The 57,671-nt window shown below is 64.7% G+C and carries 50 protein-coding genes; 4 read left to right on the forward strand and 46 right to left on the reverse strand.

Annotated features, from left to right (window positions below; translation table 11 throughout):
- The 19 genes from AC3FNH_RS22865 to flgB form a co-directional block, all read right to left on the reverse strand.
- On the reverse strand, positions 1 to 1,443 hold a 1,443-nt coding region (locus tag AC3FNH_RS22865; RefSeq protein WP_488721666.1), incomplete at its 3' end, for a cadherin-like domain-containing protein.
- A gap of 84 nt (positions 1,444 to 1,527) precedes the next feature.
- Complete coding sequence (locus AC3FNH_RS22870) at positions 1,528 to 2,916, reverse strand: HlyD family type I secretion periplasmic adaptor subunit (protein WP_488721667.1); 1,389 nt, start codon at positions 2,914 to 2,916, stop codon at positions 1,528 to 1,530.
- The gene (locus AC3FNH_RS22875) at positions 2,900 to 5,095 is read right to left on the reverse strand and encodes a type I secretion system permease/ATPase (RefSeq protein ID WP_488721668.1); all 2,196 of its coding nucleotides are present in this window, start codon (positions 5,093 to 5,095) and stop codon (positions 2,900 to 2,902) included. The genes AC3FNH_RS22870 and AC3FNH_RS22875 overlap by 17 nt, the downstream gene beginning before the upstream one ends.
- A 1,212-nt stretch (positions 5,096 to 6,307) precedes the next feature.
- Positions 6,308 to 7,000 carry a hypothetical protein gene (locus AC3FNH_RS22880; RefSeq protein WP_488721669.1) on the reverse strand — a complete coding sequence of 231 codons (693 nt, stop codon included), beginning with the start codon at positions 6,998 to 7,000 and terminating at the stop codon, positions 6,308 to 6,310.
- Positions 6,997 to 9,177: a zinc finger domain-containing protein gene (locus AC3FNH_RS22885; RefSeq protein ID WP_488721670.1), complete on the reverse strand. Its 2,181-nt coding sequence runs from the start codon at positions 9,175 to 9,177 to the stop codon at positions 6,997 to 6,999. The genes AC3FNH_RS22880 and AC3FNH_RS22885 overlap by 4 nt, the downstream gene beginning before the upstream one ends.
- 26 nt (positions 9,178 to 9,203) lie before the next feature.
- Positions 9,204 to 9,890 carry a hypothetical protein gene (locus AC3FNH_RS22890; protein ID WP_488721671.1) on the reverse strand — a complete coding sequence of 229 codons (687 nt, stop codon included), beginning with the start codon at positions 9,888 to 9,890 and terminating at the stop codon, positions 9,204 to 9,206.
- A gap of 12 nt (positions 9,891 to 9,902) precedes the next feature.
- Positions 9,903 to 10,964 carry an SPFH domain-containing protein gene (locus tag AC3FNH_RS22895; RefSeq protein ID WP_488721672.1) on the reverse strand — a complete coding sequence of 354 codons (1,062 nt, stop codon included), beginning with the start codon at positions 10,962 to 10,964 and terminating at the stop codon, positions 9,903 to 9,905.
- A gap of 889 nt (positions 10,965 to 11,853) precedes the next feature.
- A complete protein-coding gene (locus AC3FNH_RS22900; RefSeq protein ID WP_488721673.1) occupies positions 11,854 to 12,207 on the reverse strand; it encodes a tyrosine-type recombinase/integrase in 354 nt (117 codons plus the stop codon).
- Positions 12,208 to 12,773: 566 nt separating this feature from the next.
- Positions 12,774 to 14,006 carry a flagellar hook-associated protein FlgL gene (flgL, locus tag AC3FNH_RS22905; protein WP_488721674.1) on the reverse strand — a complete coding sequence of 411 codons (1,233 nt, stop codon included), beginning with the start codon at positions 14,004 to 14,006 and terminating at the stop codon, positions 12,774 to 12,776.
- Positions 14,007 to 14,041: 35 nt separating this feature from the next.
- Entirely contained in the window at positions 14,042 to 15,934 is a 1,893-nt protein-coding gene (gene flgK / locus AC3FNH_RS22910) for a flagellar hook-associated protein FlgK (protein WP_488721675.1), read from the reverse strand.
- Positions 15,935 to 16,082: 148 nt separating this feature from the next.
- Positions 16,083 to 17,126, reverse strand: a complete 1,044-nt coding sequence (flgJ, locus tag AC3FNH_RS22915) for a flagellar assembly peptidoglycan hydrolase FlgJ (protein ID WP_488721676.1) — start codon at positions 17,124 to 17,126, stop codon at positions 16,083 to 16,085.
- Positions 17,126 to 18,295 (reverse strand): flagellar basal body P-ring protein FlgI, encoded by a 1,170-nt coding sequence (locus AC3FNH_RS22920; RefSeq protein ID WP_276102854.1) that lies wholly within the window; start codon positions 18,293 to 18,295, stop codon positions 17,126 to 17,128. The genes flgJ and AC3FNH_RS22920 overlap by 1 nt, the downstream gene beginning before the upstream one ends.
- Positions 18,279 to 18,977: a flagellar basal body L-ring protein FlgH gene (flgH, locus tag AC3FNH_RS22925; protein WP_276102853.1), complete on the reverse strand. Its 699-nt coding sequence runs from the start codon at positions 18,975 to 18,977 to the stop codon at positions 18,279 to 18,281. Before flgH ends, AC3FNH_RS22920 begins: the two co-directional genes overlap by 17 nt.
- A gap of 10 nt (positions 18,978 to 18,987) precedes the next feature.
- The gene (flgG, locus tag AC3FNH_RS22930; protein ID WP_276102852.1) at positions 18,988 to 19,773 is read right to left on the reverse strand and encodes a flagellar basal-body rod protein FlgG; all 786 of its coding nucleotides are present in this window, start codon (positions 19,771 to 19,773) and stop codon (positions 18,988 to 18,990) included.
- Positions 19,774 to 19,848: 75 nt separating this feature from the next.
- Entirely contained in the window at positions 19,849 to 20,592 is a 744-nt protein-coding gene (gene flgF, locus AC3FNH_RS22935; protein ID WP_276102851.1) for a flagellar basal-body rod protein FlgF, read from the reverse strand.
- A gap of 28 nt (positions 20,593 to 20,620) precedes the next feature.
- Entirely contained in the window at positions 20,621 to 21,916 is a 1,296-nt protein-coding gene (gene flgE, locus AC3FNH_RS22940; RefSeq protein WP_276102850.1) for a flagellar hook protein FlgE, read from the reverse strand.
- Between the two features lie 63 nt (positions 21,917 to 21,979).
- Positions 21,980 to 22,651, reverse strand: a complete 672-nt coding sequence (locus AC3FNH_RS22945; RefSeq protein WP_488721677.1) for a flagellar hook assembly protein FlgD — start codon at positions 22,649 to 22,651, stop codon at positions 21,980 to 21,982.
- A gap of 25 nt (positions 22,652 to 22,676) precedes the next feature.
- Positions 22,677 to 23,084, reverse strand: coding sequence for a flagellar basal body rod protein FlgC (gene flgC / locus AC3FNH_RS22950; protein WP_276102848.1), 408 nt, complete (start codon positions 23,082 to 23,084; stop codon positions 22,677 to 22,679).
- A gap of 15 nt (positions 23,085 to 23,099) precedes the next feature.
- A complete protein-coding gene (gene flgB, locus AC3FNH_RS22955) occupies positions 23,100 to 23,507 on the reverse strand; it encodes a flagellar basal body rod protein FlgB (RefSeq protein ID WP_276102847.1) in 408 nt (135 codons plus the stop codon).
- Between the two features lie 241 nt (positions 23,508 to 23,748).
- On the opposite strand from flgB, the gene flgA reads away from it, so the two are divergent.
- The 3 genes from flgA to AC3FNH_RS22970 all read left to right on the forward strand — a co-directional run bounded on the left by flgA (position 23,749) and on the right by AC3FNH_RS22970 (position 25,426).
- On the forward strand, positions 23,749 to 24,498 hold the full coding sequence (flgA, locus tag AC3FNH_RS22960) for a flagellar basal body P-ring formation chaperone FlgA (protein ID WP_488721678.1): 750 nt from the start codon (positions 23,749 to 23,751) through the stop codon (positions 24,496 to 24,498).
- Positions 24,499 to 24,643: 145 nt separating this feature from the next.
- A complete protein-coding gene (gene flgM, locus AC3FNH_RS22965) occupies positions 24,644 to 24,952 on the forward strand; it encodes a flagellar biosynthesis anti-sigma factor FlgM (protein WP_276102845.1) in 309 nt (102 codons plus the stop codon).
- Positions 24,953 to 24,964: 12 nt separating this feature from the next.
- Entirely contained in the window at positions 24,965 to 25,426 is a 462-nt protein-coding gene (locus AC3FNH_RS22970; RefSeq protein ID WP_488721679.1) for a flagella synthesis protein FlgN, read from the forward strand.
- A 12-nt stretch (positions 25,427 to 25,438) separates the two neighbouring features.
- Here AC3FNH_RS22970 and AC3FNH_RS22975 read toward each other — a convergent pair whose 3' ends face one another.
- The 25 genes from AC3FNH_RS22975 to AC3FNH_RS23095 all read right to left on the reverse strand — a co-directional run bounded on the left by AC3FNH_RS22975 (position 25,439) and on the right by AC3FNH_RS23095 (position 54,387).
- Complete coding sequence (locus tag AC3FNH_RS22975) at positions 25,439 to 26,668, reverse strand: NAD(P)/FAD-dependent oxidoreductase (protein ID WP_488721680.1); 1,230 nt, start codon at positions 26,666 to 26,668, stop codon at positions 25,439 to 25,441.
- A gap of 325 nt (positions 26,669 to 26,993) precedes the next feature.
- Positions 26,994 to 27,443 carry a flagellar protein FlhE gene (locus AC3FNH_RS22980; RefSeq protein WP_488721681.1) on the reverse strand — a complete coding sequence of 150 codons (450 nt, stop codon included), beginning with the start codon at positions 27,441 to 27,443 and terminating at the stop codon, positions 26,994 to 26,996.
- Complete coding sequence (locus AC3FNH_RS22985; protein ID WP_488721682.1) at positions 27,443 to 28,159, reverse strand: RNA polymerase sigma factor FliA; 717 nt, start codon at positions 28,157 to 28,159, stop codon at positions 27,443 to 27,445. The genes AC3FNH_RS22980 and AC3FNH_RS22985 overlap by 1 nt, the downstream gene beginning before the upstream one ends.
- Positions 28,160 to 28,250: 91 nt before the next feature.
- Complete coding sequence (locus AC3FNH_RS22990) at positions 28,251 to 29,045, reverse strand: MinD/ParA family ATP-binding protein (RefSeq protein ID WP_488721721.1); 795 nt, start codon at positions 29,043 to 29,045, stop codon at positions 28,251 to 28,253.
- Between the two features lie 11 nt (positions 29,046 to 29,056).
- Entirely contained in the window at positions 29,057 to 31,492 is a 2,436-nt protein-coding gene (gene flhF / locus AC3FNH_RS22995) for a flagellar biosynthesis GTPase FlhF (RefSeq protein ID WP_488721683.1), read from the reverse strand.
- 10 nt (positions 31,493 to 31,502) lie between these two features.
- Complete coding sequence (gene flhA / locus AC3FNH_RS23000) at positions 31,503 to 33,584, reverse strand: flagellar biosynthesis protein FlhA (protein WP_276102840.1); 2,082 nt, start codon at positions 33,582 to 33,584, stop codon at positions 31,503 to 31,505.
- Positions 33,581 to 34,723 carry a flagellar biosynthesis protein FlhB gene (gene flhB / locus AC3FNH_RS23005; RefSeq protein ID WP_488721684.1) on the reverse strand — a complete coding sequence of 381 codons (1,143 nt, stop codon included), beginning with the start codon at positions 34,721 to 34,723 and terminating at the stop codon, positions 33,581 to 33,583. The genes flhA and flhB overlap by 4 nt, the downstream gene beginning before the upstream one ends.
- Positions 34,724 to 35,020: 297 nt before the next feature.
- Positions 35,021 to 35,653: a protein phosphatase CheZ gene (gene cheZ, locus AC3FNH_RS23010; protein WP_276102838.1), complete on the reverse strand. Its 633-nt coding sequence runs from the start codon at positions 35,651 to 35,653 to the stop codon at positions 35,021 to 35,023.
- 16 nt (positions 35,654 to 35,669) lie between these two features.
- Positions 35,670 to 36,056 (reverse strand): chemotaxis response regulator CheY, encoded by a 387-nt coding sequence (gene cheY / locus AC3FNH_RS23015; protein WP_488721685.1) that lies wholly within the window; start codon positions 36,054 to 36,056, stop codon positions 35,670 to 35,672.
- A 69-nt stretch (positions 36,057 to 36,125) separates the two neighbouring features.
- Positions 36,126 to 37,199 carry a protein-glutamate methylesterase/protein-glutamine glutaminase gene (locus AC3FNH_RS23020; protein WP_488721686.1) on the reverse strand — a complete coding sequence of 358 codons (1,074 nt, stop codon included), beginning with the start codon at positions 37,197 to 37,199 and terminating at the stop codon, positions 36,126 to 36,128.
- 22 nt (positions 37,200 to 37,221) lie between these two features.
- Positions 37,222 to 37,875 (reverse strand): chemoreceptor glutamine deamidase CheD, encoded by a 654-nt coding sequence (gene cheD, locus AC3FNH_RS23025; RefSeq protein ID WP_488721687.1) that lies wholly within the window; start codon positions 37,873 to 37,875, stop codon positions 37,222 to 37,224.
- Positions 37,875 to 38,786 carry a CheR family methyltransferase gene (locus AC3FNH_RS23030; protein ID WP_488721688.1) on the reverse strand — a complete coding sequence of 304 codons (912 nt, stop codon included), beginning with the start codon at positions 38,784 to 38,786 and terminating at the stop codon, positions 37,875 to 37,877. The genes cheD and AC3FNH_RS23030 overlap by 1 nt, the downstream gene beginning before the upstream one ends.
- 62 nt (positions 38,787 to 38,848) lie before the next feature.
- Positions 38,849 to 39,343 carry a chemotaxis protein CheW gene (locus AC3FNH_RS23035; RefSeq protein ID WP_211950538.1) on the reverse strand — a complete coding sequence of 165 codons (495 nt, stop codon included), beginning with the start codon at positions 39,341 to 39,343 and terminating at the stop codon, positions 38,849 to 38,851.
- Positions 39,344 to 39,371: 28 nt separating this feature from the next.
- Positions 39,372 to 41,390, reverse strand: a complete 2,019-nt coding sequence (gene cheA / locus AC3FNH_RS23040) for a chemotaxis protein CheA (protein WP_488721689.1) — start codon at positions 41,388 to 41,390, stop codon at positions 39,372 to 39,374.
- 61 nt (positions 41,391 to 41,451) lie between these two features.
- Complete coding sequence (motB, locus tag AC3FNH_RS23045; RefSeq protein ID WP_488721690.1) at positions 41,452 to 42,411, reverse strand: flagellar motor protein MotB; 960 nt, start codon at positions 42,409 to 42,411, stop codon at positions 41,452 to 41,454.
- 18 nt (positions 42,412 to 42,429) lie between these two features.
- Entirely contained in the window at positions 42,430 to 43,293 is an 864-nt protein-coding gene (gene motA, locus AC3FNH_RS23050; protein ID WP_276102831.1) for a flagellar motor stator protein MotA, read from the reverse strand.
- 119 nt (positions 43,294 to 43,412) lie between these two features.
- Positions 43,413 to 44,018 carry a flagellar transcriptional regulator FlhC gene (flhC, locus tag AC3FNH_RS23055; protein ID WP_488721691.1) on the reverse strand — a complete coding sequence of 202 codons (606 nt, stop codon included), beginning with the start codon at positions 44,016 to 44,018 and terminating at the stop codon, positions 43,413 to 43,415.
- Positions 44,015 to 44,332 (reverse strand): flagellar transcriptional regulator FlhD, encoded by a 318-nt coding sequence (gene flhD / locus AC3FNH_RS23060; protein WP_211950543.1) that lies wholly within the window; start codon positions 44,330 to 44,332, stop codon positions 44,015 to 44,017. The genes flhC and flhD overlap by 4 nt, the downstream gene beginning before the upstream one ends.
- A 369-nt stretch (positions 44,333 to 44,701) precedes the next feature.
- Positions 44,702 to 45,469 carry a DUF4088 family protein gene (locus AC3FNH_RS23065; protein ID WP_276102829.1) on the reverse strand — a complete coding sequence of 256 codons (768 nt, stop codon included), beginning with the start codon at positions 45,467 to 45,469 and terminating at the stop codon, positions 44,702 to 44,704.
- Between the two features lie 58 nt (positions 45,470 to 45,527).
- Positions 45,528 to 47,345 (reverse strand): methyl-accepting chemotaxis protein, encoded by a 1,818-nt coding sequence (locus AC3FNH_RS23070; RefSeq protein ID WP_488721692.1) that lies wholly within the window; start codon positions 47,343 to 47,345, stop codon positions 45,528 to 45,530.
- An 82-nt stretch (positions 47,346 to 47,427) separates the two neighbouring features.
- Positions 47,428 to 49,074 carry a methyl-accepting chemotaxis protein gene (locus tag AC3FNH_RS23075; protein WP_488721693.1) on the reverse strand — a complete coding sequence of 549 codons (1,647 nt, stop codon included), beginning with the start codon at positions 49,072 to 49,074 and terminating at the stop codon, positions 47,428 to 47,430.
- A gap of 157 nt (positions 49,075 to 49,231) precedes the next feature.
- The gene (locus tag AC3FNH_RS23080) at positions 49,232 to 49,708 is read right to left on the reverse strand and encodes a chemotaxis protein CheW (protein ID WP_276102826.1); all 477 of its coding nucleotides are present in this window, start codon (positions 49,706 to 49,708) and stop codon (positions 49,232 to 49,234) included.
- A 168-nt stretch (positions 49,709 to 49,876) separates the two neighbouring features.
- A complete protein-coding gene (locus tag AC3FNH_RS23085) occupies positions 49,877 to 50,254 on the reverse strand; it encodes a response regulator (protein ID WP_488721694.1) in 378 nt (125 codons plus the stop codon).
- Between the two features lie 339 nt (positions 50,255 to 50,593).
- Positions 50,594 to 52,576, reverse strand: coding sequence for a putative bifunctional diguanylate cyclase/phosphodiesterase (locus AC3FNH_RS23090; protein ID WP_276102824.1), 1,983 nt, complete (start codon positions 52,574 to 52,576; stop codon positions 50,594 to 50,596).
- A gap of 110 nt (positions 52,577 to 52,686) precedes the next feature.
- Entirely contained in the window at positions 52,687 to 54,387 is a 1,701-nt protein-coding gene (locus tag AC3FNH_RS23095; protein WP_488721695.1) for a methyl-accepting chemotaxis protein, read from the reverse strand.
- A 522-nt stretch (positions 54,388 to 54,909) separates the two neighbouring features.
- On the opposite strand from AC3FNH_RS23095, the gene AC3FNH_RS23100 reads away from it, so the two are divergent.
- A complete protein-coding gene (locus AC3FNH_RS23100) occupies positions 54,910 to 55,218 on the forward strand; it encodes an H-NS histone family protein (protein ID WP_276102822.1) in 309 nt (102 codons plus the stop codon).
- A gap of 111 nt (positions 55,219 to 55,329) precedes the next feature.
- On the opposite strand, the gene galE is transcribed toward AC3FNH_RS23100, so the two are convergent.
- Positions 55,330 to 56,349 (reverse strand): UDP-glucose 4-epimerase GalE, encoded by a 1,020-nt coding sequence (galE, locus tag AC3FNH_RS23105; protein ID WP_488721696.1) that lies wholly within the window; start codon positions 56,347 to 56,349, stop codon positions 55,330 to 55,332.
- Positions 56,350 to 56,497: 148 nt separating this feature from the next.
- Positions 56,498 to 57,523: a tyrosine-type recombinase/integrase gene (locus AC3FNH_RS23110; RefSeq protein ID WP_488721697.1), complete on the reverse strand. Its 1,026-nt coding sequence runs from the start codon at positions 57,521 to 57,523 to the stop codon at positions 56,498 to 56,500.
- Positions 57,524 to 57,671: the final 148 nt, after the last annotated feature.

Raw genomic sequence — 57,671 nt, forward strand, 5'->3', positions numbered from 1 at the left:
GGCCTTGCCGTTGTCGAGCGTGTAGCTCCAGGCGCCGGTGCCGCTGTCGAACGTGAAGGTGCCATAGGTGCCCGCGAGGCTCTCCGGCGCCACCGCGGCAAAGTGCGCCTGGCCAGCGTCCACGTCGTGCACGGTCAGCGTGCCGCTGGCCAATGCAACATTTTCCAGCGCATTACCCGGACTGGCAGCTTCCGATACTGCCGTATGTTCATTCGCCGAGGCGGTGATCGTCGCCCCGTCATTGGCACCCGTGATCCGGATGCTCAAGGTCGAAGCCATATTGGCCTGGCCGTCTGTTGCGCCGTAGCTGAACACATCCTGGACATGTTCGCCGTCACAAAGAGCCTGCACCTCACTGCTGCCATTATTCAGCGTATAGGAATAGGTGCCATCGGCACTCAGGGTCAGCGTACCGTACTGCCCCGTGTAGATGCCGGGATTGACCACTGCCAGGACATTGCCGTCCACGTCGCTGTCATTCGACAGGACGTTGCCGCTGATGGGGTTCGGCGAATTGTCCTCGCGGATGCCATTGGCGTCCTCGGCGGCAACGGGGGCGTGGTTATCGTAGCCGGCAAAGTCGGACTTGGTCAGCTCATGTGTGCCATTGAGCCGGATCACCATTTCCGCCGTGGCGGGATTGCCGTCGACATCCACATAGACGTAAGTATTGCCTCCGGATTGCTGGAACCAGGCACCATGAGCCGTGGGTGTACGCCCGCCCCAAGCGAAGCCGGCATCGCCCAGGACCGGACGCAGATCGATGTGGTCGGAGCCGCGGACAAAGTCGGTGATGACGTCCATGCTGGCAGCGGTGGAATCCGACACCGAGGCATAGACGAACACGTCGTTGCCACGGCCGCCGCTCAGCGTGTCGGCGCCTGCACCGCCCTGGACGGTGTCGTTGCCGCCCTCGCCGTAAATGGTGTCATTGCCGTTGCCGCCGAACAGGAAATCGTTGCCCCCAATCTCCGCGTTGTTGCCATTGTCGCCGTAGATCAGGTCGTCGCCATTGCCACCGTAGATGCGGTCATTGCCGGGCTGGGGCGACTCATGGCCGCGGCCCGCCAGATAGTCGGCATAGGTGTCGAAGCCGTCGCCGTACAGCGTATCGCCGCCGTTGTCGCTTCCGTTCGCGCCGGGAACGCTGTCGACGCTGCCGATCACATCGTCGCCGCTGCCGCCATAGACTGCATCGACACCATTGCCGCCTGCCAGGCTGTCGTTGCCGAGGCCGCCGAACACCCGGTCCTTGCCATTGCCGCCCAGTAGGGTGTCATTGCCACTACCGCCTTCAATGATGTCGTCGCCGTTGCCGCCATCGACATAATCATTGCCATCGCCAGCCGAGACGTAGTCATTGCCGTTGCCACTGAGAATGATGTCGTTCGTGGCGGTTCCGATGATGTTGTCGTTCCCGTTCGTACCGCTCAGTGTGGCCATGATTTCCCTCCGTCATGAATGGCAGCCCGTTTGTCCGGCCATGCCTGTCATCGTGATGCGCGGAACGGCTGCCCGCGTTTTCGTTCAGCGTTCCCGAAACGCCGTTTCCTTGGTCTTGACAATCGGCTTAAGCAGGTAGTGCAGGATGGTCTTCTGACCGGTCAGCACGTCCACCGTGGCTACCATGCCAGGCAGGATTACGACTTGTTCAGTGCTGCCGGTCGGACGGTTGCCCCGGGTGCGCACCCTCACCAGGTAGTAGCTCTCGGGGCGTTCACCAGGACGATCAGGCGTCAGCGTATCGGCGCTGATATGTTCCACCGTGCCCGGGAAGCCGCCGTAAATCGAAAAATCGTAGGCTGACAGCTTGACCATGGCCGGCTGCCCCGGGCGCAGGAAGGCAATGTCGGCCGGCCGCACCCGCGCCTCCACCAGCAGCGTGTCTTCCAGCGGCACGATTTCCACCAGATCCATGCCGGGCTGAATCACGCCGCCGACGGTATTGATCTTGACCTGCTTGACGATGCCGGCCAGCGGGGCGCGCACCAGGGTGCGGTCAACACGGTCCTGCAGCGCGGTATTGGTTGCACTCTGCGCCTGCTGTTCGGCCTTGGCCTGGTTGAGATCCTGCATGGCCTCGGCGCGGAAATGCGTGGTGATTTCCTCGATTTTCTTCTGGATCTCGCGGTAGGCCGCATCTAGGCGCGGCATGGCCAGTCGTGTGGCATCGAGCTCGCCCTGCAGGTCGTTGGCCTGGCGCTCCAGCCGCAGCAGGTCCACCTCCGAAACTACGCCCTGCGCCACCATGGGGCGCATCATGGCCAGCTCCCGCGACACCAGCCCGTGGCTCTGCCGCAACTGCTGCTCGCGCGAGCGCTTCTCCGACAGCTCCTGGCGACGCTGCTCCCCCTGCTGGCGCAGCACCGCAAGATTGGCTTCCAGGGCGCGCTTGCGTGATTCATACAAGGAACGTTCCTCAGTCACGAACCCCCGGTTTCCGGTTTCCGCGTCCGTAGCGGCGCCAAACGGCTGGCCACCGGCCTCGGCGCTCAACCGGGCGATCCGGGCCACCAGGGCATCGTCCTTCGTCCGCCCCTCGTTGTAGGAGGCAGTGAAGCGGGTGTCGTCGATGCGCATGAGGGGCTGGTCCTTGCTCACCACCTGCCCTGGCCGCACCATGATTTCCGCGACGATCCCGCCTTCGAGGTTCTGCACCACCTGGACTTGGCTGGAGGGAATCACCTTGCCCTCGCCCACCGTGACCTCGTCCACCCGCGCCAGCGCGGCCCAGGCGAGGCCGACCAGCACAAACGCCAGCGTGGCCCAAAGTATCCAGTGCGCAAAGCGGCGCGGCGCGGCGAACGCTGCGGCATTGCGCTCGCTCATAAAGGCGCTGTCATCGTCCGGCGCCCGCAGGGCCGACAGGATGCGCCGCGCCAGCGGGGCGCGGCCCGGCTCAGGCCGCGGCGACATGAAGCTTCCTCCCCGCGAGGGCGCTCAGCACCTCGGCCTTGGGCCCGTCGGCAACGATGCGTCCCTGGTCCATCACGATAAGCCGGTCCACGAGGCTGAGCAGCGAACCACGATGCGTCACCAGGATCAGAGTCCGGCCACCCAATGCGTCAGCCAGGCGCGCCTTGAACAGTTCTTCGGTACGGTTGTCCATCGCGCTGCTGGGTTCGTCCAGCAGCAGCAGCGGTGGCTGCAACAATTCGGCACGGGCGATGGCAATGGCCTGGCGCTGACCGCCCGACAGGCCCTCTCCCCGCTCGCCCAGGCGCAGATCGAAGCCGTCCAGAAGGCGGTCGACGAAATCGCTGACGCCGCCAAGCCGCGCCGCGCGCAGGACCGCCTCGTCGCCGGCATGGGGCGCCCCCATGACGATGTTGTCGCGCACGGTGCCACTGAACAGCACGACGTCCTGCGGCACATAGCCGATATCGCGCCGCAGCGCCGTCGGATCGAGCTGGCGCACTTCGGTGCCGTCTACCAGCACGGTGCCGGCGTCCGGGGCATAGAGGCCCAGGATGAGCTTCTCGATCGTGGTCTTGCCCGAACCGATGCGCCCGATTAGCCCAACCCGCTCGCCGCTGGCGATGCGGAACGAAACCTCGTCCAGTGCGGCGCTGGCACGCCCCGGGTAGCGGAAGCTGACCTGGCGAAACTCGATCTCGCCGCGCAGCGGCGGGCGATGGACAAAGCGCTTTTCTGGCGGCCTCTCGACCGGCAACGCCATCATGCGGTCCAGCCCGGCCAGCGCCGTGCGGGCCTGGTGATAGCGCGTGGCCAGCGCCGCCATCTGCGACAGCGGGGCCAGTGCCCTGCCGGCGAGGATGGTGCAGGCAATCAGCCCGCCCGTGGTGAGGCGGTCTTCGGCAATCAGATACACGCCCAGCACCACCACCGCCAGCGCTGCGGCCTGCTGGGCGAATAGCGAGAAGTTGATCACGCAGGCGGACAGCAGGCGCGACTTCAGCCCAAGCCTGGCCATCTGCCCCACCACCTGCTCCCAGTTGCGTTGGGCGCTGCCTTCCGAGCCAGTGGTCTTGATGGTTTCCAGTCCGACCAGTGTTTCGACCAGCGCGGCCTGGCGCTGGGCGGCACAGGCGCTGGTGGCGCGAACCGCCCGCGACAGCGGGCCCTGCAGTGCCACGCTCACGCCGATGACCAGCGGCACCGTCAGCAGCGGCACCGATGCCAGCGGCCCGCCCACCCAGAACATTGCCGCGATGAAGACCATAGCGAATGGCAGGTCGATCAGCGTGGTAATGGTTGCCGAGGTGAGAAACTCACGTACCGACTCGAACTCCTGCAACTGGCTGCTCAGGCTGCCTACCGAGGCCGGCCGGGCCTTCATCTGGATGCCCAGCACGCGCTCGAACACGCAGGCGGAGACCGTGACATCGATGCGCCTGCCGGCCACATCGACGAAGTAGCCGCGCAAGGTACGCATCAGCAGGTCGAAGCCAATGACCAGGCCGACGCCGATCGCCAGTGCCCACAATGTTTCCATCGCATGGTTAGGCACCACGCGGTCATACACATTCATGGTGAACAGCGGCATGGCCAGCGCGAACAGGCTGAGCAGCAGCGAGGCCACCAGCACTTCGCCATAGAGCGGCCATGACTGGCGCATCGCGCCCCAGAACCACTGGCGCGGCCGCGCCGCATCCGCTTCAGCCGCGGCTTCGAAGCGGTGCGCGGGGCGCGCAAAGATGGCATGTCCGGCGTAGCGGGCTTCCAGTTCCTCGCGCGTGAGCGCCTGCTCGCCATCGCCTGCTTCCGGCATCGCGACCAGGAAGCGGCCGTCGTCCTGACGACGCACCAGCAAGCAGGCCTGCCTCGACCTGAGCAGCAGGACCGCCGGCAGCACCAGGTCAGGGATGTCGTCGAGGCTGCGCCGGACCAGCCTGGCTGATATGCCGGCTCGCGCCGCCGCGCGCGGGAACAAGTCTGGGCTCAGGCGGTTGGCTTCGAGCGGCAAGCCTGCCAGCAAGGCTTCGGCCGATACCGGCCGATGGAAGGCGCGCGTCAGCCAGAGCAAGCATCCCAACAGCGGATCGTCGGCATCCGCTCGCGGCTGCGCGGCGGACGGCAGTTCCCAGTCGGCGTCTGCCGCCTGCGGAACGGGCGCTGCGGTAGCGGCATCCATGGCGACCCGCTACGCGTTCGCAAAGTTCAACATCGGGACACGGCACCGGCGCGTCGTTCCAGCCAGCTCCGCTGCCGCCGCTGCCTTTTCAGTCAGCTCGGACACGCCGTGCCCTGCGGAGAGCCGGCGTCCGCTTTCCAAGCATCCATCCATGGCTTCCCCCAGATACCATTGGTGTGATGTCAGCACCAGCATAATGAAAGTCCCTGTGCCAGGGCATCGTCCAAATGGCCTGCTGCGCCACGTAGGCACCTGGGTGCAGGGTCATCCATTTGGAGTAGTCACAGTGCGAAGTCAAGAATGGCGCAAGGCCTTGCTGCAGGCGACTCGCGCGGCGATCACTGCCATTCTTCGCAGCGTCAGGCCATAGTCGGCTATCTGCGCCTGGATCCAGCGGCTCGCCGCCCTTGGCGAACCGGGCTGCCGGCATGGTTGGCGCCTCTGCGTTTCCTGCCACAGTCGCGCTGCGCTCTTGGACAGGTCGGTCGAAACGGTCGCGGCATGGCTGATCACGTTTCCCAGAGTGCTGTCCCAGCCAGCATTGAGAAGCGGAAGCAGGCGGATAAGCCAGGAGATACAACCATGCTCGCGCAGCAGGGCGGTGGCCGTGGCCAGTGCAACGCGAGCACATCAACCGGTTCGGTGATTAGCTGCTCGACCTCCAGCGGTGCCGCCACTCGATCCGTCGTTAGTAAGCCACCCCTCGGTGTGGATTACTAATGTGGGCGCGTGACAAACAATAGACCGGACACTGATTAGCCACCAGGGCGGACCCGGGATCAAGGGTCAATTTCGATGGCGGGTGGCTGCAATCAAAGTGTCCCGTTCTACCAACTGGCGATTGTCCGCTTTTGCAAAGGCTGGGAGGTGGCATCTAGATACTTGGCCCCATGCAGCACCATCGCAAAGGCGCCTTTGTTCTTTGTCTCGACCATGGTCGGCCTCTTTTCCTCGTCATAACTCGGCCTCAGTGGAATTGGCGAGAAGAGGACGAAGGAGGCTTCAGGGAATAGGTCGGGCTGCGGGTATTATCGTTGCCAAATGCAAAGGCATGACCGGGGTACACGGTCTACGTCGGGCGCATACCTGGTTTGAGGCCACGCGCAGAAGTCGTCATAGTAAAACTTCCGCGCGAACATATCCGGCCCGAGCATCTCGCCGGTCTAACGCCGGCGAGATGTATCGCCACTGATAGCTGAGGAGCAGCTTGGCTTACCCTACCGTTGCCGAGCGGGGGGCATCGGCAAACTGTTGCTGGTTCTGCGGCTGGACTCGTAGGAACGGGACATCGCCAGGCTTGCTCGCCACCACCCGTACGTCGGGAGCCGGCTGTCCGGCCTTCCCGGCTTGGGCCATACCGTTATTCAACCAACCCACGACTGCAGACTTATCGTTCGGTGGGACTGAAACGAGAACTTGGCATGGCTCCGACCGTGAAGCTGCAAGCTTACCGGTGAGCTCCACGCTCTTCTGAAGGTCGGGGCTGCGCTTGGCCAGCATGGTTGGAGGCAAGCCGACAGTAGTTCCTTTCCATGCATCGACATTGACATTCTTGCCTGCATCATCCTTCTGAACCACCGTCGCCATGTCGGTCTTGACCGGCATATTCTGAGCCTTTAGTGAAGCCTCGAGAGCCCTAGCTTCGGACAGGTCCTTTTCCTTACCATTTCGCCAACCGAGGAAGCCCCCTGCAGCGCCTGCCAGGAGAGCTGCATTCCTGCAGGCCACATTGGAGCCGCCAACGGCCTTGCACAGCGCGAAACCCGCGACGGCTCCCAATCCTGCACCGACGGCTGCTTGGTCGCCCGCATTGGAACCGCTAACGGTTCCGTTCGTGGCGCAACCGGACAGAAGAAGACAGGCGGAGGTGATAGTGCAAATTGCGAAGTTAGCACTTGTTTTCATCGTTGCGAGTTCAGTTCTTTGAGTTGGCGTTCAAGCTGCTGATTCATCTGCTTCACATATGCATCTTCGGCCTGTGCTCGCGCGCGAGCTTCCGAGGGCTTAGCTCCTGCACCCCGCTCTTGGTCAGATACAAGTCTTGGGGTCGGTGCCGGCTGTCCCTGTGCCACCAGCGTAGGAACGGTGTCCGCCCCTTGGTAGACCGCGTTGCTCACTTCCCGAACAGCACTCGAACGCCCGGCCGTGCTCTGCTGACGCAAGAACTCAATCGTTCGCTCGCGCTGACCCGAGAAGTGCAGCCCCGCCATTAGGGCAAATTTGGCTTGTTCAGTCTGTCCCAGTTCTGCGAGGCTGGTCGAGAGATTCGCCCACGCCGCCGTCCTACGTGGCGCGCGATGCAGAACTTCCCCGAGCACCGTCAATGCATCCGCGTGCTGACCGCCTTCGCTCAGCGCATACCCGAGGTTGTTGAGCAGCTCAATGTCTACCGGGTCAGCCTCAACGCCGCGCTTGAAAGAGAGAATTGCCTGGCTATAGTCAGCTCGTTGGAGGGCTGCCTTTCCTTCAACGTTCGCACTTCGAGCCGTAGCACGGTCGCGGCTTCCCGCCGACGGCGCCGCCTGCCGCTGAATACGCTCGGTAAGCGCATCGACGTTAACCCAGTCGGCCGCGGCGACATATTGCAATACACCGCCAATATCCTGCGGCAAGGTCGCGGCATTCGCGGGCGCTGACGGTTGAGGTGGCGGCGAAGGCGGGGCTGGCTGTGCCTGAGGTGCTACCTCGGGCGCCGGCTGCGCCGCCGGAGCAGGCTGTTGCACCTCGGTTACGCTCGGGGTCTCCTGCACTGGAGTCGCGCGTGGTGCCTCGTAAGTTGCAATGTTTCGCGATGCGATGACTTCCGACTCACCTGCCCTTGTTCTCACCCCCTTCGACAGAGGCGGCACCAACACTGCAGCCAGTGCCACGAGCGAAGCCAATGGCAGAACAAGCTTGTCTCGTGCAGTAGTAGATAGCGCCGGACGATTCGGGCGCTGGCAAGCGTCCATCAGCTTCTTGCGTTGCTCGTCGTCGAGCTCGGAGGTATTGGTGGCGGCGAGCTTCTTCTGCGCAAGTAGTGACTGACGCAGGCGCTGTGAGTAAGAGAGGATCGAGTGGCGTCGAACAGCGCCATAGAGCACTGCCGCACCAACAGCACCTAGCATCAGTCCTGGGCTGTCGATGTGCCCAACTGCATTGCCACCAAAGAAGGTAATACCCCCTGCTGAAACGGCGGCGACCGCGGCGGGGATGAACCCCATCCGCACCGATTTCTTTCTGCTGTGGTCTTCTGGCGAGGCGTCAGCCACGAGATTCGCCGTGCTCGTGCCGTCCGTCCAAACCTCATACGAGTTTCCCTCGTATTCGTAGACGACACGACAGACAGGCAATATCAGCGTAGAGCACTGCTTTGAGGTAGACGCAGTCCAATGCCAGTCTTTCTGGTGGTCACCCTGGGCGTGTTGTTTGACGCTATCGTCGATGACAGCATTGACGAGCGTTTCACCTCTGCCTTGATACGCGTCCGACTGAGTAACGGAGAACGCTTCGATCTCCACGCCACTCGTGTACGACACGTCGTAGTCGGTGGCGTCAGCACGCCCCTGGCAAAGTTCAATGAGATTTGAGGTAAGCGGAAGCGCGCTCTGCTGCAGACGACTGCCGGCGTATGTCAGCACAGCGAACCTTCCGGAGTCGGTACCGTTTACCGGGCGCCAGTCGGTGACGGTCTTAGTTTTCGTCACCGGCCGCGAGTTCCCCTGGGCGTCGCGCTCGAACACGGTATAGTGCTCGGTCCGGTCATAACCAAAACTGGCGGTCCACTCGGCTTCAAAACGCCCGGAGAAAACATAGGCCGGTGCATAGAACTGCTCGACCTTGGTAAAGGTGGCATGTTCTAGCAGGTTGTCTGGTGTGTACTTACCGGAGGCCAGGTGCTGATAGACGGCGTCTTCCAGCTGCGCCCTAGTAACAGCCATTGGCACAACGAGGGTCGGTGCATCCGCCAGTGCTTCCTCTTCTGCCGCAGGAATCTCCGTGACGGCCGAGCAATATACGCATTTTAGGGCGCGCGCTCCGGCCGAGTACTCCAGACTCGCTCCGCAGCCCTTGCAGATGAGCTTGTGCTCACTATTTTCCAAACCACTTCTCCCCGTTTAATCAGTCGTTATGCATGTGAGCGAGCGGCAATCATGGCTTGCCAGTGCTGCGTGAGCAGGCGTTCAAGCTTGCTCAAGGTCAGATTTGCCTTATCCATATCCGCGCTGGTGGCGGCTGCGTGCAGCACGCTTATTTCGGCGGCTATTGCTTCAGCTTCCGGCACGGCAACGCCAATAACGGGGGAAGGGGCGTATCGCATGTCTTCCGCCAGCTTTGCGCAACGGTCTGCAATAGTTTTGTCGCCGAAGCTGCCGGCAAGCGCCTGCAGCTGATGCCTCCACTCGTGCTGATATCGAGGGGCTGAGGCCTGAACTGCCTTGTCCACAATCGTGGCTGCGGAGCTAGCCAGAACACTTCCCACGACAAAGCTTCCGATGGAGAGAATCAGAAGTGTCCAGGCGAACGCATCACGGGAGAACAGCGCAACGAGAAGGGCAGCACAAGCAAGGAGGAAGGCGACGGCGATGGTCAGCCCCATCGGACCCAGCAGTGCGAGCCTTCCGGCGTTAGTCTTCGCCGACGGTGCAAGCGGGCTGGGGAGGTAAATCAGTGTGCCCGCCAGTAGAGCCACGGCAATCGCAGAGCAGGTGACCGTAAGACTCCAGGCACCTGTCGGCAGCAAGGCATAGAGTGCCAAAAGAAGTGTGAGCGCCACCAGCGCGCCGGCGATGGCGAGCTTTCCTTTGATATTCATTGTTTACCTTCGTTAGCTCGCCAGAATCTTCTGCTTCTCGGCTTCAAACTCGGCATCTGTAAGAACCCCAGATCCCCGGAGTTCGGCCAGTTCCTTGAGTAGTTGAATTCTTTCCGCAGGGCTAATTCGACCTTGTCCACTGCTTGGAGCGGCAGAAGGCTGTTGTGGCGATGGGGGGGTGGGTATCGGTGCCTGAGGCTGAATTTGCGTGGCGAGCTGGGAATAGCCTTGCCCTAGGGCCGGACCCATGCCTACACCCATGCCTAAACCGAGGCCAGCTCCAAGAACTGTGCCGGCGGCACCTTCGTTGCCGGCAGCCGTTTCCATGACGTCAAAACTTCTTTCTTGCTGATAAGTGAAGCCGATAATTCCCATCTCCGCGCGTTTCGCCAGCGCGCTCTTTAGGCTCTTGACGGCGGGGTCTTCCTCGGGAACGTTGATGGAATGGATGTTGAACTGGGCGAGTCCCACTCCGTATTCCGCCATTTCAGCGGACAGCGAAATTTTTAGTGCGTCAGATAGGGATTCGAGTTGCGTACTGATTTCGAGGACGGAAAGTCCGGCACGCGTGATGGCGTTCGCGATCTCTGTTTTGATGCGGGTAATAAACACGCCTCGAAAATACTCTGCCAGAGTATCGCTGTCGAAGCCGGACAATGTTCCAACGAGCTTCAGAAGGAATTTCTTCGGTTCGGTGATGCGAATACCGTACTGTCCGAAGGCGCGGACAGGAACCATGATTCCATACTTGGGATCTTGAAGCTGAATTGCATCCGGTGTGCCCCACCGAACGTCGAGATTCGTGACTCGATTGACGTACCAAACTTCCGCTGTGAACGGGGATTTACCCCCAAACGGAACGCCGATAAGCGTACGGAGAATCGGCAGGTTTTCAGTGCTTAGGGTGTGACGACCTGCGCCAAACGGGCCTTCGTACGTTCCCCCGCGTACAACATACGCTTCCTGGGATTCGTTGACGATGAGTTGTGTCCAAGTGGACAGCTCTTCAGAAGGGAATTTCCAAGCCAGCAGGTTGGGACTGCCGTTCCACTTCACCAAATCAATGACTGCCATATCCTTTACCCACCCGCAAGAAGAAATGTCGCCGCTTTATTCTTATAAGCTACCGCTTAATTGTGCGGCTTCGTTTATACAGCCAGCATTGCGAACTGTGTTCCCCTCGAAGGGAGGGGGGCGCCCCTATAAACAAGCATTCCAATACGACAGAACGATTGACGGTCAAAAATCTGAAATCTTTAATTTTCCTTTTGAAGATTGCAGTTCAAGAAGGACAAGTTGCGGGGCCGTTGAGGAGCCATACCCCGGCAGGAGTCGGAGGCACGTTTCCTCTACAGGAGTAGCTGGACTTACCACGCAGGTTAAGAACGTTCTCATATAAGTTTCAGCAGAGTGCGCCTTTTCGCCGCTGAGTCAATGTGAGGAACTACTTATCTCTATGTCGTCTCGCCACTGTCTCCGACGTAGCTGCGATCACGCTGCTCAGCGGTGAGGGGCGTGGTCGTTTGTCTGGTTGAGAGGCAGCACATAGCAGGCCAAGACTGCTCGGACATCGCCAGCACGACCATGATTCAGCGCGCTGACATCCCCAAGCATTGCCGGCAATCGCACGTGCACATCGAAAAGTTAGTGCCCACGGACGAGTCAGCCCATTAAGGCGGGGCGGTCGCACCGGCAAGGCCTTCCTCTTGTAGCCAATACTTGACATCGGCTTGTCGCCAACGTATTGGGAAGCCTGGGCCCAAATTGGCAGGCGGTGGCAGGGTCCACGGGCAAGTTCTCATGCGGCGGCGGATAGTCGCCGGCGTAACGGCGAGCAGCGTCGCCAAGTCGTGGATATCAAGGCAGGTAAGAATTGGTTGCATACGGAGCTTAGTCACCCGTTTTATTCCAAGGCGCCCGTCTCCCTTGCTCTTCTGAATCGTCCCAGGCTACCGTCTGCCATTCAACCTTCCTTCCACATTTGCCGCATGGCCTGCAGCCGACGCGCATCCTCCGTATGAACGTAGCGTGAGGTGGTGTCGAGCGACGCGTGGCCAACGTTCTGCTGCACGACCTGGACCGGGACGCCGGCATCCAGCGCATGCGTGACATGGGTGTGGCGCAGCCAGTGTGAACTCGCTTGCCGCAGACGTCCTGCCGCCATGGGGTCGCTGTCCGCCAGCTTGGCCGCACACCGGACGAAGAATGCCTTGACCTGGCGGTGGAAACTGCTGCCCGTGATGCCTGACGCGGCGTCCGGGCCTACTGCGCTCCCCTGTGCTGCAGTCGTGCCCGAGTCGGTCACGGCACCGAGCAAGGCGACACTGCCCGCGCGCCGCGGATCCGGCGGCAGGCCCCGCGCGGTCAGATAGCCGGCAAGCCGCGCGACGACGCTCCGGCGACACGGGCACCCGGCGCACCTTGGCACCCTTGCCGGTCACCGTGAGCCACCAGCCCTCGACCGGAGCGCCTGCCGGCTGGGTCAGGCTTTCCCACGTCAGGTCGTCGGTAGTCGCCGTTCTGACTCTGGGTGGCAACGGTGAGGCGCTGCGATGACGCGTTATTGGAGTGTGGAGGGCCTAGTGGGAGATACAAGCTAAGCGAGTAGGTAGTGTTGGGGCGTCACGCCTCGCATGAGAAGTTACGCTTTCAGCTACCCCAAGATCCATGTGAAAAGAGGTAGCGAGGTCTACCCTGAACCCCTCCCCTTGAGCTTCCGGTGCAGGTGCACAATGAAGTAAGGAGAACGGGATTAGATAACTCCGAGCCTTACCAGGCAAGGCATAGCGGATGATTTGACGCCAGAAAGGAGTTTTCTATTCCCGTCGTTCGGAGCTATCTTTTCCTATCAAACAGCATCAGATTCCCCGCCCCGCTCCCGACTTACAGATACTTGAACAAATTCATCCCCTGAATCTGCATGAACGACTGCTGCGCACCCTGCAGCGCAGTCTGGCGCTGGTAGTACTCAGTGATCGCTGCAGCATAGTCCAGGTCTTGAACGCTTGACAGGGTCGCGGAATACGACAGGTCCCGGTTGGTGCCAATCGTGTCCAGCGCATCCAGCTCCTGCATGCGCGAGCCAACCGACGCACGCACGGTCAGCACATTGTCCAGCGAATTGGAGAACTGGCGGATGCCGGTGGCAATGGTATTCGACAGGTTGGCAGAATCGGCCGCGGCGGGCGTCGGCTTGCTCAGGGCGTCGATCACCGACTTCAGGTTGGCGAACATGTCGGTGCCAGCCTGGCTCGCCGGCTGCATGGAGATGGTATCGCCGCTCTGCGGCGTCCCCTTGACCGTGAACGTGATGCCGGCAACGGCAATCTGTGCGGGCTCGCTATAGTTCAGCGGCGTACCGCCCACCGCGGTCCCGGAGGCGTCCTTGATGGTGTACTGCATCGTGCCGCTGCTATCGTCGAACGACAGCGTGAGCGCGGTACCGTAAAGCGGATTGGTCGGGTCGGTCGTGGATACCTGGCCGTAGGTGGCGTTGCCGGTATTGGCAGTGCCGGTATTCGTATTGCCGCTGCCCTTGAGCACATAACCGGCCGAGCCCTGCACGCTCTGGAACACTGCACGACCGTTGCTGCCGGCCGGCATCTGGCGAGCCACGTCTACCTGGAACTGCTGCTGCTCGGTATTGCCGACATACTGGACGCCGCCGCCACCCTGAACGAACGGCGGCGAGCCCGACATGGTGCCGCCAAACAGGTACTGGCCATTGCCGTCATCGGCATTGGCCAGGCCCAGCAGCTGGTCATACTGGCCCTGCAGTGCCGTGGCCAGAGAGGCGCGATCCACGTCGCTGAGCGTACCGTCGCCCGCCTGCACCAGCAGCGTCTGGATGTTCTGCGTCACCGTGGTCACGGTGGAAAGCGTGTTTTCCCCCATGCCCAGCGCAGTATTGGCCTGCTTGCGCGAGGTGGCGTACTGGCCGTTGACCGCACTGGCTTGCGAAGTGGTCAGCGCGCGCGTAGCGGCAACCGGATCGTCGGAGGGGTTAAGTACCTTGCGGCCAGTGCCGAGCTGTTGCTGGATGTGAAGCAGCGACGACTGCTGCATGTTCATCGAGGCCAGGCCTTGCTGGTAGAGCGTGGAGCTTGCGACGCGCATTGTCTGTTCCTTCTCGAATTCTTGATCTGGTCCGCTTACCGGCCAATGCCGATGATGGTGTCGAACAGCGTGCTGGCCGTCTGGATCACCCGGGCGTTGGCCTGGTAGAGCTGCTGGAACTTGAGCATGGAAACCGTTTCTTCATCCATGTTCACCCCCGACACCGATTGCTGCGCCGTGCGAATCTGCGATGTGATGCTGTCCTGCGAGGTGGAGGCGATCTGCACGGACTTGGCGCGCGTGCCGACGTCATTGACCAGCTGGGCGTAGGCATCGTTGAAGCTCGACACGCCGCCGCCGATGGTCTTGGCGTTCTGCAGCTTGGCCAGCGCCAGCGCGTTGCCGTTGTTGGACGCTGCGCCAGTGTTCGCCGACAGCGTGAACTTGTCGTTGGCATTTGGCGTGCCGCCGAAGCTGAAGTTCAGGCCATTGATCGTGTACTCAGTGTTCGAGCCATTGACGACCGTGCTGCTCGGCGTGACCGGACCAGAGGCGTCACTGAACGTATAGCCGGGACCGACGTAGGTAGCAGTAATCGGGCTGGCCGGCAGACTGAAAGGCGATGAGACCTTGCTCAGCGACGCCTTGCCGGTACCAATGTTCGTGCTGGCGGCGTCGGCACGTGCGGGCGATGCCGCCGCGATCTTGGCGGGGTCGGTGATCGCCATGTCGAATCCGGCTGCCGCATTGCGGGTCGGCTGGATCACGAACGAATCGTTCGGGTTCATGGTACCGGTCAGCTGCACGGTAAAACCATCCACCGTGACCGGCATGGTCGCCGACGTCGTGACCTGCTTGTCCGACAGGCGCGTGATGGTGTAGTTGGTGCCGTCGAACTTCAGCGTGTAGTCGCTGGTGGTCAGCTGCGAGGTGTCGAGAATGCTGGCCTGCGCCTGCGCGCTGCCGGTGTTGTTGGCATTGGGCAGCGTGGTTGCCGAGCCCAGCTTGAACATGTCCGTGCCGATGTCGCCGTTCAGGTCCATGCCCAGCTTGTGCTGGTCATTGAAGGACTGGCCGATCGCCAGCGACAGACGTCCGATAGCATTCTGTGCCGAGTCCAGCGTTTCGGTCCGGAACTGCAGCAGCCCGCCCAGTGAACCACCGGTGATGGTGCCGGCCTCGCTTTCATACACCGCGCCGTTGGGGAGGGTATAGCCAACCACCGTACGGTTCGGATCGGCCGCCGAGGCAATCGCCTTCAGGCCGTAGGAATCCGTGCCCATCACCAGCGGCTGGCCGTTGCCGACGAATACGTTGTAGGTACCGCCGTCCTGCACCACCACCTTGGCGCCGACCAGCTTGGTCAGCTCGGCCACGGCCTGGTCGCGCTGATCCAGCAGGTCGTTGGGCGGCTGGCCGCCGGATGCTGCCTTGAGCTTGGTGATTTCCCCGTTGACGTTGGCGATCTGCCTGGTATAGGCATTGATCTGATCGACAGCGGAGCCGACCTGCGTGTTTACGCCCGATTGCAGCTGATCGAAGTAATTGCTGGCCGCGCGCATCTGGCCCACCAGTGCCTGGCCGGCTGACAGCATGCCCTGGCGTGCCGCCGGATCCGCGGGGGTGTCGGCCACGGCCTGCACCGCGGCGAAATACTTCTGCATCAGCGGCGCGAGGCCGCCCTTCTGGTCTGCCAGCAGGTTGTCGATCTGGCTGATCTGGTCGGAATAGGTCGACAGCGACGAACTGGCCGACTGCGCGCCGCGCAGCTGGCCGGTCAGGAACTCGTCATAGACGCGCATCACCGTGGTGGTATTCGACCCCATGCCAAAAAAGCCCTGGCTGGTGTACTGGCCGCCCGACGATGCCACGATGGTGTTCTGCCGCGTGTAACCTTCAGTGGCCGAGTTGGCAAAGTTGTGGCTGGTCGTCGTCAGCGCGTTCTGCGCCGTGTTCAGGCCGGAAAGACCAATGCTGAAGAGAGACATGTTGCTCTGACCCCGGATGCTGTTGGATGCCTCCGGCACATCGGCACGGCGGCAGGGAATGTGCTAGTTATCGGCAATCCGGGCGGGAGACTTTAGGACCATCCGGACGCCAGGCGGATAGCGGCCTGATGGCGTCCCCGCGACGGACTTATGCCGACACCTTCTTCATGATCTGCACGAGCTTTTGCCCGTAAGCCGGATCGGTGGCGTAGCCCGCACGCTGCAGGCCATGGGCCGCTTCATCGGCCGAGCCTGCCGACACCACCGCCGAGTAACGCGGATTGTTGGTCAGCAAGCGCGCGTAGTCGGCGCAGGCTTCTTCGTACGAGCCATAGGCGCGGAAGCGCGCACGCACCTTCTGCGGCTGGCCGTCGACATACTCGGTGGTCGTGACTTCGGCCACGCGGCCCTTCCAGTTCGCCCCGGCCTTGATGCCAAAGACGTTGAACGTCGTGCTGCCGTCCGGGTGCGCGATCTCGCGCCGGCCCCAGCCGGATTCCAGTGCAGCCTGGCCTACGATCAGCCGCGCCGGCACGCCACTGGCGCGCGATGCCGCTTCGGCGGGGCCCGACATGCGCGCGACGAAGGCGGTGACGTGGGCCGGCGCATCGTCAGGCAAGGGCCCGATGCCGCTTTCGCCCTGCCCCTGGCCCTGTCCGTCATCACCTTGCGAGCGGTACTGACGCAGGCCGGCCATGGGATTCCAGCTCGTGCCCGGCACCACGGTGCCAATCGCGGGCACACCGCCATCCGCTGCGGCGGCGCCTGCGCCGCGGCTGTCCAGCAGTTGCGCCATCTCGGCGTCGGCCGCGGCAGTGCCCGTTGCACCCGGTGCCGCGTTGGCACCGATCATGCCCTGCGGAACCTGCGCGCCGGTGGCTCGCGCCAGTTGCCGGACCATCACCTCAGCCAGCCCAATGCCGCGCGAGGACATTTGTTGCGCCAGCTGCTGGTCCAGCATCGACATGTAGAGCTTGCCCTGTTCGCTGTCGAACACGCCGTCCTGCGGCGTGGCGTCGCGCATGCTCTTGAGCACCATCTGCGTGAACACCGCTTCGAACTGCTTGGCTGCCGCGCGCAGCGTAGTCGTGTCGGAGCCATTGCGCGCGCTCTGCTTGAGCGCCTCGAAACCCTGCGTGTCGAGCGCGAAGCGCTGCGAAAGGTCCGCCTGCGCGGAGATGCCGCTGTCCATCAGATGATCTCCAGCTCGGCGCGCAGCGCTCCGGCGGCGCGCATCGCCTCCAGGATGGTCTGCAGATCCGCGGGCGTCGCGCCCAGCGCGTTCAGGCCCTTGACCACGGCCGCCAGCGAAGCACCGGCCTTCACGATCTGCAGCGATCCTCCCTGCTGTTTCATGTCGATCTGCGACACCGGTGCCACCACGGTCTGGCCGTTACTGAACGGCGCGGGCTGGCTGATGACCGGCTGGGTGTTGATCACCACCGAGAGATTGCCATGGGCCACGGCGCAGTCTTCCACGGTCACGGCCTGGTTCATCACGATGGAACCGGTGCGGGCGTTCAGGATGACCTTGGCCGCGGCCTTGGCCGGGGTGACGTCGATGCTCTCGATGCGGGCCAGGAAGCCCACGCGCGCCGCGGGCGACGCCGGTGCGCGCACCTGCACCACTCGCCCGTCCAGCGCGGCGGCGACGCCGCCGCCCATGGAGCGGTTGATGGCCTCCACCACGCGCTCGGCCGTGCCGAAATCCGTGTCCTTGAGTTCGAGGTTGATGATGCCGCCGTCTGGCTGGAATGCCGCGACAGCACGCTCGACAATCGCGCCATTGGCGATGCGGCCGACCGCCAGCTGGTTGACCTGCACCTTGCTGCCGTTGGCCGACGCACCGGCGCCACCGACCAGCATATTGCCCTGCGCAATGGCATAGACCTGCCCGTCCGCGCCCTTGAGCGGCGTCATCAGCAACGTACCGCCGCGCAGGCTCTTGGCATTGCCCATTGACGACACCACGATGTCGAGCTGGCTGCCCGGCTGGGCAAAGGCCGGCAGCGTGGCCGTCACCATGACCGCCGCCACGTTCTTGAGCTGCATGTTCTTGCCGGCCGGCAGCGTGATGCCGAGCTGCGAGAGCATGTTGGTCAGGCTCTGCGTGGTGAACGGCGTCTGCATGGTCTGGTCGCCGGTATTGTCCAGGCCGACCACCAGGCCGTAGCCCACCAGCGGGTTGTCGCGCACGCCCTGGAACGTCGCCAGGTTCTTCAGGCGTTCCGCACGGGCAAAGTTGGCGGCAAAGCCGAACGCCACCACCACGGCCAGCGCAGTGACGCTGGCCTTGAGCAGGCTCGACAGGAAACGGGCAAGCATCGGAGCGGACATGGACGGATCAGAACGGAGAGACATTGAGGAAGAAGCGCTGCAGCCAGCCCATGTTCTGTGCTTCGTCGATGTAGCCCTTGGCGGTGTACTCGATGCGGGCATCGGCCACCTGGGTAGACAGCACACCGTTGTCGCCGGTGATGGTGCGTGGGTTGACCACGCCCGAGAAGCGAATGAATTCCGCGCCCTGGTTGATGGCGAGCTGCTTTTCGCCGGACACCACCAGATTGCCGTTGGGCAGCACCTCCAGCACGGTCACGGTGATGGTGCCGTTAAAGGTGTTGGCCGCGCTGGCGCCGCCGCTGGCCTTCAGCGCGTTCGCGCCATTGATGCTCGCATTCGAGCTGCTGCTGAACAAGCCGGCCAGTGCCTTGGGCACGGCGTCGAATGCCAGCGAGGTACTGCCGGTGCGGCTCGCATTGCTGCCCGAATTCTTGGTGGCGTTGACGTTCTCGGTGATGACGATCGTCAGGATATCGCCCACATTGCGCGGCCTGCGGTCCTCGAACAGCGGGTTGCCGGCATAAGAGGACGCGAAGATCGATCCGGTTGCTGGACCCATCGGGCGCGGTTCGGCGCGCGCGGTGGTCGGCAACTGCACGAGCGGCTCGCGCGGCATCAGCGCGCAGCCGCCGCTGGCCAGCAATGCCAGGCCGGCCAGGCAATACAGAACGCGCGCGCCCAGGCGGGAAAGCATGTTGGCCATGGTACCTCCGTCAGCCCATCTGCGTCAGGCGCTGCAGCATCTGGTCGGATGTCTGCACGGCCTTGCTGTTGATCTCGTAGGCGCGCTGGGTCTGGATCATGCTGACCAGCTCTTCCACGACATTGACGTTGGAAGCTTCCACGTAGTTCTGCTGCAGCGTGCCCGAGCCATTCAGGCCTGGCACGGTGGTGTTCGGCGCACCGGAGGCATCGGTCTGCACATACAGGTTCTCGCCCATGCTTTCCAGACCGGCGGGGTTCATGAAGGTCGCGAGCTGGAGCTGGCCAACCTGTACGTTGTTGCTCGAGCCCGGCTGGGTCACGGACACTGTACCGTCGCGGCCAATGGTCATTGACGTGGCATTGGCCGGAATCGTGATGGCCGGCTGGATCACGAAGCCGCTGGCTGTCACCATCTGGCCGTTCTGGTCCACCTGGAACGAGCCGTCGCGGGTGTAGGCCGTGGTGCCGTCAGGCATCGCCACCTGGAAGAAGCCCTGGCCGATGATGGCCACGTCCTTCGCATTGCCGGTTTGCTGCGGATTGCCCTGGGTGTGGATGCGTTCCGTCGCGACCGGGCGCACGCCCGTGCCCAGCTGCAGGCCAGAAGGCAGCGTGGTCTGATCCGATGAAAGGGCGCCGGGCTGGCGGATGTTCTGGTACATCAGGTCCTCGAACACCGCGCGCCCGCGCTTGAAGCCGGTGGTGGAGACGTTGGCGAGGTTGTTCGAGATCACGTCCATCTGCGTCTGCTGCGCATCGAGGCCGGTCTTGGCAATCCAGAGAGAGCGGATCATGTTGTTCCTTGGTGTCCTGCGTGGCGCCGCGGGCAACGGCGCGTCATATGTTCACGGGTGGGCGGCGCGGCCGCTTCAGTTGGTCGAGAGCAACTGGTTGGCGCGCTGGTCGTTGGTGTCGGCGCCGGTGATCATCTTCATCTGCATCTCGAAGCGACGGGCATTGGCGATCATGTCGACCATGGCTTCGGTCGGATTGACGTTGCTGCCTTCCAGCGCGCCCGATACCACGCGCACGGTCGGATCGGCCTCCAGCGGCTGCGCGCCCGGCCGCAGGCGGAACAAGCCGTCATCGCCGCGCGCGATCGAGTCCGCCGGCGGATTCACCACACGCAGCTTGCCGACTTGCGCCAGGCCCGCGGAGGCCTCGCCCGGGCCACGCGCGGTGATGGTGCCGTCGCTGCCGATGGTGACCTGGGAACCCGGCGGCACCGACAGCGGGCCGCCGTCGCCCATGACCGGCAGGCCGTTGCTGGTCTGCACCTGCCCGTCCTGCGCGACCTGCAGCGAGCCCGCGCGGGTATAGGCTTCGCTGCCGTCGCGCGCCTGTACCGCCAGCCAGCCGTTGCCCTGCAGGGCGACATCCAGCGGGCGCCCGGTATAGGTCAGCGGCCCCGCGCGCATGTCGGCGCCGGGCGTCGACGTCAGCGTGAAGGCGCGCGTGGGCGATTCCTGCCCAACAACCGGCACTGCGCGGTACATATTGATCTGCGCGCGGAATGCCGGCGTCGAGACGTTGGCCAGATTGTTCGACACGGCGGCTTGCTGGTCGAGAATCTGCTTGGCGCCCGACAGGGCGGTGTAGATCATGCGGTCCATGGCAGCGATTCAGCTCAGGCAGTCGGAGTTATAGATTGACCAGCGTCTGCATGATCGTGTCCTGCGCCTTGATGGTCTGCGCGTTGGCCTGGTAGTTGCGCTGCGCGACGATCAGGTTGACCAGCTGGCCCGACAGGTCGACGTTGGAAGCTTCCACGGCATTGGAGCGCAGCGTGCCCAGGCTGCCGCCCGCAACACCCAGCAGGGCCTGGCCGGATGCGTTGGTGGCCGACCACACGTTGTCCCCCTCGGGCTTGAGGCCTTCCACGTTGCCGAAGGCGGCCAGTGCGATGGTGCCCAGCGACTGGGTCTGCTCGTTCGAGTAGTTGCCGGTAATGCTGCCGTCGGCGTTCACCGAGTAGCCCAGCAGGCTGCCCGAGGTGTAGCCATTCTGGCTCAGCTGCTTGACGTCATTGTCGGAGCCATATTGCGTAGTGCCCGTGAAATCGATCTTGGCCTGCAGCCCCGTCGTGGCGCCGGTTCCTGCCGGCATGGTGATGCTGGTTGCGCCGGCAGCGGGTGACTTCAGGGCCCCCGCGCTGTCAAACGACAGCGTGACCGGCGAGCCGCTCAAGACATTGCCGCTCGTGTCGACCATGTACATCTGCCAGTCAGTGCCACCGGCTACAGCCGGCGCAGTCACAGGAGGAGGTCCCGGATTAGTGACGGCGCCGTTCGCGACCTTGGCAAAATACGCTGTTACCTGCTGCTTGTTCCCCAGCGAGTCGTAGACGTTCATTGCCGTGCTGTAGTTGAACATGTCGCTGGTCGGCATCACCGCTGCTGTCGGAGGCGTCGCGGCGGGGTTGGCGGGCGTCGTCGCGAACGCGTTTGTCGGCGGCGAAAGACGCGAGTCCAGCTGGAACTGCGAGGTAATGGTCGAAGTGGCGCGCGGGTTCATCTGCGCATTGCTGATCACCAGCGGCTGCGGCTGCACGCCGCCGCCCGGGGTCACGCCCGCCGGGTAGCCGGTGACCTGCAGGCCCTGCATATTGGTCAGGCGGCCGTCGTCCTGGCGCTGGAACTGGCCATTGCGCGAGTAGTAGACCGAGCCGTCCGAGTTGGTCAGGCGGAAGAAGCCGCTGCCGCTGGTGATAGCCACGTCGAGCGAGCGGCCCGTGGCCTCGATATTGCCCTGGTTGAACGACTGCACCACCGAGTTCACGCGCGTGCCCAGGCCGATCTTGGTACCGGCGTAGACGTCTGCGAACTGCGCGGAGGACTGCTTGTAGCCGACCGTGTTGGCGTTGGCGATGTTGTTGCCAATCACGTCCAGATTGGATGCGGCGGCGTTAAGGCCGCTTACACCTTGACCGAAACCCATGGTAGATCCTTTATATGTCTAAGTGTCGTTACGCTGGCCGCGCACCTGCGCGGATCGCCGAAATCAGAGAATGCGGCGGACGTCGTTCACGCCCGCGGTCTGGCCATTGCCGACGTCGACCAGCACGCCGGACGAATCGCCGCTGATGCTCTGGACCTTGCCGTAGACCAGAGCAACCGGCTGCACCGAGCTGCCGTTGGCCGTGGCGCTGACCTTGAAGGTGTAGTCGCCGTCGGCCACCAGCGCGCCCGCATCGTTCTTGCCGTCCCAGGTGATGTCGTGCACACCGGCAACCTGCCCCTTCATGTCGATGGTGCGCACCACATTGCCGCCCTGGTCCAGCACGCTGACCGTGACGGAGTCGGCGGTGGAAGGCAGGTCGACACCGATCTGGCCCGTTACGCCGTCCTTCACCGACACGTGCGAACCAGGCACCATCACCGTGTGGCCGATCAGGGCCGCGGAATCCATGGCGCGGCTGGCGCTGACCTGGCTCAGCAGCTGGTTCAGCGTCGCGTTCATGGTCTGCATGCTGCTCACGGTGGAGATCTGCGCCAGCTGCGAGGTCAGCTGCGAGTTGTCCATCGGATTGAGCGGATCCTGGTTGTTCATCTGCGTCACGAGCATCGTGAGGAAGTTGTTCTGCAGATCCGCCGCGCTGGAGCTGCCGCTCTGGAGCGTGCTGTTGATGCTCGAGGTGCTGCTGGTGCCGTTGACCGAAGAGGTAGTAGTCATGTCGCGTTGAAGTGTTCCGTTGTCGTTACTGGCCGATGGTCAGCGTCTTGAGCATCATGTTCTTGGCGCTGTTCAGCACCTCTACGTTCGCCTGGTAGGAACGCGAGGCCGAGATCATGTTGACCATCTCCTCCACCGGGTTGACATTGGGCATGACCACGTAGCCGTCGGCGTTGGCCATTGGGTGCGTGGGGTTGTGCACCATGCGCGGCGGAGACGGGTCTTCCATCACGCCTCGCACCTGTACGCCGCCCACGTCGCTCTGGCCCGGCGTGGGCGCCATGCCGAAAATGACCTGCTTGGCACGGTAGGCCTGGCCGTCCGGGCTGACCACGCTGTCGGCGTTGGCCAGGTTGGACGCGGTCACGTTCATGCGCTGCGACTGCGCAGCCATGGCCGAACCCGCGACGTCGAAGATGTTCATTGCTGGCATGCGTTTCTCCGGCGCTTACTGCTGGATTGCGGCCAGCATGGTCTTGATCTTGGAACTCACCACGGTCAGGTTCGACTCGAAGTGCACGGAGTTGTCGGCGAAGGCGACACGCTCGGTATCCATTTCGACGGTGTTGCCGTCGACGCTCGACTGCAGCGGAATGCGGTAGGCCAGATCGGCGTCGTCGCGGGTCGGGGCCTGCGCCGGCAAGTGGCGCACCGACGTGGTCGACAACGACACGCCTTCAGGACGGTGGCCGCGCTCCATGGTCTGCGCCAGCGTGCTCGAAAAGTCGAAATCGCGAGCCTTGTAGCCGGGGGTATCGGCATGCGCGATGTTGGAGGCAATCACCGACTGCCGCTGGGTCCGCAGGCTCAGCGCTTCCTGCTGGAAGCGAAATGCCGCGTCGAGTCTGTCAATCATGTAAGCATCTCCGTGTGGAGCAACCATCAGGCAAACGACGAAGGGCGACCTTCTTCAGGGATCGCATCTTAGGTTCACCCCTGTCACGCCAATCGGATGAATAAGGACGGGAAATCCATGCAATTCGCAGGGCTTGCCTGGCGCCGCCTACCTACAATGGGACCCGTTTCCTTGCGTGCGGTCGCGGGTCCGGCTGAATCGGCGCGTGACTGCCGCACATCGTCCTTGCTGGGATGAAGACATGAAGAAAATCGATCGCGCCGCCATCAGGCCGGCGCTGGCCCTGCTGGCAGGAGGCGTCCTGTCGGCCATGGCCGGCGCGCCCATGGCCGCGCCGGCACAGGCCAACCCGGTCGCCGCGCAAGCGACCAATCCATTCCCGGAAGACCCGGTGCGCGCATCGGTCGAGCAGTTCCTGCTGCGCCAGACTGCCGGCCTGCCGGGCAAGGCCAGCGTCCAGGTACAGCCGCCGTCAGGCGGGCGCGCGCCGGAGTGCGTATCGCCCGACCCGTTCCTGCCGCCGGGCACTTCGCCGTGGGGCCGCATCTCGGTAGGCGTGCGCTGCGGTGGTGAGCGGCCGTGGATTCGCTATACGCAGGCACGCGTGTCGGTGTTGTCCGACTACTACGTCGCCGTGCGCGCGCTAGGCCCCGGCGAGCCGGTGACGCCGGCGGACCTGGAAGTGCGCCAGGGCGACCTGTCCACGCTGCCCCGGGCGGTGATCACCGATCCGGCCCAGGTCGTCGGCGCCGTGACCGCCAACCGCATCGCGGCGGGCTCGCCGATGCGCAGCGACCTGCTGAAGAAGTCGATTGCCGTGAAGTCGGGGCAGACGGTCACCGTCGCAGTAGAGGGCGACGCCTTCCAGATCACCAGTGAAGGCAAGGTACTGGCTGATGCGGCCATTGGCAATTCGGTGCAGATCCGCCTGCGCAATGGGCAAGTCGTGAGCGGCCTGGTGCGCAGCGGCGACACCGTCGTCCTGCAGTGACCGGCTGAAAGTGCACCGCTGGACACTGGGATGCAGGGCTGGCCGGCGTGCGACAATGCGTGCCAATCCTGCCGTCGTAGCGAGATTTCCCTAAAGATTTCGCCAAGGCGTCCGTAATGACAATGGAACCCAGCAAGGAACGCCCGTGAAGATCAACCACTCCACCTCGTCCAGGCCGGCCGACGCCCCGGCTGCGGACAGCACTGTGCGGCCGCAGGCCGGACAGAGTGCTCCCGTCGCCACCTCGAGCGGCGTGAGCGTGAGCCCGCTGGCCGCGCAGGTCCGTGAAATCGGCAGCCGCCTGGCCAACGAAACCGACGACGACATCGATACCGCCAAGGTCGAAGAGATCCGCCAGGCCATCGCCGAAGGCCGGATCAGGATCGACCCGGGCAAGATCGCCGATGGCCTGCTCGCCACCTTGCGCGAACTGGGCCAGGGCGACGTCCACTGATACCCGCCAGCCATGAGCCAGCCCCTGATCCAGAGCCTGCAGAAAGAAACCGAAGCCGTCACGGCGTTCGGCCAACTGCTCACTGAAGAGCGCGAAGCCCTCAAGAGCGGTGATTTCCAGTCCCTGAGCGGGCTGCTCACACGCAAGGTGGAGTTGGGTCAGGCACTCTCGCGCCAGGTTGCCGCGCGCGAAGCCCAGATGGGCGCGCTCGGACTGCGCCCCGGCCCGCAGGGCCAGTTGCTCGGCCGCCATATCGACCCGGCAGTTGGCGATGCCTGGCGCAAGCTGATCTTCGCCGCGCGCGGCGCGCGCGACAGCAACCAGCTCAATGGCGCGATTGTTTCCGCGCATCTGGACCACACGCGCGAAGCGATCAACGTGCTGCGCCAGCATAGCGGCGGCGATTCGGGGCTGTACGGCAAGAATGGCAGGGCAGCCGCCGGCGTCGGCGGCGTTAGCCTGGCCAGCGGCTGAAGCCGGCGGCGTTCAGTCGTCGCAGTACTGCCCGAGCACGCCGAGCCCTCGCTGCGGGTCCCTGACGAACGGATTCGAGCGATCCCACGCATAACCGGCCAGCACGGATGAGATCATGCGGCGCACCTCGGGCGTCGCATTGGGATGAAAGACGAGCTTCTGGAAACTCCCGGCGTACCAGGCATCGACAAACGTACGGAAGCAATCGACGCCTGACTTCAGTATCCGCGCATAGTCAGCCTCCCAGTCCACGGTCTCTCCGGCGAACTCGCGTGCGATGCATCCGGCTGCCAGGCTTGCGGACTTGAATGCAATGGTCACGCCCGAGGAAAAGACCGGATCCAGGAATTCACCCGCATTGCCGAGCAGTGCATAGCCCTTGCCCCACAACGATTTCACGTTCGCCGCGTAGCCCGCGATATGGCGCGCAGGCGTATCCCAGACCGCATTGGCCAGCAGGCCCGCCAGGGCCGGATCCTCGTTCACCAGCGCCTGCAGGCGTTCCGTGTCACTGCCTGCATAGCCGTCGAGGAAAGCCTTCTCCGCAACCACGCCCAACGAACAGCGGCCGTTCGAAAACGGAATGGTCCAGTACCAGACGTCGACATGCCGCGGATGAATGCCGACGCGGATCTTGTTGCGGTCGAACGTGCCTGGCATCACGCGGTCTTCGACATGCGTGAAGATGGCGCTGCGCACCGGAAAGCCCGATGGCGATTCAAGCTGCAGCAGCCGTGGCAGGATACGGCCGAACCCCGAGGCATCCAGCAGGAAACGGCTGGTGACGCGATAGCTGTTGCCGTCGGGATCGCGCGCGGTCACCACCGGCTGCGCGCCCGACACATCCACATCGGTCACCTGGTGCCGGAAGCGGACTTCGGCGCCCTGCTTCTGCGCTTCCCGGATCAGCACGTGGTCGAAGTCGGCCCTCTGCACCTGGTAGGTGGTGCCCCAGCCGGGCGAAAACTTGTCGCGAAAATCGAAATCGACATAACGATCGCCGCGCGCGAACGCGGCACCGTTCTTGTACTGGAAGCCGGCTTCCACTACGGCCTGCAGCATGCCGGCCGCCTCAATATATTCCATGCTCTGCGGCAGCAGGCTCTCGCCGATGGAAAACCGCGGGAAGGTTTCCTTCTCCAGCACCAGCACGCCAATACCCTGGCGACGCAGCAGCCCGGCCGCCACGGAGCCCGCGGGTCCGGCGCCGATGATCAGCACGTCGGCAACTTGACTTTCCATTTCTTCCTCCAATGCATTCAGCCGTGTCCGCAGCACATTGCCGACTGAAGCCAGTGACCGGGCCCTCCCGGCAGGAGGCAACGCCCTGCAGGATCCGATGGGATCATGACGGAAGAGATTGGCTACGAAGTGGCTACGAAGAGCCGTGAACACTGTCACGAGACAGCATGGCGACATGCTACCGAATGATCGGAGGCATGGAAACAGAACATTCCGGGCTGGGGCAGGAGGCTAATGTGATGTGGGCCCGGGCGTCACACCGGCGCCGGCGTGGTACCCGCCGCCGAACCGTCGCAACTGCCGGAAGGCCAGAGGACAGTCTTTCCTACCGGAATCCCACGATCACCTGATTGCTCTTGCCCTGCAGTACCGGTGCTACCGCACCCTGTCCGGGCAACCGGAAAGCAAACACAAAGCCCTGCGTCGCGTCGTCGCCATCGAAGGCATCGGTCTGGCCCTCCGACTGCGGCAGCATCACGCAGCGTTGGGCATTGCAAAGATACGCCTGCAGGTCCGCAGGAGGTGTCCCCACAAAGCTGTAGCGCCAGCGTACCGAGGTGATGACGCCCTCCGCTTGCGGCAGGTTGCCGCTCGGCAGGATGGGAGGAGAAACGGTGCGCTGGCCACGGCCATACAGCGCCGGTCCGTTGACCGACGCACTCCAGGTATGCCGCGTGCCGGCCTCGGGTGCCGCCCGCGCATCGGTGGCGACCGCAGCCAGCGCGGCCGCCATGGCATGCATGACAACCCGCCCGATGGCCGCCTGGCTACGCATCAGAGCAGCCCGCGCAACTGGTTGCGCAGGCGTGTGATGGCTTGTCCGCGGATCTGGCAGACGCGCGATTCGGTCACCTCGAGCACCGCGCCGATCTCGCGCAAATTGAGTTCCTGGTCATAGCACAGCGACAGCACGAGCTTTTCGCGCTCGGGCAGCCGGTCGATGGCACGGATCAGCGCTTCGCGCATGCCGTTCTCCATCAAGTGCGTGAGCGGATTGCCGTCTTCGCTGACGCCAAGGTGGCGGTCGAGGAAGTCTTCTTCGCCGGAGCGCTCGAAGTCCTCATAGTGCAGGAGCTGGCAGCCATAGACCTCGTTGAGTACGATCTGGTATTCGCCCAGCGGCATCTCCAGTTCCTGCGCAACTTCCGAATCCAGCGGCGCGCGGCCCAGCTTCTGTTCCAGGCCGCGCTGCGTGCGTTCGATGCGGCGCGTGAACTGGCGCAGGCTGCGCGACTGCCAGTCGTTGGCACGCACCTCGTCGAGCATGGCGCCGCGGATACGCTGGCTGGCGTAGGTCTCGAAACGCGCACCATGCGTGTCCTCATAGCGCTTGGCAGCATCGAGCAGGCCGATCATGCCGGCCTGGATCAGGTCATCGATCTGCACGCTGGCCGGCAGCTTGGCGGCCAGTTGCAGCGCGATGCGGCGCACCAGCTGCGCGTGGGTCTTGACCACGTCGGCCTGTTCGAGCTTTCCCTGGATCGTGTACATGGTGGAATTCTCGTGAATGCTTGCTTGCAAAGCCTGCCCGCGCGGCGGGCCGGCGGGTCAGGGGCGTTGTCTGTTGCGAACGGTCATGACGTCAGGCCGCCACGGCTGCTTGTGCCGCCGGCGCGGCCGGCTCGGCGCGCAATGGCCATGCGCCGACACCACTGGCGGCCCGGCGCAACGCGGTCGTGGCTGGCGCGGCCGGGTAGGCTTCGACCACGCAGCGCCCGAGCTGCACGCTGCGGGTCACCAGCGGATCCGCCGGCAGCCAGCCAGCACTGCTGATCTCGACGCCCAGATATTGCCGCGCCGTGCGTGCCAGGTTCCCGGTAATCGCCTGCACCGCGGCCTCGGTGGCCGCCATGTTGACGATCAGGTGGAAATGCCGGCACGCGTACAGATGGTGCAGGCGTTTGATGCAGGCATAGGCCGCGGTGATCGAGGCCAGCTCCGGGCGCATCACCACCAGCACATTGTGTGCGGCACCGGCCAGCGCCGAGAGCGCGCCATCGGCATCCGTCGCGGCATCGAGCAGCACAGTGCGAAAGCCGGACAGCGAAGCCATGGTTTGGGCCCCGTTCGGCAATGCCTGGCCAGCCGGCAGCACCGCGACAGCACCGGCCGGGCGCACGCCGAGCGCTGCCTCCAGCGTCAGGCGTCCCGCCTGCACGTCCGCAAGCGTTCCGGCGGGTTCCGCGCCAGAGAGCCGCACGGCGTGGCCTGCCGTGGCTTCATCGACGAGCAGCACGCGTTCGCCTTGCATCGCCAATGCCTGCGCCAGGCCCGATGCAATGGTGGTCGCGCCGGCACCCTGTTCGCTGCCCACCACGGCGATCCGGCGCGTCACGCGCGGCGCCAGCATGCGTCGCAGGCTCTCCGCCTGGTCCATCGCGAGCGTACTCACGACGGCACTCCCGGAGCCATGAGCTGGGGCAGCCCGGTCATCGCATCGTCCTGCGATGGCACCACCGGTTCCGCGGAACCGGCGGCAACACCGGCATCGGCGCTGTCGACGGCGTCAGGGGTGACGGCGGTGTCGACAGACTGTCGCCCCGGATAGTTCTCCAGCACGTCCAGCAAGGCCAGCAGCCGGCCCATGCCTTCGTTCAGCACCGGGCCGGCCACCGCCGCACTGCCCGGCTGACGCGTGCCAGTCCGGCCTGCCAGGCGAGCCAGGAAGGCCGGTGCGGTGGCCGTCGGCGAGTGTTCCAGGCGCAGTGCGGTCAGCCCGAGCTGGAGCGCGGCCAGGCCGCCACCAGCAGCGCTGGCGCCTTCGCCATCTTGCGCAAAATGATCCAGCGCATGGCGCAGCGTGCGGAGCTGGGCTTCAGCGCTGTCAGCCCACAGCGACCAGCGCGCAACATGAGCGGCCTGCCCCGACAGTTGCGGATCGCACAGCAGGTAGCGCGTCTCGAGCAGCTCGCCCGAGGCGTAGTCGACTGTCCTCGCGATCACGAGATGCGCATCGATGCCGCCTTCCGGCGCGCCGCGGCCGCGCACGGGGCCTTCCGGCACGCGCACTTCAGCCGTTGCCAGCCACTGCACGGCTTCGCGGCCGCGCACCGGGACTTCGCCCACGGCGTGGAACGTCAGCGTTTCCGCCAGGGCATCCAGCTTCCAGGCCGAGCCGCCGCAGAGGACACGCGCGGTCTTGCGCGCGGCGGCCACCCAGCGTTCGCCGGACTGGTGCCAGCGCGCCAGCGTAGCACCCGCCGGCAGCGCATCGACGAGATGGACCACAGGCCGGGCCGCGCCAAGCGTGGCGCGCAGCGTGGCAGCCTCGGCGTCCGCTTCACCCATGGCCTGGCCGGCGCGGCCGGCAGGCGTGACCGTCGCGGCCAGCGGCATGCCGGTGCGATCGCCAAGCCAGAGCGTATGCAGCATCGACTGCGGCGCACGGCGCCCGGGCACCGGCACCTGCAGCGTGGCGGCCAGCGACAGCACGAACTGGTCGCACTCGCGGTTCACGTCGCGGCAGACGGCCTCGCGCACCTGCTGCGCCATCGGTCGCAGCGTGGGCGCATCGGCCGCGCGCTGCTGCCATAGCTGGCGTGCCAGGTCGAAGCCATGCCGCGCGGCGCTGAGCTCGCTTACACACTGGCTCAGCGCGTCCGTGCTGTCGGTCAGCGAACGCAGCACGTCGTCGGCTCCGCCCTGGCGGGCCGGCGCGTCCTCCAGGCCGCCTGCCTGCCTGCGCGCGGCGTCGGCGTCGGCGAACACGGAACCGCGGCGCGGCGTGAGAAAGGCGCGCTCGACCATCGCGGCGCCATTCGCAAGTTCGAGGTGTTCCGGCACGCGCTGGCCGGTGGATACGTAGAACACCGGCAAGCGGTGGCGGATCACCACATCCAGCACGGAGCCCAGGTGCGTGGCTTCATCCAGCTTGCTGATGATGCAGCCGTCGACGCCACCGCCTTCCGGCATGGCGTCATGGCGGTAGGCATGCACCACTTCGTTGAGTGTGTCGCCGTGGCTGGCGCCGTTGAGCAGCAGCACGCGCTGCACCGGCGCCTGCACGCCCGCGAGCATGGCAATCTGCTCGGACAGGTTGCGGTCGCGCTGGCTCATGCCGACGGTATCGATGATCACCAGGTGCTTGTCCTTCATCGCCGCGAGGGCGAAGCGCAGGTCGGCGGCATCCTTCACCGCGTGCACGGGCACGCCCAGGATGTCGCCGTAGATGCGCAGCTGCTCATGCGCGCCGATACGGAAGCTGTCAGTGGTCAGCAGCGCCAGGCGCTCGGGGCCGTGGCGCAGCACGTAGCGCGCCGCGAGCTTGGCCGTGGTGGTGGTCTTGCCCACGCCGGTAGGCCCGATCAGCGCTAGCACGCCGCCCTGGTCGAACAAGGCGTCCTCATTGCCGAGCACAGGCACCTTGCTGGCGAGTTCGGCGCGAATCCATGTCATGGCGGCCGGCCGGTCGCAGCCCACCGGCAACCTCGCCAGCAGCGTGCGCGCGAGCTGCGCCGAGAATCCAGCTCCGACCATCCACGCGAACAGCGACTCGCGCAGCGGGTCACCCGCGGCCACTGCTGCGGTAGCGGCCGCCGGAGCCAGGCCCGCCAGCTGGCGTTCGAGCAACGCGCGCATGGACTGCAGCTCACCGCGCAGGTCACCGATGGCAGCCGGCTCAGCCGCTGCCACAACCGGCTCGGGGGCCACGTAGACCTGCGCACCGGCCGATGCGGCACTGAGATCGGTATCGCGCATGGCGACGATCTCCACGCCGCCATCGATGGTGCGGTTGGACAGCACCACGGCGTCGGGGCCCATGGCTTCGCGCACCTTGCGCATGGCTTCACGGCCGTTGGCCGCGACGAATTTCGCTACGCTCATCTTGCGTTCCTCACGCGCCGATCATTGCAGTAATGCGGATGTTGCGGTTGTCCGGCACTTCAGCATGGGACAACACCCTCAACTGCGGCATGGTGCGCCGCAGGAAGCGCGCCATCAGCGGCCGCAGCTGCGACGGCACCAGCAGCACCGGATCCAGGCCCATCTGCTCCTGCCGGACGACGGCGCCCTGGGTCTGCTGCAGCAGGGCATCGGCCAGCCCCGGCTCGATGCCACCGCCATTGGTCAAGGCCTGCGACAGCACGCGCTCCAGGCCCGCATCGAGGCCGATCACCTGCAGGTCCGCGCCATTGGGGAACAGCTGCTGCGTGATGGCCCGGCCCAGCGACTGGCGCACCAGCGAGGTGAGCTCGTTAGGGTCGCCGATCTTCGGGGCATGCTCGGCAATCACGTCGAGGATGGTGCGCATGTCGCGAATGGGCACGCCTTCGTCCAGCAGGTTCTGCAGGATCTTCTGCAGCGCCGTGAGCGAGATGGTCTTGGGCACCAGGTCCTCGGTCAGCTTCGGCGCTTCCTTGGCAATGCGGTCGAGCAGCATCTGCACTTCCTGGCGGCCCAGCAGTTCGGCGGCGTGCATGTGGATCAGGTGGTTCAGGTGCGTGGCCACCACGGTGCTGGCATCCACCACCGTGTAGCCGTAGGCCTGCGCCTGCTCCTTCATGCCGGCGTCGATCCAGACCGCCTGCAGGCCGAAGGCGGGATCCTGCGTGACCGCGCCTGGCAGTGTGCCGCTGACCTGCCCCGGGTTGATCGCCATCCACTGGCCCGGCATGGCTTCGCCACGCCCGATCTCTACGCCCTTGAGCGTGATGCGGTATGCGTTCGGCTTTAGTTCGAGGTTGTCGCGGATATGCACGACCGGCACCAGGAAGCCGATCTCCTGCGCCACCTTCTTGCGAATGCTCTTGATGCGGCCGAGCAGCTCGCCGTCCTGCGCACGGTCCACCAGCGTGATCAGGCGATAGCCCACTTCCATGCCGAGCGGATCCACCAGCGTGACGTCGTCCCAGCTGGCTTCCGTCGATTCCTGGACGGCCGCAGGCGCGCGCTCCTCGCGCCGCTTGGTCTGCTCGGCGGCGACCGCCCGGCGCGCCAGATGGCGCCCCACCCAGAACATGCCGCCGGCCAGCAGCAGGAAGGCGATATGGGGCATGCCGGGAATGATGCCCATCATGCCGATGATGCCGGCGGTCAGGTACAGCACGCGCGGGTTGGCAAAGAGCTGGCCTGTGAGCTGTTCGCCCACGTCCTGCTCGTTCGACACGCGCGATACGATCACGCCGGCCGCGGTCGAGATCACCAGTGCCGGGATCTGCGCGACCAGGCCGTCGCCGATGGTCAGCAGCGTGTAGTTGTGCACGGCGGTGCCGAAGTCCAGGTCGTGCTGGACCATGCCCACCACCATGCCGGCGGCGACGTTGATGAACATGATCAGCAGGCCAGCCACGGCGTCGCCGCGCACGAACTTGCTGGCACCGTCCATGGCGCCGTAGAAATCCGACTCCTGCGCGACTTCGGCGCGGCGTTTCTTGGCCTGCTCTTCGTTGATCAGGCCGGCGTTCAGGTCGGCGTCGATCGACATCTGCTTGCCGGGCATGGAGTCCAGCATGAAGCGCGCACCCACCTCGGCAATACGGCCCGCACCCTTGGTGATCACCATGAAGTTGATCACCACCAGGATCGCGAACACCACGATGCCGACCGCAAAGTTCCCGCCGACCAGGAAGTGGCCGAAGGCCTCGATCACCTTGCCGGCCGCGTCCGGGCCGGTATGGCCTTCCAGCAGCACGACGCGCGTCGAAGCCACATTGAGCGACAGCCGCAGCAGCGTGGTGAACAGCAGCACCGCCGGAAAAGCCGCGAAATCAAGCGGCTTCTGCGTGTACATGCTGACCAGCAGCACCATGATGGCCAGCGCGATATTGAACGTGAACAGCAGGTCCAGCACAAAGGCCGGCAGCGGCAGGACCATCATGCCGAGGATCATGATGATCAGCAGCGGCCCGGTCATCGCCTTCAGCTGGCCGGCGTTGCGCAGGCCCGGCAGTTTCAACAGGGAGTTCAGAGCGTTCATGCGCGGCTTTCCGGAACGGCTAGTTCATCGGGCACCAGGAGATCGCTGGGCGCCGACGGCTGCGGGCCCTGCGAGTAGTGCCAGTGTTTCAGTTGATAGACCCAGGCCAGGACTTCGGCCACGGCGGTGTAGAGGCCGGCCGGGATTTCCTGGTTCAGTTCCACGTGCCGGTGCAGCGCGCGCGCCAGCGGCGGCGCGGACATCAGCGGAATGCGGTGCTCGGCCGCCAGTTCGCGGATACGCGCGGCGACTTCGTCAGCACCCTTGGCCACCACGCGCGGCGCGCCCATGCGGCCTTCCTCGTAGCGCAGCGCCACGGCAAAGTGCGTGGGGTTGGTGACCACGACATCGGCCTTGGGTACTTCCGCCATCATCCGGCGCCGCGCCATGGCGCGCTGCTGCTGGCGGATGCGGCCCTTGATATGCGGGTCGCCTTCGCTTTCCTTGTTCTCCTGCTTGACCTCTTCCTTGCTCATGCGCAGCTTCTTGAAGTGCTCCCAGAACTGCCACGGCACGTCGATGGCGGCCACGACCAGCAGGGACAGCACCACCGGCAGGCAGCAGCGCAGAACCATGTCCAGCATGTGCAGCAGTGCCTCCTGAACCGGCGCGTTCATCAGCGCGATGGCGTCGGGCAGCCGGTGCCACACCACCCAGGCGCCGACACTGCCAACCAGCAAGGACTTGGCGATGGCCTTGAACAGTTCTGCCAGCGAATGCACGGAGAACAGCCGGCCCAGGCCCGAGAGCGGCGACATGCGGCCAAAGTTGGGCGCCAGCGCCTTGGTGGAGAAGGTCCAGCCCCCGGTCAGCAACGGCGCCGCCAGGGCAGCCGCGCCGAACAGCAGCAGCAAGGGCAGGAATGCGAGCAGGCTTTCCCAGATCACATTCGCGAAGCGCGACAGCATGCGCGAGGTATCGAACGCGGTGGCAGGTTCGAAGCGCAGGGACTGCCGCATGACTGCGTCCAGCGTGCGGCCCAGCACGCCACCGAGCGTCCACAGGCCGGTCACACCGGTCATCAGCATGATGAACGTGGCGAGCTCGCGCGAGCGAACGACCTGCCCCTCCTCGCGCGCCTTTTCGAGGCGCCGGGCTGAGGCGGGTTCGGTCTTCTCGAGATCGCTTTCTTCGGACATCCACGCTCCGTGACAGGACGGTCAGGGCGGCACGCAATAGCCGCCATGGGTCAGCGAGGATTATCGAAGCGTGCCCGTGTGGGCATTCAGGGGAAAAGGCGGGGGATTTCGGTGCTGTTTGGAAAATGAGCACCGGCGGGGAGTTAACGGCAGCCGGGCAGGCCGACTTTAGCTCGAGAAGAAGAGAGCCGCACCGGTCGGGCTGCGGGGACGCGTCAGATAACGACGGACCTTACCCGTACCAGTTGGGTGCTCCCTCCCCCGCTTGCGGGAGAGGGGAGGAACCAGGCGGCGCGGTCAAAAGCCCAAACTGGCCAGCAGGTCATCCACCTGGGACTGGTCGGACACCACATCCGCCTTGCCCTCGGGGTTGATCTGCGGGCCGTTGAGCAGCGTGGCCGTCTGCACTTCCGTGCGCCGCTCGCTCGGCACGTTCTCGATCAGCACCTGGAGCAGTTCATGCTCGAGCGTGCGGATCATGTCCATCATCTTCTTGATCACCTGGCCGGTCAGGTCCTGGAAGTCCTGCGCCATCATGATGTCCAGCAGGTGCGTGCCGGTCGCGCGGGCCTGCTTGGGCACCTCAGTCAGGAAGGCGCGGGTGTCGAGCACCAGCGTGCGTGCGTCGGCCAGCTCCACCGGCGTTTCGAACCAGGCGTCCCAGCGCTTGTCCAGGGCTTCGGCTTGCTGCTCGAGGCCGGACTGGATCGGCTGTGCCAGCTCCACGGCGTTAAGCGTGCGTTCCGCCGCCTGCTCGGTCATGGCCGCGATGTAGTTCAGGCGGTCGCGTGCGTCGGGAATGGCCTGGGCGGCGCGCTCGATTTCCTTGTCAAGGCCGAGCTCGCGCATATTGTCGCGCAGCATCCGCGTCAGGTTGCCGATGCGATGGATCAGCTGCTCGGCGGAATCATTCGGAATAGTCGGAGTCATGAGGCGCTCCCTGGCTTCAGCCGCCCAGCTTCTCGAAGATCTTCGTGATCTTCTCGTCCAGCGTAGCGGCGGTGAACGGCTTGACTACATAGCCGTTGGCGCCGGCCTGCGCCGCGGCAATGATGTTTTCCTTCTTGGCCTCGGCCGTCACCATAAGCACGGGGGTCTTGCCGATGGCAGCGTCGGCGCGGATCGCCTGCAGCATGCTCAGGCCGTCCATGTTGGGCATGTTCCAGTCCGAGATCACGAACTGGAAGCTGCCGTCCTTGGCCTTCTCCAGGCCGGCGGCGCCGTCCTCGGCTTCCTCGACGTTGTTGAAGCCCAGTTCCTTGAGCAGGTTGCGGATGATCCGACGCATGGTCGGGAAGTCGTCGACCACAAGGATCTTGATGCTCTTGTCCACTTTGAAGGCTCCGGTAGATGCAGTGGTGGAATGTCGTTGGTTTATCAGGTCCGGTCCGGACCCGCTATCTCAGACCCGTTGCGCGCGGGTCCCGTAGGTCGCCAGCCGCGCCATCACGCGCTGGGTCATCGAGTGCAGGGGCACCACTTCATGCACGCCACCGGCGGCAATCGCCTCCTTCGGCATGCCAAACACGATGCAGGTACTCTCATCCTGTGCCAGGTTGTAGGCTCCCGCTTCGCGCATGCGCAGCATGCCCTTGGCGCCATCCTTGCCCATGCCGGTCAGGATCACCCCGATCACGTTCTTGCCGCCGTGCTCGGCCGCGGAGTCGAACAGCACGTCCACGGACGGACGATGACGGTTGACCGGCGCTTCCTGCGACAGGTGGGCCACGTAGTTGGCGCCGCTGCGTGCCAGGCGCAAGTGCGAATCGCCGGGTGCAATGTAGGCGTAGCCCGGCAACACGCGCTCGCCGTGCTCGGCTTCCTTTACCGTAATGCGGCACAGACCGTCAAGGCGCTGCGCGAACGAGCGCGTAAAGCCAGCCGGCATATGCTGCACGATCAGCACCGCCGGGCTGTCCGGCGGCAGTGGCATCAGGAAGTCCTTGATCGCCTCCGTGCCGCCCGTCGACGCACCCAGGATGATCAGCTTCTCGGTCGACAGCAGCGGGCTGCGCAGGATCGGCGCGGCCGCGGCCTTGCCGCTCTCGGGCACCTGTGCCTGGCGCACGCGTGCGCGCGACGCGGCGCGGATCTTGTCCGCGATGGTGTCGGTGTACTCCATCAGCCCGTCGCGGATGCCCAGCTTTGGCTTGGTGACGAAGTCCACCGCACCCAGCTCCAGTGCACGCATGGTGATCTCGGAACCACGTTCGGTCAGCGATGACACCATCAGCACCGGCATCGGACGCAGGCGCATCAGCCGCTCGAGGAAATCCAACCCGTCCATGCGAGGCATTTCCACGTCGAGCGTGAGCACGTCCGGGTTCAGGCGCTTGATCATGTCGCGTGCCACGAGCGGATCCGGGGCAGTCCCGACCACCTCCATGTCGGACTGGCTGTTGATGATCTCCGTCATCAGGCTGCGGATCAGCGCGGAATCATCCACGCACAGCACCTTGATCTTGGCGGCAGTCATATCTGTTGTACTTTCGGTTCGTTCAGGAGGACACGCGCGTTGCCGAAGCGCGCGCAAACAATTCTCCGCCGCGTGCCGGCGCCGTGCCGGACGTGGCAATGGCACGCGCCAGTGCGCGCTCGTCGCGCTCCACCGAGACCTGGTCGTCCTGGCGCGTCAGGCGCCGCACCAGAGCCAGGCCGGTGACCGGGAAATAGCTCACGCGCCGCGCATGCGGCCCTCTCAGGTCCTGCGCGGCCACGCGGATTTCTTCCGTCTTCAGGTAGCGCAGCACGAAATCCGCGTTGCGGTCGCCAATGTTCAGCGTGGTCATGTTGGCCAGTACGGCGCCGCCACCGAAGACCTTGGCTTCCAGCCGTTCGCGCCGCGCGCCCATCTTGAGCAGCTCGTTGATCAGCACTTCCAGCGCGTAGCAGCCATAGCGCATCGACGCGGACAGCATGCGGTCCGCGGTGCCGCCCTCGTCATCGGGCAGCATGAAATGGTTCATGCCGCCAACGCCGGCCTTCTCGTCGCGAATGCACGCGGCCACGCAGGAGCCAAGCACGGTTGTCAGCACCACGTCCTCGCCGGTCACGTAGTACTCGTTCGGCAGCAGCTTGATGGCCTGCCGATCGAACTCGCGGTCATAGTACTTGCGCGTGGCAATGGCTTCCGGCAGATGGGGCGTACGCATCAGGACCTTCCTGCGCGCACGGCGTCCGACGCCAGTTCGTACACAGTCTGCCCGCGCAGCTGGAACGCGCGCGTGACGTACGAGAAGTTCTCCGAGTGGCCGGCGAACAGCAGCCCGCCCGGCTTGAGCAAGGGCGCAAAGCGCTCCAGGATGCGGCCCTGCGTCGGCTTGTCGAAGTAGATCATCACGTTGCGGCAGAAGATCACGTCGAAGCGCTCGCGCATGCCCCAGTCAGGCGCGAGCAGGTTGAGCGGCTCGAACGTGATGGCGGATGCGAGGTCAGGCTTGACCTTGACCGAGCCGGCGCGCTGGCCGGTGCCTTTCAGGAAGAAACGCTTGAGCCGCTCTTGCGAGAGGCGCGCGACTTGTTCTTCCGAGTACACACCCGCGCGTCCCTTGGCCAGTACTTGTGTGTCGATATCGGTGGCCAGCACCGTCGCCGCCCGATCGCCAAGCGCCTCGGCCAGCGTGATCGCGATCGAGTATGGCTCTTCACCCGTCGATGCCGCGCAGCACCAGACGCTGTAGGGCCTTCCGGTCTTCTTGGCGTGCTCGGCGAGCAAGGGAAAGTGATGCGCCTCGCGGAAGAACGACGTCAGGTTGGTGGTGAGCGAGTTGGTGAAGTACTCCCACTCCGGCGAGGCGTCGTCCGCATCCAGGATAGCCAGGTAGCTGGCGAAGTCGGCCAGTTGCAGCGCGCGCAGGCGCCGCGCGAGGCGCGAGTACACCATCTCGCGCTTGTGGCTGCCCAGCGAAATGCCCGCGCGTCGATGGATCAGCCCGCGGATCTTCTCGAAGTCGCGCTCCGTCAGCAGGAAATCGCGCGACTCGTCGCGCCGCAGGGCTGCTGCCGTCGCGGTGGCGGCGGTCGCGCCCTGGAGAAGGCTGGCGGCGGTACGATTGGGCGTCATGGGTTCGCGTGGCAATGCTTGGTAACGCTACAGGCTGCGGATCGCTGCAGGGGGCGCGCCGCTCAGGCGGCCTCGGCTTCGATCAGTTCCATCTCCGGGCTGGTGATCAGGCGCTCGATGTCGATCAGCACCAGCATGCGGCCCTCGACCGTGGCCAGCCCCGTCAGGTGCTCGGTGGACACCGACACGCCGAACTCCGGCGCCGGCTTGATGGCGTCGCCAGTCAGCGTGAGCACGTCGGACACGCCGTCAACGACGATGCCCACCACGCGGCCCGCCACGTTCAGGATGATCACCACGGTCTGGTGGTCGTAGCGTACGTTGCCCAGGCGGAACTTCAAACGCAGGTCGACGATGGGCACGATCACGCCGCGCAGGTTGGTCACGCCCTTCATGAAGTCGGGCGCGCTGGAAATACGCGTGACGGTCTCGTAGCTGCGGATCTCCTGCACCTTGAGGATGTCGATGCCGTATTCTTCCGTCCCCAGCGTGAAGACCAGGAATTCCTGGCCCGAAGCCTCGCTTCCGGGGGTATCGATCTGTCCGATGCCGGCCATGATGTCTAGTTCTCCTTTGGTTGGACGATTACTGCGCCAGCGCAGGTTCCTGCCGGCGCACGCCGGTACGCTGCAGCGCGCCGACATCGACGATCAGCGCCACGCTGCCGTCGCCCAGGATGGTGGCGGCGGAAATGCATGGCACCTTGCGGTAGTTGGTTTCGAGGTTCTTAAGCACGACCTGGTGCTGGCCGATGAGCTGGTCCACCAGCAGCGCAAAGCGCTTGCCCTCTGCCTGCAGGATCACGGCGATCCCCTGCGTCGGCTCCTGCAGTGCGTCGGCGACGTTGAAGACCCGGTGCATCTCGAGCAGCGGCAGGTACTCGCCGCGCACATGCATGACGCGATCGGAATTGGCCGCGGTATGGATGTCCTCGGACTTGGGCTGCAGCGACTCCATCACGCAGTTCAGCGGCAGGATGAAGGTTTCCTCGCCGACCTTGACCGACATGCCGTCGAGAATCGCCAGCGTCAGCGGCAGCACGATGCGGATGGTGGTGCCAAGGCCCGGACGGCAGCTGATCTCCACGTGGCCGCCCATTTCCTGGATGTTGCGCTTGACCACGTCCATGCCCACGCCGCGGCCGGACACGTCGGTGACCACTTCGGCCGTCGAGAATCCCGGCGCGAAGATCAGTTGCCAGACTTCCTCGTCGCTGATGTTCTCGGAGACGGGCAGGCCGTTCTGGATCGCCTTGGCCAGGATGCGCTCGCGGTTCAGGCCGCCGCCGTCGTCGCTCACCTCGATCACGATGTTGCCGCCATGGTGCTGCGCGGACAGGATCAGCTGGCCGGTCGGGTTTTTGCCCGCGGCCACGCGCTTGTCCGGCGTCTCGATGCCGTGGTCCAGGCTGTTGCGCACAAGGTGGGTCAGCGGGTCGATGATGCGTTCGATCAGGCTCTTGTCGAGTTCGGTGGCCTTGCCGAACGTCACCAGGTCGATCTGCTTGCCGAGCTTGCCGGCCAGGTCGCGCACCAGGCGCGGGAAGCGCGAGAACACATAGTCCATCGGCATCATGCGGATGGACATCACGGCCTCCTGCAGGTCGCGCGCATTGCGCTCGAGCTGGCCCATGCCGGAGAACAGCCGGTCGAACAGCACCGGGTCGAGCGAGGACGCGGTCTGCGCCAGCATCGACTGGGTAATCACCAGTTCGCCCACCAGGTTGATGATCTGGTCGACCTTCTCGGTCGGCACGCGGATCGAACCGGATTCCTGGTTGTGCGCGGCGGCGGCAGCCGGCTTGGCCTTTTCCTTCTCCTTGGCCGCGGGCGCCGCCGGCGCGGCGGCTGCCGGTGCGGCCGGGGCCGGCGCCGGTGGCGCGGCGGGCGCTGCTGCCGGCACGGTGGCCGAAGGCGATGCGCTGGCTGCCTCGACCACGATCTGGTCGGCATCGATCACGAAGCAGCAGACCGCGATGATGTCGTCGGCGCCGCACTGGCTGTCGAGCCAGATCACCAGTTCGCCGTTCTCTTCCTGCTGGCCGGTGATCTCGCCGAGGTTGGCAAGCTCTTCGCGCAGCAGCGCCTGGTCGGCGGCGGACACCTTGATCAACCGGACCTTCAGGCCACCACCGGCAGCAGGAGCGGCGGGCGCCGCCACGGGTGCAGCCGCGGCGGCAGGTGCCGGTGCGGGTGCGGCCTCGCCATTTGCCTCCTGGGCAAGCTGCTGCAGCACGGCGCAGATGCGCGCCAGCGTTTCCGGATCGGGTTCGGTACCGTTTCGGTAGGCGTTGAGCTGTTCTTGCAACACGTCCTTGGTTTCCAGAAAGGTGTCGATGATGGTCCTGGACAATGCCAGTTCCTGGCGGCGCGTACGGTCCAGCAGGTTCTCGAAGATATGCGTGGTTTCGGTCAGCGCCGCGAACCCGAAGGTGGCCGCGCCGCCCTTGATCGAGTGCGCGGCACGGAAGATCGCGTTGAGGTCTTCCGGGTCGGGCGACTCGATGTCCAGGCCGAGCAGCAACTGCTCCATTTCAACGAGCAGTTCTTCCGCCTCTTCAAAGAAGGTCTGGTAAAACTGTGTGATATCGATATCGACAGACATTGGCGTCCTGACTCACTTGGTTACTGCGCTAAGCATCGCTGCCGTGCAAGGCAGCGATGCATCATTCCGTCTTTGACTTCGGCGCCGCCGGTGCGGACGCGGCCAACCCTTCCTGCATCGCGCTGGCGGCCTTGCCGGCCTGGGCCTGCACCGTGACCTCCGCTGCGCTGGCGTTCTCCGCCTCGAACCTGGCCTGCGCCTTCTGGTTCAGCACCACGATGCTGATACGCCGGTTCACCGGTGCCAGCAGGTCGCTCTTGTCCAGCGGCATGGTGGCCGCCAGCCCCAGCACGCGCAGCACCTTGCCTTCCTGCATGCCACCGGCAACCAGCTCGCGGCGCGAGGCATTGGCACGATCGCTGGACAGTTCCCAGTTGCTGTAGGTGCGCTCGCCGTTGGAATAGTTGGCGGCATCCGTATGGCCGGAAAGGCTGACCTTGTTGGGCAGTTCGTTGAGCACAGGACCGATCTCGCGCAGGATGGCGCGCATATACGGCTCCACCTCTGCACGGCCGGTACGGAACATCGGGCGGTTCTGCGTATCGAGGATCTGGATGCGCAGCCCTTCGCTGGTGATGTCGAGCAGCAGTTGCGGGCGGAACTGCTTGAGCATCGGGTTGTTCTCGATAATCTCCTCGAGCCTGTGCTTCAACGCGCGCAGGCGCTGCGCCTCCTGGAACTCGTTGCGGCGCTGCTCGGCGGACGGGTCGTTGTCGTGCGCACGCGCGACTTCGCCGTCCTTGCGCATCACGTCCAGGCCGCCGCCCGGAATCACGCTGGGCGACTGGCTGCTTTTCTCACCGCCGACAACCGCCACCTTCAACGGCATGCGGAAGTATTCGGCAATCCCTTCGAGGGTCTTCTTGTTGGCACTGGACAGCAGCCACAGCACAAGGAAGAGCGCCATCATCGCCGTCATGAAGTCGGCGTAGGCAATCTTCCAGCTGTGGTTGCCATGTGGCCTGGCGTGCGACTTCGCCCTGCGGACGATGATCGGACGCATATCGTTTGCGCTGCTCATGACGTTGGCTCGGCAGGATCAGCTCAGGCTCTTGACTTCGCGGACGTGGTCGTCCAGCTCCAGGAACGACGGCCGCACCGTGGAGTACAGCACCTTGCGGCCGAACTCCACGGCGACCAGCGGCGCGTAGCCATTGAGCGAAGCCAGCAGGACGACCTTGATGCACTCGTAGACCTTGACGTTCTCCGACACCTGCAGTTCGATGCGCGATGCCAGCGGCGAAACGAAGCCGTAGGCCAGCAAGATACCCAGGAACGTACCGACCATGGCGTGGGCGATCAGCGCGCCGAGTTCGGCCGGCGGCAGATCCGCCGAAGCCAGCGCGTGCACCACGCCCATCACCGCCGCCACGATGCCGAAGGCCGGCAGCGCGTCGCCGACGCGCGACAGCGCATGAGCGGGAATCTCGGCCTCGTGGCGGAAGGTTTCGATCTCGTGGTCCATCAGGGCCTCGATCTCGAACGCATTCATGTTGCCGTTGACCATCATGCGCAGGTAATCCGTCAGGAACTCCATCACGACGGGATCGGACAGGATGCGCGGGTACTGGCTGAACACGCTGCTCGCAGCCGGGTCGGCGATTTCCTTCTCGAGGAACAGGATGCCTTCGCGACGCGCCTTGGACAGCAGCACGTACAGCAGCGACATGACGTCCAGGTACAGTTCCTTCTTGTACTTGGAACTCTTGAACAGACCAGGCAGCGCCTTGAGCGTTGCCTTGAGGGCCTTGGTGGTGTTGGTGGCGATGAAAGCACCGATGGCCGCGCCACCGATGATCAGAAGCTCCGCCGGTTGATACAGCGCGCCCATGTGGCCGCCGGTCATGGCATAACCGCCAAGCACCGCCGCAACCACGACGATATAGCCAAGAACTACTAGCACGATCGGATCCCCGTCAAAAAAGCGCGTCAGTCACGCACGATTGCCCGTTGCACGGGCGGACTGGAGATCCGGTCCGCCGGTGCTGCGCAGCTTGCCAGCCAGGCGGACCTCAACCAGGATCAGGCTTCGGTCTGCAAGGCGGCGGCGTTCTTCGAGGGCTTCTTCACCTTCCCGGCACGCGATGGCGGACGGCACAGGCTGCACACGAAGTTCGCGTGCGGCTCATAGGCGTGCGTGACGAACTTTCCGCCGCAACACGTGCAACTGGAAAGCTGCAGCATATTGCTCTCGAAAAACCGTACTAACGTCCAGGCACGGGTGAAACTTAAGACTATTTCGCCGCCGAGCAGCGAAACATGCTCGAGATACAGCCGGTACGCGGCCACCACGGCGCGAACACCCACGGTCTCGCCTTCCTGCACCATGAACTGGTATGCGGAGAAGAACAACGACGAGTGGATATTCGGCAGCCAGGTCGTGAACCAGTCTGTCGAGAACGGGAGCATGCCCTTGGGCGGTGAAACGCCGCGCAGCTCCTTGTAGAGGCGGATCAGCCGGTCGCGCGAGAGCGTGGTCTCGGCCTCAAGCACTTGCAGGCGCGCACCCAGGCCGATCAGCTCGATGGCGAGCTGAGTCTGGTTGGCATCCTGAAGTACGCTCTTGCGGCTGGGGACGGGCGCGCAGGCAATGCTGCGCGCCGCAGGGGCCTGCAGGAGCGCGGTCAATTGAGCGACTCCACAGGCTGACGGGCAAGCAGGATCGCAGCGTGCATCTGCTGCATATCGTGGCTCTTGGCCGTGTGGGTGAGTGTGGACAGGAGCGCATGGTCGTCAAAGCGGAACCTGCACAGCACCATGTTCGATGCCGCGAGCTTCACAAGTTGCGCCGACGTCAGCTTGGCGAGAATGTCCGCAATTTCCTTGCTGACACCAAGCCTGAACATGGCTTCGACCTGGTTTTCCCGCACCAGGCGTTGCGCGAGCAGCAGATAGGCGAGGTTGACCTCCCTGATCTCCTGGAGAACTTCACTGCTTTCCAATTTTTCCCCGCTACCAAAAACCCGCCTTGCGCTTGTCCGGCGCTTACCGGCGTCCCTGTAGGGGCTGCCGGCGACCAGATCGTTTACATGCGTATCAGACGGGTACTACGTACGACAAAAGGAACTTCAGCCCGATTGCACTTACTGCTCGGCACCAATTCGTTACAAGTGTTACAGAGTGTAAGTGAAACTGTTACGTTTATATCGGCAATCCGCCCGCAATGCCAATCCCTACTTACGCGGGGGGAACCCCAATGTCGCACGAAAGATACATGGCTGACCGAATTTTGTAACCAATCGGCCTTGCAACATTTGATGTAACACAACACTGCAACGGTTAAGTCATTGCATTCGCTGACAGAGCGTCGTCTAGCGGGATTCCACTATTGACGAACTGGAATGCGGCGAACTGAATAATCTCCGCAGCCACGCGGCAAGCCGCGCAAAGACATCGTCGGGCGTCTCCTGGAACAGATGAGGTCGCGCGCGCGCAGCCTGTTCGAGTACGCGGTTGGCTTCATCGAGCTGGATCGACCCATACTGCAGGGCCAGCGTCAGCGTGGCCCGCAGCTCTCCGACGCGCGAACGCCCCAGTGTCTCGTTTTCCTCAGTCTGCAAGGCGTACATCAGGTCGTAGGCGCGCTGTCTCAGGCTTTCCGCCAGGACCCATGCCGGCGTGCGCATGCGCTCCTCCAGCACTTTGACGTCTTCTGCCGAAGCGGCAACCTGGGAGGCAAGCGCATCGGTAAATGCTGCATCGGCACCGCATTCGGCCAGCACCTGCGCGGCCCATTCCCGCGCATGTTCGTAGCGCTGTTGCGGTGTCCAGTCCGACTGGACGGCCAGGCCAAAGCCAAAACGCCGCGCATCACGCATCAGCGACGAGAGGGCATTGGGCAGCTGCTTGTCGAACACCTTGCGCGCCCAGCCATACTCGCCGCTGGCCAGCAAGCGCATGACCGCGCGCTCGGTCAACGGACCATCGTGCTGGATCAGCCGGGCCCGCAGGAAGTCATTGAACTCAGGCGGCAGGAAGTCCTTGTCAAAGCCGGTCGACAGGCTGACAAAGTCGTCGTAATCCCTGCGCAGCCTGGCCATGTCGTCTGGCGACAAGGCCAGGGTGATATTGGTTTTCATGGCTTTGAAGGCGAAGACGGGCGGCAGTCCGTTGCAACGGATTGCCGCCCGCCGGGGCTCAGAACGCGCTCCAGTCTCCGTTATCCGCGGCGGCAAGCACGGCCGGGCGCGGTGCCGCGTGGACAGCTGCGGCCGGCTGGGTCATCGGCTCACTGGCGGCATCGTGTGCCGTCGCAGCGGCTGCCGCGCCCTCCTTGCCAGAGGCAATCTTGCGCGCTGGTTGCGGCCGGGCCTTGCCGGACGGCCGGACTACCGTCCGGACCGCAGACGCCGGCTCCAGGCGGGCTGCGGCGGGCGTGCCGTCCGCCGCCAGGCGGAATGTTGCAACCACCGTCTGCAAGCGACCGGCCTGGTCCTGGAGCGAGCCCGCGGCGGCCGCGGCCTGTTCCACCAGTGCCGCGTTCTGCTGCGTCACCTCGTCCATCTGCGCTACCGCCTGGTTCACCTGCTCGATGCCCGAGCTCTGCTCCGCCGACGCCGCGCTGATCTCGCCCATGATGTCCGTCACACGCTTCACTGCCTGCACGATCTCGTCCATCGTCGTCCCGGCCTGGCCCACCAGCGCCGTGCCGTTGTCCACGCGCGCCACCGTGTCGCCGATCAGGCCCTTGATCTCCTTGGCCGCGTTCGCGCTGCGCTGCGCCAGGCTGCGCACCTCGCCCGCCACCACCGCAAAGCCGCGGCCCTGCTCGCCTGCCCGCGCGGCTTCCACCGCCGCGTTCAGCGCCAGGATGTTGGTCTGGAACGCAATGCCTTCGATCACGCCGATGATGTCGACGATCTTGCGCGACGCTTCGTTGATCTCTTCCATCGTGTGCACCACGCGCCCGACCACCTCGCCGCCGCGCACCGCCGTCTCCGACGCGTTCGCCGCCAGGCCGCTCGCCTGCCGCGCGTTGTCCGCGTTCTGGCGCACGGTGCTGGTCAGCTCCTCCATGCTCGACGCCGTTTCTTCCAGCGATGCCGCCTGCTGCTCCGTGCGCTGCGACAGGTCGTTGTTGCCCGCCGCGATCTCGCGCGAAGCCGTGGCGATGGATTCGGCCGACTCCTTGAAGTCCCGCACCATGCCCGAGAGCTGCTGCTGCATCTGCTTCATCGCATGGACCAGGCTTTCGCGGTCACCGGCACGCGTCTTCACATCGGCCGAGAAGTCGCCGTCGGCAATGCGCTTGGCAATATCCACGGCATAGCCCGGTTCACCGCCAAGCTGGCGCGACAGCGCGCGCGCAAGAAACAGGCCGAATAGCACCGACACGGCCAGCCCGCCCAGCACCAGGGCCAGCATCCAGAGGCGAGTGCTCGCGTAGACGCTGTGCGCTTCCTCCATATTGCCGCGAGCGCGCTCATCCCGACGCTTGACCATCTGCGCCATGATGTCTTCCAGTGCGCGGCTGTCCTTGAGCAGTTCGGCGCTTTCAGAGAACACGGTGCTTTCGAATTGCGAGGTATCGAGCGGCTGCTTGCTGACCAGTTCCACGTACTTGCTCATGCGTTGGTGGAAAGCGGGCGACAGCGCCTCGTACTGTTGGAGCAGTGCCTTGCCTTTGGACAGCGTGACACTACTGGCCACTTGCTTGATTCGCTCGTCCATCAGACCAAGCGACTTGACGATCTGCTCCTTCTCCATCGAGCGCTCGCCCATGGTAGAGGCCGACAGCAGCGCGATCTGCGCGCGGCTGGCGTAGACCAGGTTGATATTGGCATCCTGCACCGCCTTCAACGCCTGGAGATCATTGTTGTAGATCTTGTCGGTCCACTCGGCCATGCGGCCCATATTGATAACGCCAAGCAGGCCCATGACGGCACCGATCACGGAAACCGCCAAGAATCCCCCTACCAACCTGGTCGTCACCCGTAGCTGATTGAACCAATGCATAGAACCCCCTTATATGAAATGATCCGGGTACGTCCCGTCCCGTCGGCGCGCGATCCGCCACGGCCGGGGCGTCCTGCCGATCTCACGCCTGCGCCAGGTTGGGCGCCTGCGCTTTGTCGGTGCGCCGCGGCCGTTGCGGACGCACCTCCGCCTGCATGCTGACGCGGAACGTAGCCACCGCGTCGCGCAGGCGCCCGGCCTGCTCTTCGAGCGCGCCGGCCGCGGCCGCGGCCTGTTCCACCAGTGCCGCGTTCTGCTGCGTCACCTCGTCCATCTGCGCTACCGCCTGGTTCACCTGCTCGATGCCCGAGCTCTGCTCCGCCGACGCCGCGCTGATCTCGCCCATGATGTCCGTCACACGCTTCACTGCCTGCACGATCTCGTCCATCGTCGTCCCGGCCTGGCCCACCAGCGCCGTGCCGTTGTCCACGCGCGCCACCGTGTCGCCGATCAGGCCCTTGATCTCCTTGGCCGCGTTCGCGCTGCGCTGCGCCAGGCTGCGCACCTCGCCCGCCACCACCGCAAAGCCGCGGCCCTGCTCGCCTGCCCGCGCGGCTTCCACCGCCGCGTTCAGCGCCAGGATGTTGGTCTGGAACGCAATGCCTTCGATCACGCCGATGATGTCGACGATCTTGCGCGACGCTTCGTTGATCTCTTCCATCGTGTGCACCACGCGCCCGACCACCTCGCCGCCGCGCACCGCCGTCTCCGACGCGTTCGCCGCCAGGCCGCTCGCCTGCCGCGCGTTGTCCGCGTTCTGGCGCACGGTGCTGGTCAGCTCCTCCATGCTCGATGCCGTTTCTTCCAGCGATGCCGCCTGCTGCTCCGTGCGCTGCGACAGGTCGTTGTTGCCCGCGGCCACCTGACGGGTCGCTGTCGAAATACTGGCCATGCCTTCCTGGATCTCGTGCACGACCGACAGCAGGCTGCGCTGCATGGTCTGCATGGCCTGCGCGAGCGCGCCGACCTCGTCGCCCGCGCGGTGTTCGAAACTGGTCGTGAGGTCGCCCGCGCCCATGCGCAGCGCAAAATCGAGCATCTCGCTCACAGGACGATGCACGCGCGACAGCAGCATCGTGCCGGTGACAAAGGCAGTGGCCACGGCCAGGGCGAAGCCGCCCCACAGCCATGGGCGCACGGATGCGACGGCGGCGCCGCCAAAGGCCTCGGCAGCCAGCAGCGCGGCCAGGAACCAGACCAGGCCGCCGGCCTGCGACCACAGGATGCGCCGGCGCAGGTTCAGGCGCTTGAGGCGGCCGAAAAGGCCGGCCAGGCCGGTGCGCACCACGGCGCCCTCGCGAATGGCCAGGCCGTGCGCGCGCCCATCGCGAAAGCTTGCATAGGCGGCGCTCGCGGCCTTGATCTGCTCGGGCGTCGCCATCGAACGCACCGAGGTGTAGCCCATCAGCCGGCCATCGACATGGGTTGGCGTGACCGTCGCGCTGACCCAGTAGTAATCGCCATTCTTGCGGCGGTTCTTGACCACGCCCACCCACGAGCGGCCGGCCTGGATGTTCTGCCAGAGGTCGGCAAACGCCTCCGGCGGCATGTCGGGATGTCGTACCAGGTTGTGCGGCGCGCCCATCAGTTCCTGCGCGCTGAAGCCGCTCGCCTCGACGAACGTGCGGTTGGCAAAGGTGATACGGCCCTTCAGGTCCGTGCGCGAAATCAGGTAATCGTCGGGAGAAAGCTTGTATTCGTTTTGCGTGACGGGTTGGTTGTTTCGCATGAATGACAATAACGGCTTGCTTCGGGCACTACGGCCGCGACTGCGGCATAACTCAAAGCGGTTTGGGGGCGACGGCACCCGGTGAGTGCCGGTAACGCCGGCCGGGCCTGGCGGACCAGGCGCCCGCGGCCGGTGCAAGCAAGACTTCGGGGCTTGCTCAGGACAGCGTTTCGAGCGCGGCGAGCTCTTCCGTGTTGAGGAGCTTCTCGATGTTCACCAGGATCAGCATGCGCTGGTCGACCGAGCCCAGCCCGCGGATATAGTCGGTCGCAAGCTCGCTCGTGAAATGCGGCGTGGGCCTGATCTGGTCGGGGGAGAGCGTCAGCACGTCGGACACGCCATCGACTACGATGCCGGTCGTGCGATCGCTGAGGTCGACGATGATCACGACGGTGTACTGGTCGTAGCTGACCTTGTCCTGGCGGAACTTGATGCGCAGGTCGATGATCGGCACGATCTTGCCCCGCAGGTTGATCACGCCCTTGATGTAGTCGGGCGCATTGGCAATCTGCGTGACGGACTCGTAGCCACGGATCTCCTGGACCTTCAGGATGTCTACGCCGTATTCCTCGCGGCCGAGCGTGAATGTCAGGAATTCTTCGCCGGCGCCTTCCACCTTGTCGATATGCTTCATCCTTGCTTGCCCCCCGCTTGGCTGCTGGTTACTCGTGCCCGCCGACAGCATGCAGGCGGCAGCGGCACGGGGACTTTCACTTTGTCCCCTGTTATTTACGGCAGCCCGGCGAGAGCCTGAAGGGCTACGCGAGACAATCCGCCCCCTTCGTTAGTAGGGGATTGCCATTCAGCTGCCCAGCGCAGCCACCGCGGCCATCAGCTGCTCGGGATCGAACGGCTTGGGCAGGAAGCCGGAAGCCCCGGCGTCGCGTGCCTGCACGCGGATGCGCTCGTCGGCTTCGGTAGTCAGCATCAGGATGGGAATACCCGCATAGCGCTCGGTGGCGCGCAGGTTGCGGATCAGCGTTAATCCGTCCATGCCCGGCATGACCTGGTCGGTCAGCAGCATGTCGAAGCTGGCCTCCATGGCCAGCGCCTGCGCCTGGTCGCCATCGGCAGCCTCGGTCACCTCATAGCCGCCGGCGCGCAGGCATGCAGCAATCATGCGGCGCAGGGACGGCGAATCGTCGACGACGAGGATGCTGGGGACTGACCTGGGAGGCATGGCGACTCCGAAAGCGCATGGCGGCTGGATCCGACAGGGGCATGGCGCAACCGGCGGCGGACAGGCCGGCGCGGACTGCTATCGATCGCCATCCCGGCGATGGCAGCCTGCCGATGTGGTTATCGGCAGGCTGGCGTGCGGGCTTGAGAAGAAAGGGGGCCTTCGTCGGATTGCGTGGAATGGGTGGGGATGGGGTTGTCGTGCTTGGCGGGCACCGCTGTTTCGCCGGCGACGCCGGCAAGACAGCGGCGCATGCCAAGAGCGACAACCCCATCATCCCCCATTCCCCGCATTCCGGCGAAGAACCAAAAAAGAAGGCAGCCGGTGCAGCGCCGCGCCTCACCGTACCGCGAGCACTTCCTTGGCTGCGGCCTTCTGTTCGAGCGCCTCGCCGAATCCCGCCGCGTCCAGCGGCAGCGACAGCAGGAAGCCCTGCACCTCGTCGCAGCCCATCTCGTTGAGGATGTCGAGCTGCGACAATGACTCCACGCCTTCGGCCACCACTTTCATGCGCAGTTCGTGGGCCAATGCCACCATGGAACCGACGATGGCGCGGCCCTGCGTGTCGGCATCGAGGCCACCGATCAGCGTCCGGTCGATCTTCAGCGTGCCCACGCGCAGCCGCTTCAGGTAGCCAAGGCTGGAATAGCCGCTGCCGAAGTCATCCAGCGCCACCTGGATGCCGAGCGATTGCAGCTCGGCCAGCGTTTCGAGGGACTTGCCGATGTCCTTCATGGCCGCGGTCTCGGTAATTTCGAGCGTGATCGCCGAGGGAGGGATGTCGTGCTGGTGAATCTGCTCGAGCAGGTATTGCGGAAAGTTGCGGCTGGCAAAGCGCAGGCCCGATACATTGATGGCCACCGGCACCAGCGGCAGCCCGGCGTCCTGCCACTGCCGCACATACCGGCATACGCTCGCGATGACCCAGTCGTCCAGCTTGTCGATCTGGCTCGACTGCTCGGCCACGGCAATGAACTCGGCCGGGCTGACCTGGCCCAGCGCCGGGTGGCGCCAGCGGCAAAGCGCCTCGGCGCCGACCAGGATGCGCCGCCGGGCATCGAACTTGGGCTGGAACTGCAGCGACAGCACGTCGTCCTGGATCGCTGTCCAGAGGTCGCGCCGGATCACGCGGGTGCGGCGCGCTCTTTCGCCGGCCGCGCTGTTGAACAGGCGCACCTGGTTGGAGCCGCTTTCGCGGGCCTCGCTCAGGCTCACGCGGGCCGCCTGCATCAGCGACTCGGATGTGTTGGCATCGCGCGGATAGATGGCGATACCGATATTCACGCCGATCTGCATCTGCAGGCCGCGTGCCGCCACGAACTCGGCCAGCGAGCCAAGCACGCGCGAGCCCAGCTCCTGGGCGCGGCCGTGGTGGACCAGCTCCGGCACGCCGACCGCGAACTCGTCCCGCGCCAGCCTGGCCAGGAAATCATGGGGCTCCAGCGCGGCCTGCGCCAGTGCGCCGGCGTCCTGCGCCAGGATGTCGTCGGCACGCACTTCGAAGACTTCGTCGACTTCGCGGAAGTCCGCAACATGGATCAGCAGCACGGCACAGCTGCCTTCGGCCAGCCGCGCCTGCGCGATGGCCTGGTCCAGCCAGCGGCCGAAGGCGATCCGATCCGGCATGGCGGTCGCCACGCTGTACTCGGCCACGGTGCCCTGGCCGCGCGCGCCGGGGCGCACCACCAGGCGCCCGGGTATGCGGCCGCTGCGCCGGATTTGCCGAGACTCGACCACGCGCAGCGCGCCCGCCGCGTCATCCGACAGATCGTCGGCGACGCCGGGCTCATTGCGCCTGGGCCCCGCGACCCACCCGCGCGACTGCGCCCGGTGGACCAGGAACATCACCGCGCACAGCGCGGTCAGCCCACCGGCCAGCCAGGCCGGATGCGGCAACCCCGCGGCATCGATGCAGGCACGTGCGGTCATGGAGGCCGTGCCGCAAACCCTGCCAAGCCGGGTACCGGCCACGGCCACCAGCCCCGCGCCTGCCAGCGCCGAGGCAATCGCCGCGCCGCGCCAGAGCCGGGCGCCCTGCTTGAGCCAGTCGAACAGCAGTTTGCCCGCCGAGGTAGCCGCCGCCGCGACGGCGAAAGCTCCCGCCATCTGCGCCGTCTCGTTGGCCGCCGGCACGCCACCGGCGCCGATCACCACCACGAACGGCAGCCCCACGGTGAGTTGCGACGACAACGCGGCAAACCACGACAGCGTACGCAACGGGCGGCTGCCGCCAGCCCCCGCCCGGGCCTGGCGACCGCCGAGAACGGCGGCCACGCCGAGCAGGGCGGCCAGCAGCAAAAGGGCGGTACTCAAGGCGATCATGCGATTGCGCTGTAATTAGAAGAATGCGCGAACGGTCGGGCGATGCGGGGCAAACCCCGCATCATGGCACTTTGCGGACGCGATGTGAACAAGGCAATACCGCATCCGTACTAGAAAGCGCTCCAGTCATCGTCCGATCCGCCCTGTGCGGCAACAGCAGGGGCCACCCGGACCGGCCGTGCCGCGACCGCCGCCGCACGTGGCTTGGGTCGGACTGCCTGCAACGCGTTCGCGGCGGGCTGCGAGACTGTACCGGCTGCGGCGCCCAGATTGAAGACCGAAACCACGCTTTTCAGCTTGCGCGCCTGCTCTTCCAGCGACCCGGCCGCCGCCGCGGCTTCTTCCACCAGCGCGGCGTTCTGCTGCGTCACCTGGTCCATCTGGGTGACCGCCTGGTTTACCTGCTCGATGCCGCTGGTCTGCTCCTGCGAGGCTGCACCAATTTCGTTCATGATGTCAGTGACCCGGCGCACGGCCTGCACGATCTCGCCCATGGTCTGGCCAGCTTCGGCCACCAGACGCGTACCGCTTTCCACGCGCTGCCCGGATTCGCTGATCAGTGCCTCGATCTCCTTGGCTGCCGTCGCCGAACGTTGCGCCAGGCTGCGCACCTCGCCGGCCACCACCGCGAAGCCGCGGCCCTGCTCGCCCGCGCGGGCCGCTTCGACGGCGGCGTTGAGCGCGAGGATGTTGGTCTGGAACGCAATCCCTTCAATCACGCTGATGATCTCGACCACCTTGCGCGATGCGCCGTTGATCTCGTTCATGGTGTCGACCACGCGGCCCACCACGTCCCCGCCCTTGAGGGCAATTTGCGAAGCCTCGCCGGCCAGCACGCCAGCCTGACGGGCGTTGTCGGCGTTCTGCCGCACGACCGTGGTCAGCTCTTCCATGCTGGCCGCGGTCTGTTCGAGCGAAGAGGCCTGTTCCTCGGTACGCTGCGACAGGTCCAGGTTGCCGGTAGAGATCTGCTCGGTTGCCGAGGCCATTGAGTCCGCTCCCACGCGCACTTCGGCTACGATCTTGTGCAGGCTCTCCTGCATGGCAGCCAGCGCCTGGATCATGCGGCCGACCTCGTTCCGGGACACCGTGGTAATGCGCGAGGTCAGGTCGCCGCGCGCGATCCGCTCCATCACCTTCAGCGCCTCCTCCACCGGGCGGACGATGGCGCGGTTCAGCGTTGCCGTGCACAGACCCGCAAGCGCAAGTCCGGCAATGATCAGCACGATCGAAAGCACGCGGATTCGCTCGAAGCGCGCCTGCGCCCCGTCGAAATTGGCCTGACCGGCCATCATCAGGAATTTTTGCAGGGGCTCATGCGCCGCGGACATGGCGCGCTGCAGGTCGGGCAGGACCTTGATGGCCAGGCGCGCTGCCTCTTCCTTGTTTCCCGCCAGGGCCGCCTGCTGCAGCGGTTCGATGCCCTGCGCCATGAACGCGGCGCGCTTGCGTGCCAGCTCGCTGGCGAGCGCCTTTTCCTGCTCGTCTTGCGGCAGGCTCATATACCGGTTCCAGGCGGAATCCGCTGCCTCGACAAACACCTTTGAGCGGTCGACGCTGACCTTCGGGTCGTCCTGCTCGCCCAGCATCACGCTGCGGTCAAGCGCCAGGCGCATGCGCGTCGAGGCCAGCATGGCATCGCTCAGTGCCATCGTGGAAGCGAGCTGGTTCGAGTATGTCTCCTTCAGTGCGTCATTGCTTTGTGAAATCCCATGCAGCCCTACCCCGCCCATCAGGATGAGCAACAGAGACAGCGCGGCCATGGCGCCCCTGAGCAGGGTCTTGATCTGAATATTGTTTTCAAATGACATGATGAGTGCGACGGTAGCCAGTCTGCAGGACCCACCCCCTGGTCCCGGTACGGCGGACTGACGCCCCGACGATCCGCCCTGCCCGGATAACGGCTGGCACACCTGGTTCTTGAGCGGACTCCAATACCCGACGCCACGCCCTCAAATGTCGAACATACGCCACGTGACCCTGCTCTTCGTGTTATCGGACACCGCGGGAAATGGCATTTTCGGCAGTTCTTCCAGAACCGCCTTGGATTATGTGTTTTTGCGCTTCAGCAAAGTCCATCGGCGCGCACCACAATGTGCCGTGAGAAACGAGAGAACGATTTGACCGCTTCGGCATACTGCCGCACCAACCCAATCAGCATGGGCACGCCCAAACTGCGGGGTGACAAGGCGCGACGGGAAAAGTTCATGGCAAAATCGCTGGAGAATCTTCCTATTTTTGCCTGGCCAGGGTGCATAAAGGATTTGCAGTCGTAGGTTGGCCCGATATAATGCTTTTCGACATTCCGCACCCACCCGATACCCGAGGATCAAATGGCGACTTATCAGGAAATCGTTCAGAAAATCAACGAACTGCAAAAGCAGGCCGAGGAAATCAAGGCGCGTGAGCAGGCTGCAGTGATTGCCGATATTCGTGAAAAAATCGACCAATATGGGTTGACGGCAGAAGATCTCGGTTTTGGCGTGAAGACCCTGGTCGGCAAGAAAGCCACCAACCGGAAGGTGCCCGTGCGTTATCGTGACAGCGCCGGCAACACCTGGACCGGTCGCGGCAAGCGCCCGGGCTGGCTGACCCAGGCCCTGGCGGCCGGCAAATCGGTGGACGATTTCCTGATCCGCTGACATTCCCTCGCTATAGCCGCAACAAAAACGCCACGGAAATCTCCGTGGCGTTTTTACTTGCAGCGACTGCCGCTCACCGCGGCAACGCAGAAACGGGTACGCTCAAGGGTCTCAGGCGTCAAACCCGTTGGGGTTGGTCGACTGCCAGCGCCAGGAGTCCTCGCACATGCGATCGAGATCATGGCGCGCGCGCCAGCCCAGCAACCGGTGAGCCAAAGTCGGGTCGGCATAGCACGATGCGATGTCCCCGGGCCGGCGCGCTACGATCTCATGGGGCACGGGGCGCCCGCTGGCGCGTTCGTATGCGGCCACCACCTCGAGCACGCTGTAGCCGCGGCCCGTGCCCAGGTTGACCGTCATGCTTTGTCCGCGGTCACGCAGGCAGACCAGAGCCGCCAGGTGTCCGTCCGCGAGGTCGCAGACATGGATGTAATCGCGAACCCCGGTGCCATCCGTCGTCGGATAGTCGCCGCCGAATACCATCAGCTTTTCGCGCCGGCCGCCGGCCACTTGGGCGACATAGGGCATGAGATTATTCGGGATACCGCGCGGGTCTTCGCCGATCAGGCCACTTTCATGCGCGCCGACCGGATTGAAATACCGCAAGTAGGCAATGCGCCACTCCGGATCCGATTTTTCCAGGTCGCGCAGGATTTGCTCGCCCATCAGCTTGGTCTGTCCATACGGATTGGTTGCCGAAAGCGGGAAATCCTCGAGAATCGGTACGGCATGGGGATTGCCATACACCGTGGCCGACGAACTGAACACCAGTTGCTTGACTCCGGCATCGCGCATGGCGGCACACAGCGTAACCAGGCCGTCCAGGTTGTTGCTGTAATACTCGAGCGGCTGGCTCACGGATTCGCCAACCGCCTTGAGCGCCGCGAAATGGATGGCTCCGGAGATATGGTGTTCGGCAAACAGGCGATCCAGCAGCGCACGGTCGCGGACATCGCCTTCGACAAAATGCGGCGCCTGACCGGTAATCGTTGCGATCCGCTCCACCACCACACGGCTGCTATTGCATAGATTATCGAGGCCGATCACCTTGTAGCCGGCATTGAGCAACGCCACCCAGGTATGTGAAGCGATATAGCCAGTGGCGCCGGTGAGAAGCAAAGTCTGGGTCATGGGAATCCGGTAAGCATAAACAAAGGACGGGCGAAGATCGGCCACGGCGGGCAGTCGGTAGCGAGCGCAGGCCGCGGCGCAATTGCCGGAAGACTCGCCATTATCACTCACCCGGGCGCGCTGGCAGCCGCGTCAGCGGGCACCAGGCTCAGCCGCCCGGGGCACTACCAGGCGACAACAGCCCCGCCCGAGCCGCCCACGCCTCATGTGCGGCACGCAGCCGCCAGCCGGACTCGAAATCGCGCATGCCGAGCCACTGTGCAACCGTCGGCGGCGATGCGCCCGCCTCGAAGTGCATAGCGCCGCAGGTATTGCGCAGCGTCTGCGGCGATGCCCGTTCACTGCGCGCCGACAGCACCCCGGCTTGATCGAGCAGCAACTCCACGCGTCGGTATACGGATGCGGCATGCATCGGGCGCCCGCTGGGCATGGCCGGGAACACCAGTTCGCCGAGCGTGCCGGACGCCTCCCGCAGGGAGAGCCAGGCCATCAACGGCCCATGGGCGAATGCAAACAGCGGCGCGTCATAGGTGCGGCCAGACTCGGGCTTGGCCATGTGCAGCACCACGCGGCCGGTGTGGCTCCTGTCGATGGACCGGATGCGCAGCGCACGGACTTCGCCCACTTTCAGCCCTGCACCCAGCAGTACCGCCACCAGCGCAACGTCGCGAGCGCGCTTCCATTCCGTAGGCGAAGCCTCGGCCCCAACGGGCACAGCCTCGCCGGCAGGCCCCAGCACGCGCGCGATAAGCAAATCGCGCTCGCCGGGCAGCAGGAAGGCGGTCGGATCATTTTCGCCTTCGGCCAGGTGCGCGCGCACCGCCTGGCTGGCCGGATTGTGCAGGCCTTCCTGCAGATGGGCGAGGTGGTTATAGATTCGCTCGATCAGTCTGGTATATCGATAGCGATGAGTTTTGTGAAGATCCTGCTCGTCCAGGAATTCGCCGATCTGGCCGGCCGACCAGGATAGTGGCGCCAGGCCGCGTTCGGCGGACCAGCGCAGCAACTTTCCCCACATGGCCCGATAGACCACGCTGGTGCCGTGGCGGAAGCCGTTGCGCGCCAGCCAGCCATCGAATGCGCGCTCGGGATGGCTGCGCCAGCTGGCCAGGTCGGCATCGAACAAGGCGGCTTGCGGTCCGTCCGCGCTGGGCTCGCTGCGCTGAGTGGTCACTGACTCTCCGGCAATAGGTAACGGCAATGCGCTTATTGTAGACAAGGCGTCACTGGCCGGGCGGGCGGAACCATCGCGAGGCAGCCCAGGCTTGCGAGAGCGACTTCCTCGTGCTACCTTTTGCCCGTTAGTGCAACTGGTTGCATAA

The organism is Cupriavidus sp. 22TCCZM01-5, assembly GCF_057798915.1.

Bases quoted from the DNA above. Each gene is read 5' to 3' on its own strand.
- galE (WP_488721696.1), bottom strand. From the start codon at position 56,349: ATGACCCAGACTTTGCTTCTCACCGGCGCCACTGGCTATATCGCTTCA.
- flhB (WP_488721684.1), bottom strand. From the start codon at position 34,723: ATGTCCGAAGAAAGCGATCTCGAGAAGACCGAACCCGCCTCAGCCCGG.
- flgH (WP_276102853.1), bottom strand. From the start codon at position 18,977: ATGGCCAACATGCTTTCCCGCCTGGGCGCGCGCGTTCTGTATTGCCTG.
- AC3FNH_RS22875 (WP_488721668.1), bottom strand. From the start codon at position 5,095: ATGGATGCCGCTACCGCAGCGCCCGTTCCGCAGGCGGCAGACGCCGAC.
- AC3FNH_RS23030 (WP_488721688.1), bottom strand. From the start codon at position 38,786: ATGACGCCCAATCGTACCGCCGCCAGCCTTCTCCAGGGCGCGACCGCC.
- flgA (WP_488721678.1), top strand. From the start codon at position 23,749: ATGAAGAAAATCGATCGCGCCGCCATCAGGCCGGCGCTGGCCCTGCTG.
- AC3FNH_RS23085 (WP_488721694.1), bottom strand. From the start codon at position 50,254: ATGCCTCCCAGGTCAGTCCCCAGCATCCTCGTCGTCGACGATTCGCCG.
- AC3FNH_RS22895 (WP_488721672.1), bottom strand. From the start codon at position 10,964: ATGGCAGTCATTGATTTGGTGAAGTGGAACGGCAGTCCCAACCTGCTG.
- AC3FNH_RS22880 (WP_488721669.1), bottom strand. From the start codon at position 7,000: ATGAAAACAAGTGCTAACTTCGCAATTTGCACTATCACCTCCGCCTGT.
- AC3FNH_RS23065 (WP_276102829.1), bottom strand. From the start codon at position 45,469: ATGAAAACCAATATCACCCTGGCCTTGTCGCCAGACGACATGGCCAGG.
- flgC (WP_276102848.1), bottom strand. From the start codon at position 23,084: ATGCCAGCAATGAACATCTTCGACGTCGCGGGTTCGGCCATGGCTGCG.
- flgK (WP_488721675.1), bottom strand. From the start codon at position 15,934: ATGTCTCTCTTCAGCATTGGTCTTTCCGGCCTGAACACGGCGCAGAAC.
- flgF (WP_276102851.1), bottom strand. From the start codon at position 20,592: ATGGACCGCATGATCTACACCGCCCTGTCGGGCGCCAAGCAGATTCTC.
- AC3FNH_RS22985 (WP_488721682.1), bottom strand. From the start codon at position 28,159: ATGTACACGATCCAGGGAAAGCTCGAACAGGCCGACGTGGTCAAGACC.
- flgB (WP_276102847.1), bottom strand. From the start codon at position 23,507: ATGATTGACAGACTCGACGCGGCATTTCGCTTCCAGCAGGAAGCGCTG.
- flgE (WP_276102850.1), bottom strand. From the start codon at position 21,916: ATGGGTTTCGGTCAAGGTGTAAGCGGCCTTAACGCCGCCGCATCCAAT.
- cheD (WP_488721687.1), bottom strand. From the start codon at position 37,875: ATGCGTACGCCCCATCTGCCGGAAGCCATTGCCACGCGCAAGTACTAT.
- AC3FNH_RS23095 (WP_488721695.1), bottom strand. From the start codon at position 54,387: ATGTCATTTGAAAACAATATTCAGATCAAGACCCTGCTCAGGGGCGCC.
- AC3FNH_RS23090 (WP_276102824.1), bottom strand. From the start codon at position 52,576: ATGATCGCCTTGAGTACCGCCCTTTTGCTGCTGGCCGCCCTGCTCGGC.
- flhA (WP_276102840.1), bottom strand. From the start codon at position 33,584: ATGAACGCTCTGAACTCCCTGTTGAAACTGCCGGGCCTGCGCAACGCC.
- flgJ (WP_488721676.1), bottom strand. From the start codon at position 17,126: ATGGACAGCGGCATCTCCGCGCAGGCGGACCTTTCGCAGCGCTTCGCG.
- cheZ (WP_276102838.1), bottom strand. From the start codon at position 35,653: ATGACTCCGACTATTCCGAATGATTCCGCCGAGCAGCTGATCCATCGC.
- AC3FNH_RS22945 (WP_488721677.1), bottom strand. From the start codon at position 22,651: ATGACTACTACCTCTTCGGTCAACGGCACCAGCAGCACCTCGAGCATC.
- AC3FNH_RS22970 (WP_488721679.1), top strand. From the start codon at position 24,965: ATGAGCCAGCCCCTGATCCAGAGCCTGCAGAAAGAAACCGAAGCCGTC.
- motB (WP_488721690.1), bottom strand. From the start codon at position 42,411: ATGAGCAGCGCAAACGATATGCGTCCGATCATCGTCCGCAGGGCGAAG.
- flgL (WP_488721674.1), bottom strand. From the start codon at position 14,006: ATGCGCGTCGCAAGCTCCACGCTCTACCAGCAAGGCCTGGCCTCGATG.
- AC3FNH_RS23020 (WP_488721686.1), bottom strand. From the start codon at position 37,199: ATGACTGCCGCCAAGATCAAGGTGCTGTGCGTGGATGATTCCGCGCTG.
- flhF (WP_488721683.1), bottom strand. From the start codon at position 31,492: ATGAGCGTAGCGAAATTCGTCGCGGCCAACGGCCGTGAAGCCATGCGC.
- AC3FNH_RS22870 (WP_488721667.1), bottom strand. From the start codon at position 2,916: ATGTCGCCGCGGCCTGAGCCGGGCCGCGCCCCGCTGGCGCGGCGCATC.
- AC3FNH_RS23070 (WP_488721692.1), bottom strand. From the start codon at position 47,345: ATGCATTGGTTCAATCAGCTACGGGTGACGACCAGGTTGGTAGGGGGA.
- AC3FNH_RS22890 (WP_488721671.1), bottom strand. From the start codon at position 9,890: ATGAATATCAAAGGAAAGCTCGCCATCGCCGGCGCGCTGGTGGCGCTC.
- AC3FNH_RS22990 (WP_488721721.1), bottom strand. From the start codon at position 29,045: ATGGACCAGGCGGAGAGCCTGCGACGCATGCTGGCGCCGCGCGTGACG.
- AC3FNH_RS23080 (WP_276102826.1), bottom strand. From the start codon at position 49,708: ATGAAGCATATCGACAAGGTGGAAGGCGCCGGCGAAGAATTCCTGACA.
- AC3FNH_RS22975 (WP_488721680.1), bottom strand. From the start codon at position 26,668: ATGGAAAGTCAAGTTGCCGACGTGCTGATCATCGGCGCCGGACCCGCG.
- AC3FNH_RS23100 (WP_276102822.1), top strand. From the start codon at position 54,910: ATGGCGACTTATCAGGAAATCGTTCAGAAAATCAACGAACTGCAAAAG.
- AC3FNH_RS22980 (WP_488721681.1), bottom strand. From the start codon at position 27,443: ATGCGTAGCCAGGCGGCCATCGGGCGGGTTGTCATGCATGCCATGGCG.
- cheA (WP_488721689.1), bottom strand. From the start codon at position 41,390: ATGTCTGTCGATATCGATATCACACAGTTTTACCAGACCTTCTTTGAA.
- AC3FNH_RS23075 (WP_488721693.1), bottom strand. From the start codon at position 49,074: ATGCGAAACAACCAACCCGTCACGCAAAACGAATACAAGCTTTCTCCC.
- AC3FNH_RS23035 (WP_211950538.1), bottom strand. From the start codon at position 39,343: ATGGCCGGCATCGGACAGATCGATACCCCCGGAAGCGAGGCTTCGGGC.
- flgG (WP_276102852.1), bottom strand. From the start codon at position 19,773: ATGATCCGCTCTCTCTGGATTGCCAAGACCGGCCTCGATGCGCAGCAG.
- AC3FNH_RS22920 (WP_276102854.1), bottom strand. From the start codon at position 18,295: ATGTCTCTCCGTTCTGATCCGTCCATGTCCGCTCCGATGCTTGCCCGT.